At 39.4% G+C, this 57,671-nt stretch carries 48 protein-coding genes and 3 tRNA genes (1 of these 51 running past the window's edge); 31 read left to right on the top strand and 20 right to left on the bottom strand.

The window, feature by feature from the left end:
- The 5 genes from H0U71_09640 to H0U71_09620 form a co-directional block, all read right to left on the bottom strand.
- On the bottom strand, positions 1-213 hold the 5' end (the start) of the coding sequence (locus tag H0U71_09640) for an efflux RND transporter permease subunit (GenBank protein MBA2655307.1). Its footprint begins 2,916 nt before the window's first position; 213 of the gene's 3,129 nt are visible here — the first part of the coding sequence; the start codon lies at positions 211-213; the stop codon falls past the left edge of the window.
- A gap of 11 nt (positions 214-224) precedes the next feature.
- A complete protein-coding gene (locus tag H0U71_09635; protein MBA2655306.1) occupies positions 225-1,220 on the bottom strand; it encodes an efflux RND transporter periplasmic adaptor subunit in 996 nt (331 codons plus the stop codon).
- 115 nt (positions 1,221-1,335) lie between these two features.
- Positions 1,336-2,598, bottom strand: coding sequence for a TolC family protein (locus H0U71_09630; protein MBA2655305.1), 1,263 nt, complete (start codon positions 2,596-2,598; stop codon positions 1,336-1,338).
- Positions 2,595-5,267 carry a cation-translocating P-type ATPase gene (locus tag H0U71_09625; protein ID MBA2655304.1) on the bottom strand — a complete coding sequence of 891 codons (2,673 nt, stop codon included), beginning with the start codon at positions 5,265-5,267 and terminating at the stop codon, positions 2,595-2,597. The genes H0U71_09630 and H0U71_09625 overlap by 4 nt, the downstream gene beginning before the upstream one ends.
- Before the next feature lie 21 nt (positions 5,268-5,288).
- Positions 5,289-5,549 carry a DUF2231 domain-containing protein gene (locus H0U71_09620; protein MBA2655303.1) on the bottom strand — a complete coding sequence of 87 codons (261 nt, stop codon included), beginning with the start codon at positions 5,547-5,549 and terminating at the stop codon, positions 5,289-5,291.
- Positions 5,550-5,720: 171 nt separating this feature from the next.
- Here H0U71_09620 and H0U71_09615 point away from each other — a divergent pair, with 171 nt between their 5' ends.
- The 3 genes from H0U71_09615 to H0U71_09605 are packed head-to-tail and all read left to right on the top strand — an operon-like array spanning position 5,721 to position 12,032.
- Positions 5,721-8,489 carry a multicopper oxidase domain-containing protein gene (locus tag H0U71_09615; GenBank protein ID MBA2655302.1) on the top strand — a complete coding sequence of 923 codons (2,769 nt, stop codon included), beginning with the start codon at positions 5,721-5,723 and terminating at the stop codon, positions 8,487-8,489.
- Positions 8,490-8,520: 31 nt separating this feature from the next.
- The gene (locus H0U71_09610; protein MBA2655301.1) at positions 8,521-10,866 is read left to right on the top strand and encodes a phosphoketolase family protein; all 2,346 of its coding nucleotides are present in this window, start codon (positions 8,521-8,523) and stop codon (positions 10,864-10,866) included.
- Positions 10,839-12,032: an acetate/propionate family kinase gene (locus H0U71_09605; protein ID MBA2655300.1), complete on the top strand. Its 1,194-nt coding sequence runs from the start codon at positions 10,839-10,841 to the stop codon at positions 12,030-12,032. The genes H0U71_09610 and H0U71_09605 overlap by 28 nt, the downstream gene beginning before the upstream one ends.
- 332 nt (positions 12,033-12,364) lie before the next feature.
- Here the strand turns inward: H0U71_09605 and H0U71_09600 are convergent, their stop codons facing one another.
- From H0U71_09600 to H0U71_09590, 3 genes are read right to left on the bottom strand one after another with little or no spacing between them, the layout of a single operon-like run.
- Positions 12,365-14,164, bottom strand: coding sequence for an AAA family ATPase (locus H0U71_09600; protein ID MBA2655299.1), 1,800 nt, complete (start codon positions 14,162-14,164; stop codon positions 12,365-12,367).
- Positions 14,107-14,631, bottom strand: a complete 525-nt coding sequence (locus H0U71_09595) for a hypothetical protein (protein ID MBA2655298.1) — start codon at positions 14,629-14,631, stop codon at positions 14,107-14,109. Before H0U71_09595 ends, H0U71_09600 begins: the two co-directional genes overlap by 58 nt.
- 32 nt (positions 14,632-14,663) lie before the next feature.
- Positions 14,664-17,111 carry a 2OG-Fe(II) oxygenase gene (locus H0U71_09590; protein ID MBA2655297.1) on the bottom strand — a complete coding sequence of 816 codons (2,448 nt, stop codon included), beginning with the start codon at positions 17,109-17,111 and terminating at the stop codon, positions 14,664-14,666.
- A gap of 52 nt (positions 17,112-17,163) precedes the next feature.
- Between H0U71_09590 and H0U71_09585 the strand changes: the two genes are divergently transcribed.
- The 6 genes from H0U71_09585 (at position 17,164) to H0U71_09560 (ending at position 23,985) form a co-directional block, all read left to right on the top strand.
- A complete protein-coding gene (locus H0U71_09585; GenBank protein ID MBA2655296.1) occupies positions 17,164-17,373 on the top strand; it encodes a hypothetical protein in 210 nt (69 codons plus the stop codon).
- Between the two features lie 579 nt (positions 17,374-17,952).
- Complete coding sequence (locus H0U71_09580) at positions 17,953-18,798, top strand: Bro-N domain-containing protein (protein ID MBA2655295.1); 846 nt, start codon at positions 17,953-17,955, stop codon at positions 18,796-18,798.
- Positions 18,799-18,955: 157 nt separating this feature from the next.
- Entirely contained in the window at positions 18,956-20,260 is a 1,305-nt protein-coding gene (locus H0U71_09575) for an integrase arm-type DNA-binding domain-containing protein (GenBank protein MBA2655294.1), read from the top strand.
- Positions 20,261-20,496: 236 nt separating this feature from the next.
- Positions 20,497-21,129, top strand: a complete 633-nt coding sequence (locus H0U71_09570) for a hypothetical protein (GenBank protein ID MBA2655293.1) — start codon at positions 20,497-20,499, stop codon at positions 21,127-21,129.
- 281 nt (positions 21,130-21,410) lie between these two features.
- Positions 21,411-21,638: a helix-turn-helix domain-containing protein gene (locus tag H0U71_09565; protein MBA2655292.1), complete on the top strand. Its 228-nt coding sequence runs from the start codon at positions 21,411-21,413 to the stop codon at positions 21,636-21,638.
- On the top strand, positions 21,631-23,985 hold the full coding sequence (locus H0U71_09560) for a toprim domain-containing protein (GenBank protein MBA2655291.1): 2,355 nt from the start codon (positions 21,631-21,633) through the stop codon (positions 23,983-23,985). The genes H0U71_09565 and H0U71_09560 overlap by 8 nt, the downstream gene beginning before the upstream one ends.
- 452 nt (positions 23,986-24,437) lie before the next feature.
- Here H0U71_09560 and H0U71_09555 read toward each other — a convergent pair whose 3' ends face one another.
- The 6 genes from H0U71_09555 to H0U71_09530 form a co-directional block, all read right to left on the bottom strand.
- Positions 24,438-25,226, bottom strand: coding sequence for a DUF817 domain-containing protein (locus H0U71_09555; GenBank protein MBA2655290.1), 789 nt, complete (start codon positions 25,224-25,226; stop codon positions 24,438-24,440).
- Positions 25,227-25,309: 83 nt separating this feature from the next.
- Complete coding sequence (locus H0U71_09550; protein ID MBA2655289.1) at positions 25,310-25,663, bottom strand: DUF805 domain-containing protein; 354 nt, start codon at positions 25,661-25,663, stop codon at positions 25,310-25,312.
- A 135-nt stretch (positions 25,664-25,798) separates the two neighbouring features.
- Positions 25,799-25,871: transfer RNA gene (locus H0U71_09545), tRNA-Phe, on the bottom strand.
- A gap of 47 nt (positions 25,872-25,918) precedes the next feature.
- A complete protein-coding gene (locus H0U71_09540) occupies positions 25,919-26,188 on the bottom strand; it encodes an oxidative damage protection protein (protein ID MBA2655288.1) in 270 nt (89 codons plus the stop codon).
- Positions 26,189-26,277: 89 nt separating this feature from the next.
- Positions 26,278-27,324, bottom strand: a complete 1,047-nt coding sequence (gene mutY, locus H0U71_09535; GenBank protein ID MBA2655287.1) for an A/G-specific adenine glycosylase — start codon at positions 27,322-27,324, stop codon at positions 26,278-26,280.
- 8 nt (positions 27,325-27,332) lie between these two features.
- Entirely contained in the window at positions 27,333-29,444 is a 2,112-nt protein-coding gene (locus H0U71_09530) for an AsmA family protein (protein MBA2655286.1), read from the bottom strand.
- A 131-nt stretch (positions 29,445-29,575) separates the two neighbouring features.
- Between H0U71_09530 and trmB the strand changes: the two genes are divergently transcribed.
- Together trmB and H0U71_09520 are read left to right on the top strand one after the other, a co-directional pair.
- Entirely contained in the window at positions 29,576-30,253 is a 678-nt protein-coding gene (gene trmB, locus H0U71_09525; protein ID MBA2655285.1) for a tRNA (guanosine(46)-N7)-methyltransferase TrmB, read from the top strand.
- 9 nt (positions 30,254-30,262) lie between these two features.
- Positions 30,263-30,817 carry a chorismate mutase gene (locus H0U71_09520; GenBank protein ID MBA2655284.1) on the top strand — a complete coding sequence of 185 codons (555 nt, stop codon included), beginning with the start codon at positions 30,263-30,265 and terminating at the stop codon, positions 30,815-30,817.
- Between the two features lie 52 nt (positions 30,818-30,869).
- Here H0U71_09520 and hemW read toward each other — a convergent pair whose 3' ends face one another.
- Positions 30,870-32,018 (bottom strand): radical SAM family heme chaperone HemW, encoded by a 1,149-nt coding sequence (gene hemW, locus H0U71_09515; GenBank protein MBA2655283.1) that lies wholly within the window; start codon positions 32,016-32,018, stop codon positions 30,870-30,872.
- A gap of 85 nt (positions 32,019-32,103) precedes the next feature.
- Between hemW and nudE the strand changes: the two genes are divergently transcribed.
- The 3 genes from nudE to H0U71_09500 are packed head-to-tail and all read left to right on the top strand — an operon-like array spanning position 32,104 to position 34,486.
- Positions 32,104-32,670, top strand: coding sequence for an ADP compounds hydrolase NudE (gene nudE, locus H0U71_09510; GenBank protein ID MBA2655282.1), 567 nt, complete (start codon positions 32,104-32,106; stop codon positions 32,668-32,670).
- The gene (gene cysQ, locus H0U71_09505) at positions 32,657-33,487 is read left to right on the top strand and encodes a 3'(2'),5'-bisphosphate nucleotidase CysQ (GenBank protein MBA2655281.1); all 831 of its coding nucleotides are present in this window, start codon (positions 32,657-32,659) and stop codon (positions 33,485-33,487) included. The genes nudE and cysQ overlap by 14 nt, the downstream gene beginning before the upstream one ends.
- On the top strand, positions 33,488-34,486 hold the full coding sequence (locus H0U71_09500) for a malate dehydrogenase (protein MBA2655280.1): 999 nt from the start codon (positions 33,488-33,490) through the stop codon (positions 34,484-34,486).
- A 40-nt stretch (positions 34,487-34,526) separates the two neighbouring features.
- Here H0U71_09500 and H0U71_09495 read toward each other — a convergent pair whose 3' ends face one another.
- On the bottom strand, positions 34,527-35,285 hold the full coding sequence (locus tag H0U71_09495; GenBank protein ID MBA2655279.1) for a ZIP family metal transporter: 759 nt from the start codon (positions 35,283-35,285) through the stop codon (positions 34,527-34,529).
- Positions 35,286-35,464: 179 nt separating this feature from the next.
- Here H0U71_09495 and H0U71_09490 point away from each other — a divergent pair, with 179 nt between their 5' ends.
- From H0U71_09490 to H0U71_09480, 3 genes are all read left to right on the top strand, one after another.
- Entirely contained in the window at positions 35,465-36,412 is a 948-nt protein-coding gene (locus H0U71_09490) for an acetyl-CoA carboxylase carboxyltransferase subunit alpha (GenBank protein ID MBA2655278.1), read from the top strand.
- Positions 36,412-37,677, top strand: a complete 1,266-nt coding sequence (gene tilS, locus H0U71_09485; GenBank protein ID MBA2655277.1) for a tRNA lysidine(34) synthetase TilS — start codon at positions 36,412-36,414, stop codon at positions 37,675-37,677. The genes H0U71_09490 and tilS overlap by 1 nt, the downstream gene beginning before the upstream one ends.
- Positions 37,678-37,753: 76 nt before the next feature.
- A complete protein-coding gene (locus H0U71_09480; protein MBA2655276.1) occupies positions 37,754-38,203 on the top strand; it encodes a DNA starvation/stationary phase protection protein in 450 nt (149 codons plus the stop codon).
- Between the two features lie 109 nt (positions 38,204-38,312).
- On the opposite strand, the gene H0U71_09475 is transcribed toward H0U71_09480, so the two are convergent.
- From H0U71_09475 to gatC, 4 genes are read right to left on the bottom strand one after another with little or no spacing between them, the layout of a single operon-like run.
- Complete coding sequence (locus H0U71_09475; protein ID MBA2655275.1) at positions 38,313-39,407, bottom strand: FUSC family protein; 1,095 nt, start codon at positions 39,405-39,407, stop codon at positions 38,313-38,315.
- Between the two features lie 34 nt (positions 39,408-39,441).
- Positions 39,442-40,878, bottom strand: coding sequence for an Asp-tRNA(Asn)/Glu-tRNA(Gln) amidotransferase subunit GatB (gene gatB / locus H0U71_09470; protein ID MBA2655274.1), 1,437 nt, complete (start codon positions 40,876-40,878; stop codon positions 39,442-39,444).
- Between the two features lie 48 nt (positions 40,879-40,926).
- The gene (gatA, locus tag H0U71_09465; GenBank protein ID MBA2655273.1) at positions 40,927-42,390 is read right to left on the bottom strand and encodes an Asp-tRNA(Asn)/Glu-tRNA(Gln) amidotransferase subunit GatA; all 1,464 of its coding nucleotides are present in this window, start codon (positions 42,388-42,390) and stop codon (positions 40,927-40,929) included.
- Between the two features lie 4 nt (positions 42,391-42,394).
- Positions 42,395-42,721 (bottom strand): Asp-tRNA(Asn)/Glu-tRNA(Gln) amidotransferase subunit GatC, encoded by a 327-nt coding sequence (gene gatC, locus H0U71_09460; protein MBA2655272.1) that lies wholly within the window; start codon positions 42,719-42,721, stop codon positions 42,395-42,397.
- A 166-nt stretch (positions 42,722-42,887) separates the two neighbouring features.
- Between gatC and H0U71_09455 the strand changes: the two genes are divergently transcribed.
- The 14 genes from H0U71_09455 to H0U71_09390 all read left to right on the top strand — a co-directional run bounded on the left by H0U71_09455 (position 42,888) and on the right by H0U71_09390 (position 57,591).
- Positions 42,888-43,931 (top strand): rod shape-determining protein, encoded by a 1,044-nt coding sequence (locus H0U71_09455; protein MBA2655271.1) that lies wholly within the window; start codon positions 42,888-42,890, stop codon positions 43,929-43,931.
- Positions 43,932-44,008: 77 nt separating this feature from the next.
- Positions 44,009-44,947, top strand: a complete 939-nt coding sequence (gene mreC / locus H0U71_09450) for a rod shape-determining protein MreC (protein MBA2655270.1) — start codon at positions 44,009-44,011, stop codon at positions 44,945-44,947.
- A complete protein-coding gene (gene mreD / locus H0U71_09445) occupies positions 44,947-45,438 on the top strand; it encodes a rod shape-determining protein MreD (protein ID MBA2655269.1) in 492 nt (163 codons plus the stop codon). Before mreC ends, mreD begins: the two co-directional genes overlap by 1 nt.
- A 27-nt stretch (positions 45,439-45,465) precedes the next feature.
- Positions 45,466-49,035, top strand: coding sequence for a hypothetical protein (locus tag H0U71_09440; protein ID MBA2655268.1), 3,570 nt, complete (start codon positions 45,466-45,468; stop codon positions 49,033-49,035).
- A gap of 11 nt (positions 49,036-49,046) precedes the next feature.
- Positions 49,047-50,489, top strand: a complete 1,443-nt coding sequence (gene tldD, locus H0U71_09435; GenBank protein ID MBA2655267.1) for a metalloprotease TldD — start codon at positions 49,047-49,049, stop codon at positions 50,487-50,489.
- A 148-nt stretch (positions 50,490-50,637) separates the two neighbouring features.
- On the top strand, positions 50,638-50,928 hold the full coding sequence (locus tag H0U71_09430) for an HU family DNA-binding protein (GenBank protein MBA2655266.1): 291 nt from the start codon (positions 50,638-50,640) through the stop codon (positions 50,926-50,928).
- Positions 50,929-50,967: 39 nt separating this feature from the next.
- A tRNA-Val gene (locus H0U71_09425) sits at positions 50,968-51,043 on the top strand.
- A 3-nt stretch (positions 51,044-51,046) separates the two neighbouring features.
- Positions 51,047-51,123 (top strand) — tRNA-Asp (locus tag H0U71_09420).
- A gap of 69 nt (positions 51,124-51,192) precedes the next feature.
- The gene (locus tag H0U71_09415) at positions 51,193-52,752 is read left to right on the top strand and encodes a SurA N-terminal domain-containing protein (GenBank protein MBA2655265.1); all 1,560 of its coding nucleotides are present in this window, start codon (positions 51,193-51,195) and stop codon (positions 52,750-52,752) included.
- Between the two features lie 562 nt (positions 52,753-53,314).
- Positions 53,315-53,752 (top strand): hypothetical protein, encoded by a 438-nt coding sequence (locus tag H0U71_09410; protein ID MBA2655264.1) that lies wholly within the window; start codon positions 53,315-53,317, stop codon positions 53,750-53,752.
- Between the two features lie 212 nt (positions 53,753-53,964).
- Positions 53,965-54,522, top strand: coding sequence for a hypothetical protein (locus H0U71_09405; GenBank protein ID MBA2655263.1), 558 nt, complete (start codon positions 53,965-53,967; stop codon positions 54,520-54,522).
- On the top strand, positions 54,497-56,419 hold the full coding sequence (locus tag H0U71_09400) for an ATP-dependent DNA helicase (GenBank protein MBA2655262.1): 1,923 nt from the start codon (positions 54,497-54,499) through the stop codon (positions 56,417-56,419). The genes H0U71_09405 and H0U71_09400 overlap by 26 nt, the downstream gene beginning before the upstream one ends.
- Complete coding sequence (tsaB, locus tag H0U71_09395; protein MBA2655261.1) at positions 56,416-57,087, top strand: tRNA (adenosine(37)-N6)-threonylcarbamoyltransferase complex dimerization subunit type 1 TsaB; 672 nt, start codon at positions 56,416-56,418, stop codon at positions 57,085-57,087. The genes H0U71_09400 and tsaB overlap by 4 nt, the downstream gene beginning before the upstream one ends.
- A 111-nt stretch (positions 57,088-57,198) precedes the next feature.
- Positions 57,199-57,591 carry a protease inhibitor I42 family protein gene (locus H0U71_09390; GenBank protein ID MBA2655260.1) on the top strand — a complete coding sequence of 131 codons (393 nt, stop codon included), beginning with the start codon at positions 57,199-57,201 and terminating at the stop codon, positions 57,589-57,591.
- Positions 57,592-57,671: the final 80 nt, after the last annotated feature.

Below are 57,671 nucleotides of genomic sequence, written 5' to 3'. Positions count from 1 at the left end.
AGTGACGATGGGATAGGTAATTTGATCTTCAATCAAATCAGGTGATCGACCCATCCAAGTTGAATAGACAATAACTTGTGTATCAGAAATATCAGGTAAGGCATCCATACGGGTATTTTGTAATGCCCACCAACCCATTAGTGAGAGGCCAATAACAAATAAAAAAACAACGAACCGGTTGCGGGCACAAAAATCAATTATATTTTCAACCATAGCATCTGCCTTTAATGTTGCATACCGCCCATCGCTGCTTTTAATTGGCTTTCAGAATCAATTAAGAAATTAGCTGAGGTGATAATGACCTCCCCAACTTTAATTCCTTGCAGTATTTCTATGTTGTCACCGGATCGCACACCGAGTTTAACAGTACGCCATTCAAGTTTGCCATTACCATGATAAATAAAGACAATGGCACGCTCGCCAGTGATTATAATTGCATCTTTTGGCACCACTAATCGATTGCCTAATGGTATTTTTAATTCCACATTGGAATACATACCCGGTTTTAACTGATTATCTCTATTTTCAGTCTCGAATCGAACTCTTACAGTCCGGGTTTGCATATTAACAACTGGATCAATAAATATGATTTTAGCTTTGAATATTTTTTGTGGGAGATAAGTTAATGTAATTTGCGCCTCCTGACCTTTACGAATAAAGGGAAGCTCGTATTCATAGATGTCGGCAAGAATCCATAAATGAGATAAATCAGCAATCGTATATAATTTATTGTCAGGTACAATTCGCATCCCTTGTAATGCTGTTTTTTCAAGAACCGTTCCTGATATCGGAGAATAAATCGTAATTGTTTTAGAAGCCTTTCCAGTTCTCGTTAATCTTTGAATTTCTTGTGAGGGGACATCCCAAAAACGTAGACGCTGATAAGCAGCATCTTCTGCACTTTGCGCTCCTAACACACTCCGAGCACGCAGTGCCAATAAAAACTCCTGTTGTGTCGCGACTAACTCAGGACTGTATACTGAAAAAAGCGGCTGCCCTTTTTTTACTTTTTCACCTGTATAGTTAACAAATAACTTATCAATCCAACCTTCAAATTTAACATGAATGTTTGCTAGCAATCGTTCGTCAGCTTCAACACGGCCCACCGTGCGGATAATTTTATCTATTTTATGGGATTGTACCTTTTCATAGGTGACTCCAATTGACTGTAAACGTTTAGGACTAATAGTAATAACATTACTAGGCCCAACCTTTCCCATTGGAGAGGGGACAGGTTCCTTAGTGGATTCAGCCTGAGGTGTATGAACGTGCTCAGCATAAGTAACCGAACTTAAAAAAAAATAGCCTATTACAAGAAACAAGTATTGAATAATTTTATTCAAATTCATAGCACATCCCTGTCACTTCCTCTATTTGAGCAACCGCTTTTTCATGTTCAGTTATTTCTCGATGCAATTCTATTTCATTCTCTTGAAGTGTTAATAAACTATTTAACACAGTAAAAAAATCTACTTTTCCCACACCATAACTTGCTTGCGCTGATGACCAAGTTAATCTCCCTTGAGGGATTATAGTAGTCTGTAATAGGTGAATGAGATCTAAATTACGTTCTGCTTGCAATACGCTATTTTTAATTTGAAATAAAAGATTTTGCCGCGTAGTAAATAAATCATCTACTCCTGCGGCGTATTCAAAGGAAGCTTGCCGAACCGCATAGTTTTGTTTGGTAGCAAAATAAAGAGGCACCGTAGCGCCTAGCATCACTCGAGAACCTTCAGTATCCATGGCGTGATCTTTAATGCGATAGGCACCAATTTCAAAATCAGGTAAATAATCTAATTGGCTTAATTGAATTGCTTTTCTATTTTTTTCAACTTGTGCTAGCTGACCATGAAATTGCGGAGAACAATGTTCCATTTGGTGATAAAGCTGACATAAATCGCATATAGGGGTAATAGCCAGTATGCAGGATACTCGAACAGGTGTCTCTAAAGGACAATTTAACAGTTTGTTGATCTCAGCTGCCAAGGTCGCTTTCTCTTGGCATAAAATTATTATTCTCATTTGATTGCGTGAAATTTCCACTTGAGAACGGAAAATATCTTGTTGCGGTACTTTACCGACTACATAATTTGCTCTTACCACTTTTTCCATTTGCACTAATATATCTTTATTTTTTTGTAAAATTTCAACCGATTTATTAGCAAAATAAAGGGAATAATACATTTTTTTTAATTGAGAGATCACCATCCGACAGCTTGCATGATATTCAAAGCACATTTTTTCTGATTGCAAACGAGCTATTTTTCTGCGAACCACTAATTTTCCTGGAAACGGAATTTCTTGACGAACACCATACATACTCTCCTTAACTGGAATCTCCTCCATTTCGGGATCTACAGGAACATTACGGTATTCGTATTCAATCATAGGATCAGGTAACGAGCTTGCTTGTGGAATGGCACTGCGAGAAGCCAACCATCGATGTCGAGCTGCCTGAATTTGGGGATTGCATTGGAGTGCTTTTTGAATTAATAATGCTAAATTAGGATCTTTACATGCTGGTCTTGCATAAATTAAGGCAGGGATAAAAAACAAAGAGATTAGAGTAAATATAAAAGACTTGTATCCCCTCATGTTCTCCTATTCCTTATCCCTTTATGGAGTTCCATTATAGCTAATGGGATCATGCCCAACACTACCCAACTGATACACTCTAGCAATGATACTGGCTTAATACCAAATACCTTTTGCAAAATACTGACATGATGAATACTAACTTGAAGAAAGAAGCTAACGCTTACAATAAAAAATAAACGCAAATTTGAAAAAATATTGACTTGCCAAATTGTTTTTTCATGGCTACGTGCACCAAAAGCACGCAATAGCTCAGCCGTGACCAATACTGAAAAGGCGGAGTCTCTTGCTTGAGTTAAGTCATGATAACCAAGGTAATAGTAGGCAAAAGTCCCCAATGTCACTAATGAAGTAAGGCAGCCAATAAAAATGACCCGCTGAAAGAAAGCTTTATCCATAAATGGTTTTTTTGTAGGTCGAGGAGCACGTTTAAGAATGTCGGGTTCTGACGCATCGGTCGCCAATGCAATCGCGGGTAGCCCATCAGTGATTAAATTTATCCACAATAACTGAATGACTAAAAGTGGCAAAGGCCAACCAACCAATATGGCTATGAACATGACAATTAATTCACCCGCGTTTCCAGCGAGCAGATAAGATAACGTTTTTGAAATATTGTTATAGATCGTCCTGCCCTCTTCGACACCCGCTACGATAGACATAAAATTGTTGTCGGTCACAATAATATCAGCCGCTTCTTTTGTGACGTCGGTAGCGGTTTTTCCCATCGCAATACCAACAGCGGCAGCTTTCAGAGCAGGAGCATCGTTTACACCATCCCCTGTCATGGCAACAATGGTTTCTCGTTGTTTCCAGGCTTCGACTATTTTTATTTTATGTTCTGGCGAAACTCGGGCGTATACAGTGATATCGTTAACAATATTCGCCAAGTCTTTAGAGGTCATTTTTTCAATCTCAGAACCCGTCACAATTTTATCGCCAGGTGAGAAAATCCCTAATTCTTGGGCAATAGCTTGGGCAGTAGCCGGATGATCACCCGTGATCATGACAGCTTTAATTCCTGCTGTCTTGCATTGTTGTACTGCTCTTTTAGCCTCTGGATGAGGCGGGTCTTGCATGCCAACTATACCTAACAAAGTGAGATTAACTTCAATGGAATCATCTACCTGTGAATAATCAATCCCTTCAGGCAGTAGACGCTCCGCAATGGCTAATATCCGCAACCCGTCAGCTGCCATCCATTCACACGATTGTTGTATTTGGATATGGCTAGCCTTCGATATTTGCTCAATGCCTTCCGGCAATAGGATCTTAGAACAACGTTTTAGCACAGCCTCTGGCGCACCTTTTATAAAAAGTTTATAGGCATCTTCTTTTCGCCGAATAACAGACATACGTTTTCTTTCTGAATCAAATGGCAATTCTGCGACTCGAGGCATTTCCTGTTCTATCTCTTTTTTCCAAATGCCAGCTTTTGCCGCGGCAACTAACAATGCAATTTCAGTTGGATCGCCGAAGATAGAAGAATGAGCCTCATCAAGCTCAGCCTCATTACAGGCAACTGCTGCACGTAATACTTGTTGCAACACGGCATTTTGATTGGCATTAATTTCTCGAGAATCATGTAAATAATTGCCTGCTATGTCATAACCTTCACCAAGAATGGTGTGAATAATCCCGCCAGCTATTAATTTTCGAGCCGTCATCTCACCTATGGTTAAAGTTCCAGTTTTGTCTGTACAGATCACCTGTAAACATCCTAAAGTCTCTACGGCAGACATATGCCGCACTAAAACAGAGCGCCGCGCCATGCGTTGAACACCCATAGCTAACGCAACAGTAACAACAGCAGGCAGCCCTTCAGGAATTGCCGCTACTGCTAAACCCACTGCACTTGTAAATAAACTAAAAAAAGGCAGGGATTGCCATAATCCCAATCCAAAAATCAATAAGATAATGGCGAAACAAGCCCATAACAAACGATAAGCCACTTGATTCAAACGTTTTTGTAATGGGGTTTCATCACTGCTTGCTTTTTGCAGCATAGTTGCAATATGACCCATTTCCGTTTGCATGCCTGTTGCTACAACCATTGCGTGTCCGGTACCGTTGACCACCGCTGTTCCCATAAAGACCATGTTCAATTGATCAGCCAAAGGGGTTTCTTTCAAGCACAATGCAATGTTTTTTTCTACAGGAAGTGATTCTCCAGTCAGAGACGCTTCATTTATTTTTAATGAAGCTATTTTAAAAAGGCGTGCATCAGCAGCCACTACATCCCCGCTTTCTAAACACAAGATATCTCCTGGAACAATCTGAGATGCAGGAATCAGTTGGCGGTGATCGTCCCTTATGACTTTGGCTTGGGGAGTGGTCATGCCTTTCAATGCTGTTATGGCACGATCAGCGCGATATTCAAGCATAAAACCGATGATGGCATTCAAAATAACGATAGCCAGAATAGCAATAGCATTAATGTATTCTCTCAGTAGAGATGAAACTAAAGTGGCACTTAACAACACCCAAATCACAACGCTATTAAATTGTCGTATAAAAATTTTGAGTGGTCCTATGTGCTTTTCTTGTGTTAATTCATTGACACCTCCAGCTTGGAGACGAGCAGAAGCTTCTAATGAAGATAAACCTAGCTGCAAATCGGTTTTTAAATGAATAGCTATCGCACTATGTGATTCCGTGTGCCATATCATTCTCTATCCCTTATTCATTCCTCAATAATTTGGCATCTGATCAGGATGATGATGTTCTAATTCTTTTGCTGATTGTGGTAATGACATGACACCTAATCCGTGGCGGTAAACTAGTTCTCTACCTCGCCAAGCAGTGGATAACAATAATCCCTCTACAACAAGCAAAGCAATAATAAACATCAACGAAATTCGTTCATTCTTGATATAACGCCAAACTGACCAACAAGCCAAAAGAAAAATAGCCGCTGCAGTGGGTAATGCCCAATTACGATGATTAATCATGGCGGTGTGAGAAGAAATAGTATCATGCTTAACGGTATTAGTGGAGTTGATTGTAGCGCTACTTACTCTCGTAGGAATAGAATGGCCTCTTATTTTCTATCTAAAAGTCTTTGATGCATTAAAAATTGAGGATAAACTGAGGTGATTTAGTGATTATGAAATGGAATTCTCATGAAAAAGGAGCAAAAATTTCAGTTTTGGTGCGCGAAAAGCATAGTTATTTTTATCCTAGGTTTTTTATCTTTATCTGACATTCAAGCTGAGAATCGAGTTGTCGATTTGCACGTTGGTTATAAGACCGTTAATTTTACTGGATGTCCTACCAAAGCCGTTGCTGTCAATGATCAAATTCCAGCACCCACATTGCATTTTAAAGAAGGGGATTATGTTACCCTTAATGTTTACAATCATCTCGATAAAGGTACCTCAATTCATTGGCATGGCATACTGATTCCTTGGCAAATGGATGGCGTAGAAGGTGTCAATCAGAAAGCCATTCCGCCTGGGTGTGTTTTTCAATACCGCTTCAAGCTCTATCAAAGAGGAACTTACTGGTACCATGCTCATGCAGAGGCACAAGAACAAGATGGTCTCTATGGTGCATTTGTCATTGATCCCCCGGCGACTCCACATTACCAATACACAAAAGATTATGTGGTTGTTTTGTCTGATTGGAGCGACATGGGTGGCCATAACATTTTTCTTAAGCTTAAAAAAGATGGGGATTATTTTTCTCCCCGATTTCCTTTGCAACCCTCTCTTACAAAATTTCTTCATGATTATGGAAAGGCATGTCCTAAGGAGCGCAAAAAATTACTTGCTGATTATAAAATGATGCAGCAAATGCGCATGAGTATCTATGACATAAGCGATGTTGCGTATGATAGCTATTTATTGAATGGTGAAACCAAAAACTGTCCCTGGACAGCGCCGGTAAGAGTCGGTGATATGGTTCGTTTACGTTTTATTGGCGCAGCAGGGAGTACCATTTATCGTGTAAAAATGCATTGCGCAAATATGCAAATGGTGCATGTACAAGGTAATGACGTGAAGCCTTATACCATTAACAATTTCACCATCGCGCCTGGTGAAACTTATGATGTGTTAGTCAAGATCCAAAAACATATGCCTTATATTATTTATGCAGAATCGATTGATACACTTGGCAAAGCATATGGCGCTTTAGTGACTGATCCCCTGCAACCTATCCTTTACAACCAAGTCGTCCCTTTTCCTGAACCGTTGCCTGTCACTCGGGAGATGATGATGAATATGATGATGTCCATGGATCATGGCTCGATGGGAAATGGGTCCATGAAACATGGGGCTATGGATATAAAAAATCATTCCTGGATAAAAATGGCTGGAGAACAACAGACAATGCCCTCTCATACTGACCAGGATATGAAATCAATGATGCATAACAACAGTAAAGAGGCAAGCCATTCTAAACATTCTATGCAGTCGTCGGCTTCAAATAAGATGAAACATAGCATGGATATGTCTCAAATGGATCATTCAAAAATGAATATGCCTAAGTCAGATAAAGCATCTCATGAAGGAATGAAACATACTTCTGCGAACGGAACGACGGGAAAAATGACATCTCATGCCCAACATGGGATGTCAGGTGGTATGAAAAAGAATAAAGGCAAGATGGATCATGACATGTCAATGCAAGATGACATGGAGGATATGCAGATGCCAACAGAACCCAGCATCATTGGCGATAGGATATGTCCTACAAATTCCTCAAAAGCCATGACGATGGGAACAAAGTATCAAGATTTAACAGCCGCTGTGGCGACTAACGATCCTAACAAACCTGTCTACGGCATTATAAAAATGGAATTATTTGGTTATATGGATCGTTTTATTTGGTTTATTAATGGCTTGCCTGAATACAGAGCAAAACCTATCTGCATTCTACCGGGAAAACGTTATCGCATTATATTTAGCAACAATTCCATGATGCGCCATCCTATGCACATTCATGGCCACTGGTTTATTTTGCGTAATGATCATGGCGCTCATGATCCTTTACTCCATACCATTGAGGTGCCACCGGGTGCGACAGCAGTGGCAGATATCGATGCCGATGCCAGTGGTCAATGGTTTTTCCATTGCCATCATCTTTTCCACATGATGGCGGGTATGGCAAGGGTTTTTCAATATGGGACCATCATCGAAGTGGCTCATGGAACTATACCACCCGAGAATTATGCTTCCTTCGAAAAATATATCAATCGACCCATTGTCAGAGAAGACATTACCATGCCTCTTGACCGCTCGCTCATTCATCACCCAGTAGGACATCATCAAGGATTTTATATGGCAAGCTTACTAGATGTGGGTGAAGATCCTTACCATAACGTACAGGAAGTGACGTTTAAAGGCTTATATGGTGGTGATTACAACAAGCTTGAACTCTATACCGATGATGCTGAGCTTAAAGAAGGAAAGGTGGAAAATGCTGATATCGACATTTTTTATTGGCATCTGATTAGCCAGTTTTGGGCCGTTAAAGGTGGTGTCAATTATTTCTACCGACCCGGTGGACCTTATTGGCAACCCGGTATCGGTATTGAAGGCTTAATGCCATATTTTATTGATACCAATGTCAGGATTTATTGTCACGAAGGCAGTATTAAATTCGATATTGAACTACAGCGTGATACACAAATTACCAATAACTTTTTTATCCGAACAGGCATCCGTGGTATTTCAGCAACTAAGACCGTTGCTGAAGATGAGCTTGGTAGTGGTTTAAATCAAATGCGTTATACTATTAGACCTTATTATCGACTCATGCCAGGCTTAAATATATTTGTCGAATATGAACATGACGATGACTACGGGGCATTTAAAAGTATTCAGCGTAAACAAGGAGAGTCGACTACAGAAGATACGTTGACTTTTGGATTGTCTGTTTTGTTTTGAAAAACAAAAATGGATTGGAATGTAAGGATCTATGCATAAGGATATTGCATCAATCAAACAGTATGTTCGTGCTGCAAGTTATCTCGCTGCAGCGCAAATTTATCTTCTTGATAATTTTTTACTTGAAAGAAAACTCACCTATGACGATATCAAACCACGTCTTCTAGGCCATTGGGGGACGTGTCCCGGTATCAATTTTATTTATGCAAACCTCAACTACTTAATCAAAAAACATGACCTACCCTTTCTCTTTGTATTAGGACCCGGGCATGGGTTTGCTGCGCTTCAAGCAAATCTTTACCTTGAAGGTACACTGACACAATTCTATCCAGAAGCAACGCATGATGAGCAAGGCCTTGGTTACTTAATCAGAAATTTCAGTTGGCCTTATGGATTTCCGAGTCACAGCAATCCAGGCGCCCCAGGTGTCATCTTAGAAGGAGGAGAACTGGGGTATGCCCTTTCTACTGCTTACGGTGCAGCACTTGATAATCCTGATCTGATTGTTGCTTGTGTGATAGGCGATGGAGAAGCAGAAACAGGACCCACTGCCACCGCTTGGCATATTAATAAATTGATTGACCCCGCAACGAATGGCGCTGTACTGCCAATCCTTCATTTAAATGGCTATAAGATTTCAGCGCCTTCTATTTTTGGCAGGATGAGCAACGCCGAATTGAGAGGGCTTTTTCGAGGTTATGGCTACGAACCTTTCATTGTGGAAGGCCAACATATTTATGAAAAAATGTTTGTGGTGCTTGAGCAATGCTATCAGAACATTCGTAAGATCCAAAAACACTCAGCAAATAAAGTGATTAAACCAAAGTTCCCAATGATCATTTTGAAAACATTAAAGGGCTGGACAGGAATTAAAAAACTTCATGGTCAAAAAATTGAAGGCAATTGTCTTTCTCATCAAGTGATTGTCACAAAAGCGAAGACAAATCTCAGTGAGCTTCACGCACTTGAAAAATGGTTAAGATCATACCGATTTACAGAACTGTTTGATAGGAAAAATGGATTCAATGAAGGAGTTCAAGCGCTGATCCCACCCAAAGGATTGAGAATGGGAGAAAGTAAACATACCTTCGGAGGAAAAATTGTAAAAAATTTGGTACTGCCCAATGTAGAAAAATACACAGAAGATGCAACAAAACCAGGAACAATCGGTTCAAGCAGTATGCTGCGTGCAGGATTATTTTTAAATGACGTTTTTAAATTAAATGAAACAAATCGAAATTTCCGATTTTTTTCTCCCGATGAAACGTATTCAAATAAACTGGATGCTATTTTTCAATCAACAACGCGCTCATTTACTTGGCCGATAAAACCCTGGGATAAAGATATTCATCACGATGGACAGGTGATGGAAATATTAAGTGAACATTCCCTGCAAGGATTAATGCAAGGCTATGTCCTGACAGGACGTCATGCTATTTTTGCTTCTTATGAAGCGTTCATTCAGATAGTCTCTAGCATGACCGATCAATACCTGAAATTTTTACAAGTTGCGAGTCAAATTCTCTGGCGCGGTGACATCCCTTCTCTAAACTACATCTTGACTTCATCAGGTTGGCGGCAAGAACATAATGGTTTTTCTCACCAAAATCCCGGCTTTATTTCAAATCTACTCCAAAAGCATGGCTGTTTTACACGCATTTATTTTCCTTCCTGTGCCAATACTATGCTTTATGTGTTAGAAAAATGCCTGCACTCTCGTAATAAAGTCAACGTGATTGTCGCTGGAAAAACGCTTGAACCTCGCTGGCTTACACCGGAGTTAGTGAAAAAGGAACTTGATCTTGGTCTAATGATCTGGGATTTTGCTAGTGACATTGATCCTGATATTGTTATTGCAGCAGTAGGTGATTATTTAACAAAAGAAGCTCTGGCTGCCATTAGTGTAGTAAAACAAGAAAAACCCTCCATTAAAGTTCGTTTTGTTAATATACTTGAACTCTCTGCCTTGGGATTTGGTAATGCAGATTGTATTACGCCTTTCTCTCAATTCGAACAATTTTTTACGAAGGACAAACCTGTCATTTTCAATTTTCACGGCTATCCATCGGTCTTGCAACAATTGCTTTTTAGTTTAGGTGATACCAAACGGTTTTACATTCACGGCTATGTTGAAAATGGCTCGACAACCACTCCTTTTGATATGCAAGTGAGAAACCGAACCAGTCGATGGCATCTTGCAAAAGAAGTCTTTCATCTTATGGCTGTGACGGGTGTTATTTCAGATGAGGATGCAAAACAACTCAATCAAAAATATGATCATAAATTTGAACAACATCAAGCGTATATTAGAAAATACGGTGTTGATATGGATGAAATTGAGCAGTGGCAATGGAACCAAGAAAAAGCCTCATTATAAATATTGGCAGTTCCTCGAAAAGATATGCTTTCTATTCTAATGAAAAATTGCTGGGACAATTTTATTTTGAAAAGAATCCTGACACTATTTCGCTCACCATAGAAATAGGAGACTCCAAAAATAAAACTCAGATAACACCTTCTGATTATGAGACAGCCATAAAGACAGTTAGCGAGACTTTAATCGCTAAAAAACTTATTGTTAACAATAGTGAAATTACAGCGATCGGTATTCGGATAGTTGCTCCAGGGACTTATTTTACAGCCCATAAATTGATTAATGATGAATATATAAAACGATTAGAGCATATGAAACAATATGCTCCACTTCATATTGCCCCTATACTTGATGAGTTAAAACAATTACAAATACATTTCAAAAATATTCCCTTGATAGGTATCTCAGACAGTGCTTTTCATGCTGAAATGCCTGAGTATGCACGTCGATACAGTCTTCCAAAAAACTTCGCATCACAATTTGATATCTATCGTTTTGGTTATCACGGTATTTCACTTGCTTCCATCATGATAAAGATTGAGGAGATTTTTAGCGTCATTCCAGAACGAATTATTATTTGCCATTTGGGAAGTGGAGCAAGCATCACTGCAATAAAAGCAGGAAAAAGCGTTGATACTTCCATGGGTTTTACTCCTCTTGAGGGTCTCCCCATGGGAACACGCATTGGAACCATTGATGCTGCAGCTATTTTATATCTCATCGAACAAGGCCTTACTTCAAGCGAATTAAAAGAATTTTTGAATAACCAATGTGGCCTTCTAGGATTCAGTGGAAAAACGGCAGACGTTCGCACACTAATTGCTGCGGAGGAAAGAGGAGATTCGGATGCGCATTTTTCATTAGAGGCAAGTCTCTATTGGATTAAAAAATATATCGGAGCTTATTCTGCTGTCATGGGTGGAATTGATTTGGTTGTATTTACAGGTGCAATTGGGGAGCGATCGCCTTTAATTCGTTCACGCATATGTCGAAATCTCAGCTATATTAGCATATCAATAGACGAAGCTGAAAATATGAAAATGATTCAACATGATGGATTTATTCACGCAAGTCATGCCTCTGTAAAAATAGCTGTTCTTATGACAGAAGAGCAAAAAGAAATGGCTAAAATTGTATTACTGTTATTAGCAAAAAATGAGGAGAGATAAGGCTGCTTCCCATCGTCCGGATTATTTTTCTCTAAAATAAGATATTAAAAAACCCCATAAAAATAAAATTATTGATTATCAACTCTTTGCCCATTGAGTAAATGAATTTGCTGGAAAAACGAACCAAATATACTATATTTAAACTATCCCCGAGCCTCTACTTGTCAGTAGACCTTGGTTTAGTGGCAAGTGTGTTATCCTGCATGGTTAGCCCAGCATGATGTACATGTCACACGCAAATTATCGAAAAATAATTCTGCGTATGTGCGGAGACTCGAGGACAATTCACTTCAATTTATCTTGATGCAAATAAAAAGTATTCACACAGATTATTAATCCATGTCGTACTCAAGTTGCTTTGAATGGTACTGTTCTAGCGTTTTTGCAAATTCAGGCATTTTTGTTTGAATGGTTTGATGCATCTTTTTATTTTTGTAAATATTTTTGACTTCAAGTTGTACGTCTTTTTTTAGTCGATAGACTACATAATGATTTTTTAGAGTTTTTGCTTGATCAAGATCATTCAATAATTTCTGAAACTTTTCTTGAGTACGCTTAACGTCATCAACTTCATTAACTTGTGTAGAGCATGCATTATTTAAATAAGGATGCCTTTTATGCTTGTCACTGACTATTTCAGGCTGTTTATGATGTTGTGCTGATATTTTTTCTTTTATCACTATTAGCTGATGATATTTTTCATGTAAATATTTTCTAGTAACTTTAAGTTTTTCTAAAGCATGTTCTTTAATTCGGGCAAATAGACCTTCAATATCGATACCTCGTCGTTTAGCAAAATTCAATGGGTAATCAAGAACGCTATCTTTCATCCCATCTTTGTTTAGTCCTTTGATGAGTGATTCAAGATTGGAGTGATTCTCTTGATCAATATATAAATCCATTTTTTTCTTATGACGACTTCCCGCAACATACATTAAGTTGCGATCCCAATAATTACCTGCAACATAAATAAAGCTATGGTCTACGGTAATCCCTTGTGTCTTATGGATGGTAGCACTATAGCCATGATTAAAATGTCCGTAGTGCTCAGGATCAAAGGTAACAGCCTTGTTGTTATCAAGATCAACAGTAATGCTTTTCACTTTACCAAAATTATCAGATTCAATTGCTTTTACAGTTCCAAATTGACCATTTCGAACTCCTAACTTAGGATCATTTTTTAGAAATAACAAACGATCATTCACACTTAACCATAATTCTTGTTCCCCTTTTTTAATAGAAAAGCCTTGATCAATTTCACCCGCTAAAATTCGTTTAGCCCTTGCGATTCCATTTAGTTGCATTACATCGCTATTTCTATGTGCCAAAATAAGTGTTTGCTGCAATATAATATATTTTTGGTTATATCGATGATGCCAATCATCAATGAGGCGGTGTATCGCATCGTTTGCTGTTTTATTATAATGAATATGCTGATGTTCTTGATAAGATTTCAACGCTTCTCTGATATTACCTGTAGCAAGATGATGGGTTGCTTTACGTTGCCAGGGTTCTTCTTGTCGAATTATTTGCTGAAGCTCAGCAAATCCAACACGCTCTAATAACGCTCGGAAAGGCGCACCGGGTCCTATGGGTTGCAATTGCGCCTCATCACCCACGAGTATCAATTTTGCTTGTGCTTTATGGATATGATTAATGATTTCAGATAAAGCGTAAGTGTCCGTCATGCCGGCTTCATCCAGAATAATGATGTCATCCTTTGTGAGCTTCAAAGTTTCTTTTCGCAGTGCGTATGTGAATGATGCAATTGTTCTACTCGGTATTCCAGATGCCTCTTGTAATCCTTGAGCAGCAATACCTGAAAGAGCAATGCCTTGAATATGATAACCCACTTTAGTAAAAGCCTCTTTCGCTGCTTTCAAGGCATACGTTTTTCCCGTGCCTGCGCGTCCAACGATGATTGAAATATCTGATCCCTGCAAAATATGTTGTATAGCATTAGCTTGTTCGTCATTGAGCTTATAGTTATTAATAATATTTTTAATCAGACTAGGATGAATAGGATGTGAGACATGTTGGTTGAGGTTTTCTGCGACCTCCTGAATATTATTTTCTAGCTCAAAGATGTTTCGGGTTGTGTAATGTTCTTTTCCATCATCATCCGTGCCCAATAAAATAATTTGTTTAGAGCTGTTTGAAATTCTTGCGGATCATCGATGTGTTTGTGAAGTAAGCGTGCAATATCATGCTCGCTAAATACTGAATTATGTAATGTAATTTGATTGAGGACATTCTCCGGATCAGTCAGTGCAACTTGTTTGGCATCTTGATGTCGGTTTTGATTTTCTTGCCAAAGATCAAATTGATCACGATCCTTTGCATGAAAAATATGTTTACCTAAATGAATTTGACTATAAATGCCATTTGCATCGACAGTCAAATCGAGTCCTTTGGCAAGGAAATAGTGATTTTGAAAATGTCGCCATTCTTCACCCCATGCTTTATCTGCCTGTACTCGACCTCGGATAACTTTCGGATCCAAATCTCGTGCCTTATGGGAATCAAATTGCCCTCCAATTAAGCGACTTTGAAAAAGAGCGATGGCGTAAGTTAGGGGATGAGAAATTTTCAGAATCACAAAGTTTGTAATCGCTTCTGTTGTTCAGAATGTTAAGTGCACAAGCCGTATTTTTTATGTCTGTTAGGATGGTCATTGATTTTATTAGTCAAGATAGTGAATTCCTTTAGCAATTTTTCAAATCTAAATTTTGCGTGATGATGTAGGTCATCAGTTTTGGTTAAGATGAGTTTGTATGGCGATCCTGTTCTTTCAGTATGATGAGTTACTGGAATACCTAGGTCATCAATTTTTTGGTGTAAATGGGCGCGACGTCCTGTTGCCAATGGCCATATTTTAATTCTTTCTACGTTTGATTGGAGAAATTCATTAAGAATGATGCAATCTTGGCAACTGCAAGATAAAGGGACTTTTAGTGACCAGTCATTGGGTTTGCGCAAACCCTGATCGAGTTCAGTTTTTAAGACGACAAAAACATGGCTGAATAGTTTTTGATAACCAAATTTTTTGAGATCATGGTTATTTAAATTGTCTTTAAGGTAATGAATTACCTCGATTAAATTGGTGGCTGGATATAATTCAATATTACCAATTATGTATTTAATAAGTTGGAGAGAATTCGAATCATGATCGAGAGTTATACAAGCTTTCAGAAAATCAATAAGGTCATGTATTCTTTCAGATGTATCCTTGAGAATTTGAACAGGGCTACTGTATTCTTTGCAAGATGCATCGTGATCTTGAATTTTCTTTAACTGGTAAGCAAGAAGCCAGTCGGTGAGAGCTTTATTTTTGTTTTTATTTTCGGATAAGCGTCGAATGGTTTCAGAAATATTTTTACATTTTTCCGGGTTTGACAACGAGTTATCCTCATTAGCCCATTCATTCAGAACATTAAGACACCATGATGTATCATAAAGATCCTGCAGGGATAAAAATAATTTTGCAGACCTTGAAGTCAGCGCATGAATATCAAAACCAGTTACCAGTGCAAGTGCCAATTGAGAGTCATTGATATACAGTGCGAGTTTAAGTACAGCTGAAATTAGAGTTGATTCGTTATTGCCTCGCAAAAATTCGGCCCAATAGGGTAGAAGAGAACTAAGGACTTGATGTAATTGTACTTCATGAGATTTCGTTTTTGTTAATTTTAATAATTTATCAATAATCGACCAAGGATCCATTCCAAAAAGAATAGGGAAGTGATCTTTTTTGCGCCAAAGAATAATCGCTGCTCGGTGATACCACCGATCTGTTGTATTGCCGTAGTTCCCCATCCAACCCTCAAACTGAGAATCAAAGGGTTCAAATTCGTTACTTGCTTTTGTCCAACAGATTTGATCATAGGGCACATGGCAATCTTTATAACTTAAAGATTCATTTTCGCTATCAATCCAGTATTGCAAAATAGTATTACTATCGAGTAATTCAGTCAGCTCAATATTGTCACCCTCTTCTTCATTTCTGTCATAACAAGATTTATCTTTGTAGCGATATCGGTAGTAGTCATAACTCACGTCACAATTCCAGGTTTCTTGGATGTCAGCAAGTGCCATATGAATTTCCAAATCTAATGTATTAGCAGCTTTTTTGAGTGCTTCTGCTCGAAAATGATCACCATTTTTTAGATGGTTCCAGGAAAGCCCTTTTTGAGAATAGCTATGATCAAGAAGGTAAATTAAATTTTTGGGATCTTTATCATGATTAACTGAGTTGTCCTCTTCAGCAAAATAAGCCTGAAGACTTTGGATGAGATTATCATTGGAAAATCTAGGCTGGTTGATTTCTACTTGTGTGCTCTTCTTAAGAACAAGGTTATAGGTGAGGGCTAATCGGTAACCTTCTTTAATGGCTTTAACTTCATGATGACAATCAGCATAAAAAGCAATGAAAGTTAGTTTATTGAGTGGGAAGCGACTAGTTTGGAATGTTTTTTTCACATCTTGATGATCAATAATAAGACTTCCGCCCTTGTGTTTCGAGGGAAGAATGACCACTAAGGTGGCTACCATTCCATCCAATTTTTCTGAATCCTGATGAGGGCTAAAAAACTGACCTGGCTCATAGATAAGAAGGTTATGAAGACTTGCTTTTAGCTCTGCTGATTCTGGTAATCCTAAGTCTGTTTTAAGATGAGCAAGAGTAGATTTTAGTGTGTTATTCCAATTATTAGCTTCTATTTTAATTCTGCTCTTAGGAATTTCCCATGCATTACGCACAGTCTTGTCCAAGATTGTTGCTTCGCGCCAGCCAAATTTGGCAGGTTTTGCATGCTTAATCAAACTTTTGACGCTGCGATCGGAAAGCGGAAATTTTAATGGGCCCAATTCTTTGATTTCTAATTGGAGATCATCAAAAGATGTTGTTCTTTTTCCACAAAATGATCCTTGGTCTTTAATTTCTTTTAATGCAGTTATGATATCTTTCATGGTTCTTCGTTCAATGGTTGTGTAGTGGCGACCTGATCTGGCTGATTCATTCTGAATTAATTTAATTTGATTTTTCGATGCAGATAAGATCATAATAATCGCACTGGCCAAGTGTCTCACCACCTAGCCAGCACTTTCACAATAACTACAGGAATTAGTTATCATGACGAAGTCTAGTGTATCTAAAAGCACATCTAAATTAAACCTTACCCGTCGTCAAATTGAAATCTTCCAGAAGATCATCTTAGTTGGTAATGAAATGTCTGACGCATTATCTGCGTTGGATAAAATGATGTTATTGCCTAAGGATTCTTCAAAGCTTATTCGTAAGTGGCAAGATTTGATGATAAGGCTAGTGAACTTATTAATTTAGATAGCGTAACGGTGGCATTGTGGTCAGTTCTGCAATGTCGCCACTCCAATTCCTTATAGTATTAAACCAAGCTTTTGATGGAGATATAGATCTGTTTGTGCATCTTCGTCTACCTTCATACATTCAAACTGCACTTCATTTGCACTTCAGATTTTTGTTTCAGTGGGGCGGTGATTCGTAACGCTTTGAATTTACTATGGCCAGAGGCAGAATCGAACTGCCGACACAAGGATTTTCAGTCTTGGAAATCGGGGTTTTCTGAAGTTTTACGATCTTTGATGATCTTTAATATCGTCATATATATCAATTGCTTATAAAAATATTTCTTTAACTTAATTAACTAATATTCTATCATGTTTGCTCTAAAAGGTAGCACCATGGTAGCACCAGGAAAACTGCCTGGACTGTTGCATGATTAAATGGATATTAGCGTCATGCAGACATATTAATGGTGGGTGAGCTAGAAAAATGAATAAAAAAATTAAAAGCACAAGATTTTAGAGCTACTGTATTGCCCTGACGCAAAAGATACGGTCTTATCATAAAATGATTAATACTCCTAAAGTAAGGGATGAAATAATGAAAAAAGACTTAATAATTAATGATCATATTGCCGTTTTTAATGATCACAAAATACGCAGGACTCTTATTAATGATGAATGGTGGTTTTCGGTAATAGATGTAATTGAAGCATTAACGGATAGTGCTAACCCAAGAGATTATTGGTACAAGATGAAGGTAAGAGTAAAAAATGAAGAAGCAAGTGAACTGTCGACATTTTGTCGACAGTTGAAATTGAGTGCTTCTGACGGGAAGATGAGAGAAACAGACTGTGCAAATACCGAAGGGATGCTGCGCATTATCCAATCTATTCCCTCTCCCAAAGCAGAACCATTTAAACGTTGGCTAGCCAAAGTGGGATATGAACGCGTACAGGAGATTGAAGATCCCGAATTGGCCTCTCAACGTGCGCGCGAGATATATAAAGCTAAGGGCTATGATGATTCTTGGATTGAAAAACGAATGCGTGGTATCCAAGTGAGGGGAGAGCTAACGGAAGAATGGAAGAACCGTGAGGTGGGTGGTACTCAGGAATATGCTATTTTGACTGCAGAGATATCTAAAGCGGCTTTTGGATTAACTCCTACCGAATATAAAAAGCATAAAGGTTTAGAACGTGAAAACTTACGCGATCATATGACAGATCTCGAATTGATTTTTACAATGCTTGGAGAAGCATCAACAACTGAAATAGCTCGAGAAAATGATGCCCAGGGATTTGAAGAAAATCGTTCCGTTTCGCGCTCGGGTGGTGAAGTGGCTGGTAATGCGAGAAAAGATTTAGAGAAGCGAACACGAAAAAAAGTTGTCACACCTCAGAATTACTTGGAGCAAACTCAAAAAAAGATTGATGGGAAAGAGTAAAAAATAAATTTTTTGGATTAAAAGAATAATTAGCTGGTAACAATATGGATCTTTTTTCTAATGTTAGATAATTGCTATAAATAATTATGAAAAATTACTGATAAATGTATCTGCTCAAGAAAATCGTGAATTAAAGAGATAAAGAGATTGAATTACGATGAGTAAAAGAATCCCGTTCACAAAGAAAGCCCTTGAACAACTGACGCCTGCATCAGATGAAAAACGTCGTTATATTTACGACACCAAAGTAAATGGCCTTTGCATTTCTATAACTCCTACTGGTGTTAAAAGTTTTATAGTCTATCGTAAAGTCAAAGGTAAACCCGTGCGTGTTACTCTAGGACGGTTTCCATCAATGACAATAGAGCAAGCTCGTAAAAAGGCACTTGAGACATTATCGAAATTTTCTGAGGGCATTAACCCCATTGAAGAAAAGCGAGAAGTTGAAGTTTCAAATATTACTTTAAAAGAAGTATTTGATGATTATTTAAAGGCGCGAAAAAATTTAAAGCCAGGAACAATTCTTGATTATCATAAATCTCTGCAACAAACCTTTTCTGATTGGCTAGATAAACCTTTGCGTGCTATCACAAAGGACATGGCAATAAAAAGACATGCCCAAAGAGGCAATGAAAGCCCTGCAAGAGCCAATAATGCATTTCGGGTATTGCGTGCGTTATTTAATTTCGCTCGTTTCCATTATGAAGATTCACAAAATAAATCCTTATTTCTTGAGAATCCTGTTGTGAGATTATCAGCAACAAAAAGCTGGTTTAAAGTTAAGCGTAAACAATCGTATATCAAGAGAACAGAATTACCGATTTGGTTTAATACTGTGATTTCCTTAGAAAATGAATTTTCATTTGCAAAAACAGAAATAGTTAAAGATTACTTGTTATTTATTTTATTTACCGGAGTGCGTAGGGAAGAAGCAGCTGGACTGAAGTGGTCCGATGTTGATTTGAAAGAGGGGACATTTATGCTTGCAGATACAAAAAATAGTGAATCGGTTACCTTGCCCATGAGTAGTTTTGTTACACAACTATTAAGAAAACGAAAACTACAGACAGAAAGTATTTTTGTATTTCCTGGTGAAGGTTGTACTGGACATTTGGTTGAACCCCGAAAGCAAATTTTACGTATTCGTAAAAAATCGGGAATCGAGTTTACAGTACATGACTTACGTCGAACATTTGCCACGATTACTGAATCGTTAGATATGAGCCGTTACACGTTGAAACGATTATTGAATCACAAAATTAACGACGATGCAGATGTGACGGCTGGGTATATTATATCTGATCAACATCGTCTTAAATTAGCAACACAAAAAATTACTGACCATATATTACAGTTAGTAGGGTATGAACAAGATACCGCACCATTATTTTCAAATAATCAAGTAACTATTCAGCCATTAGATGCGAACGTCCATTTTTGGCCGAATTTCAATGAAAAATGAAAAGAAAACTGCTCACATACGTGAGTATGCTCCGCTTTTTCTTTTCATTTTTCATTGAAATTCGGCTCAAACCTGAACGTTCTAGCCAATTAAAATTTTGCGCTGAATAATTACTAATCAAGGACATTAAATGATGTAATGTAACTTGTTGGTTAAGCCTAGGGTAGCTCCTGAATCGTTGGTACCTCACCAACTTGGCTTGACCTCTCAATGAGGTTTGACACGAGAGGGGTGTTATGCCAATTAATAAACCTGATTATGAATTTTTACTTAAACTAGACTCCTGGTCACAAAAAAATGCTTGTCTCATTATTTGTGGGTTAGATCCTGATAAATACCGATCAATCCGTTTTACTGTTAAAGATCACAAAACCAACATCGAGACGTATCCAGAATTAATAAACCCCTATAAGCTCCATCAAATATTTACATCAGTTCATTTTTATAAATACCGTGAGCATCGTGGTCACCCTGCGGCGTATTTGAATGAATGTGTGCAGAAAAAATGGCCAATACCAGAGGAATTATGGCAATTAGCAAAAGAGGCATATGCAAATCAATTTCCAGAATTATTTGGGAGTAAAGCTGATGAAACCAAAATTGAACAAGTAAAAAGTAAAGAGGAAGAATATTTATCAAAAACATTAGGAGCAGTGGTGATGGCATATGTTTTTAAAAATAAATCGCCACGATTGGGTTCCGTAAAAAGTATAAATATTTTTCAGGTGACAGAAGACATCCTACAATTTTTGGAAGATCATAATCTAAAAATCTACGGTCTCGGTAAAAGTAGTATTCAACGTCGGATTGCAGAATCATTACGTACTATTCAGAGAGACATTCATTTGGTTCCAGACGATCAAGAATAATTTTCTGCTCAAATAGTCATGTATTTTGACAAAATGTTAATTGAAATAGGTTTATAGTGTATTACGTAGGATTACATAGAGCTTTATAGCACTGCAATAAACCACAATAACAAAAGGAGAAGATTATTTTTTGTGACAACTTGGAATGATTCTAATTATCAATAAGTTATAGCCTTCATCCTAACTTGGAAAATAATTTTTCCACTTGGAACACAACTCTTCAACATTACCGCAAGATGCTCCTTGTTTGTTATTTCAAATTTTAAAGGAGCATCTTTACTATGAATTCATCAACAGCCATTAATTCTTCTCTGAATAAATTATTGACCCCGCAACAAACGGCTGAAATTTTAGGAGTTTCGACAGGAACCTTAGATGTTTGGCGATGTACAGGACGTTATAGCCTTCCGTATGTTCGCGTAGGAAAATTAATTCGTTATAACGTGCATGACATTAACGCATTCATTGCACGTCGCACTCTAGGTCATACAGGAGAGTGCTATGAATAATAATATTATCCATACATTTAAAAGTGCAATGGAGAATGATGCAATTTTTATTACGGATGAAATTATAGCCGACGGTCAAATACATCGCTTTTATCAAGGTGGTGATAAGTCTGGCTCAAAGAATGGATGGTATGTATTGTATATCGATGGTATCCCTGCCGGTGCTTATGGTTGTTGGAAACGTGATATAGAAAAAACTTGGTGCTACAAACCAGAACAGCAATTAACGATACAAGAAAAGTTTCAAGTACAAAAAATAATTTCAGAAGCGCGTAACAAGCGAGAAGTGGAATTAACCCGATTACAAAATGAGGCACAAGAGCGAGCGAATAATATTTGGCAACAGTCAGTACCACTTACTATTCATCCTTATCTGAAAAATAAATCGGTGCAGTCCTATGGCTTAAGACTCTATAAAAATAATTTATTAATCATACCGATTTTGGATCAATCACAGCAACTCCATAGCTTACAATTCATTAATAGTGAGGGTCAAAAACGATTTTTATCGAATGGAAAAATTCATGGTCATTTTTATTCCATTGGTGAGATTACGTCAACCCTTTATTTGTGTGAAGGATATGCAACAGCAGCGACAATATATCAAGCAAGTCGTTGTGCCACATTTGTGGCTTTTAATGCCAATAATCTTTTGCCGGTTGCTAAAGTATTAAAAACTAATTATCCAAACCATCAGATAATGATTTGTGCGGATAACGATCAATGGTCGCCCAATAATCCTGGTCTAACTAAAGCGCAAGAAACTGCAAAATACCTGGGGGCACAATTATTCATTCCGCAATTTAAGTCACTTGAATCTAAGCCATCTGATTTTAATGACCTAGCAAATTTGGAGGGGATGGAAACAGTACACAAACAATTGGGGCTTACTTGTGATTCACATCAAGCTTCAGATCAGAAAATATCTTTGGCAAATCAAGTGTTGCAATTGTTAGCTGACGCAGAATTTTTTCATGATGAACAGGGTGAAACCTATGTGACATTTCTCCATAGAGATCGTTATGAGACCTGGCCGATTGAAAGTAAAGAATTTCAAGAAAGCATTACTCATCTTTATTGGCGCTTACATCAAAAAGTAATCAATAAAACCTCTTTACAAGACGTATTAGCCGTCATTAATGGTAAAGCCAGATTTGAGGGGGCTTGTCACAAAGTCTTTATTCGTGTCGGGCATTTAGGCGATACAATATATTTAGATTTGGCCAATGAAAGTTGTGAAATAGTTGAGATTAATTTACAGGGTTGGAAAATTCTGCCTCAAGCGCCCATAAAGTTCAGACGTTCAAGGTCCATGCGACCATTACCACGCCCGGAAAAGGAAGGCAGCATTGATTTATTATGGGAGCTAATTAATATTCCTCCACAGAGTCAAAAATTAGTTTTGGCATGGTTGCTGGAATGTTTACGTCCTGATACGCATTTTCCAATTCTGGTATTAACTGGTTTGCAAGGATCTGCAAAAAGCAGCACACAATATTTTTTACGCGAGTTGATTGATCCTTCCACATCAAACTTACGCGGAACACCCAGGAAAAGTGAAGATTTATTTGTCGCAGCAGTGAATAATTGGTTGGTTTCCCTAAATAACATCAGCCGCTTAAGTGCGAGTCAGCAAGATGACTTATGCTGTTTGGCGACAGGCGGTGGTTTTGCCACGCGAAAACTGTATAGCACCATGGAAGAAGAAGTTGCAGAGATAAAACGCCCGGTCATCATGAATGGTATCCACGATTTTATTTCAGCTCAGGATTTAATTGATCGCGCGATTGTTCTGGAGTTGCCTCCCATTTTGGTGACGGAGCGCAAAACTGATCAAGAATTACAGCAACGATTTAGCGAAAATCATGGGCGTTTTTTAGGCGCATTATTGACAACTTTATCTCAAATATTAAAAGAACTGCCGAATGTTCGACTTGATGAAAAACCCCGCTTAGCAGACTTTGCACAGTTAGGCGTTGCACTAGAACATGCTTTGGCCTGGGAACCTGGATCCTTTATACGAGATTATTTAGAAAATCGTAAGGTGAGTATCACTTCAGCGATGGAGCATTCATCTCTTGCAACCGCAATCATTCAGTTTATGGAAGAGAAGGGAAGCTTCTCAGGCTTATACAGTCAGCTTTATAACATACTCAGCAAATCTTATAAGCATGAGAAAGCATTAGACTGGCCAAGGTCTGCACGAGGTCTTGCGATGCAGTTGAAGAGACAGTGTATCGCTTTGACTCTCATAGGTATTCATATTGAATTTGAACCACAACGTCAAAAAGATGGTTTTCATGTTCACCTAAAAGATATTAGATACAATGTACACCAAGTACATTAAGTACACTCTTCATTAGCCAGTAAGGATTGGTATCAGTGTACATCTTCCCAGATAAGTCCATTCAAAGTACATCACAAATACATCTACAAAAGCCACTCACGAATGGTTTGATGTACTAGATGCATTTGGTGTACTTTGAATCAACAACTAGCTTGTTTGCTATTTTGTGTTGATCACATATTTCTTAGCCAGTAGCAGTTGCTTTAATTTTCCCAACCTGACTGAACCTTGGCCAATCAAATTGTAAAGACATCTAAAAGCGCAATATGCAAACTTTTCAAGTTTGCGAAAAATGGGAAAAATTTTGGATTTGCTTTGAATCAAAAAGATGGATAATCAGGTGCTGATTCTTACAAATTTTGACGATGAAAAATGCAAGACCAGCACCACTGAGTTTAACTTTCTGTTGACAAACTTTCGATGGTCTCTTGATCGAATATTTTATCCATTCTTTATGATTCTCTTTTCAATGTTGGTTTATGAACTGTAGAGACTAAAATAAAACTAATGATAATTAACAAATACCATGCATATATTTTATGAAAGGAAACTGGTTGCCAAGATTCATTTTGGAAAGGGTAGAGCCACACATTTGAAAGTGTTGCAATATTTTCAGCAAACCAGATAAAGATTGCTTCCAAGAACCAACCCACAACAAGAGGCATTTTCCTGCAGTTTTGACCTATTGTCATAATTATCGATGTGCGAGCAAAAACAATAATGCTTATTGCGATTAATAACCACCGGAGATCGCAAAAGAAATGATGCGTGAAAAAGTTGATATAAATAAGGATGGCTACGATAAAAGGCCAGATTGACTTCGGATAATAAGTAAACTTCAGATCAAACGCTTTCCAAATGCGAGCAGTATAACTTCCTACTGCGCTATACATAAATCCAGCAAAAAGAGGAACATTCGCAATTTTGAACACAGCTGCTTCAGGATAATGCCAAGATCCAATTGCGGGAGAAGTTTTAAATATTTCCATGATGGTTGCGACAATGTGGAAGATAATTATTAGCCTGGCCTCTTCCCATGTCTCTAATTTGGTGAGTAGCAAGATAACCTGAATAAGAATGGCAACAAGGAATAAAAAATCATACCGATTAAGATAATGCTGGAATGGATACCAATAATGGGTGACTAAAATAAAAAAAAGTAGCAACCCGCCAAATAGACACGCCCATGCTTGTTTTAATCCAAAGAGAATGAATTCTTTTAAGGCTGAATCATTAGAAATTAAGCGATCCAAAAGATTTGTGATTGCAAATGTTTGCGACTCACTCACGATGTTACTTCTTTATTTTTTAGAGATAAATTTTTCTAAAGTCCTTTAATTTTTTTACTAGGTATGAATAGTAAAAGTAGCCACAATACTAGAGATAAAGGCGGAATAAAACTAAAAATTGCTAGCCATTTGGACCACCCTACATCTCGTAACCTTTTAACTGCTAAAGCTATTAGCGTATATAAAAAGATGGGCAGATCAATAATCAATAATAAGCTTAATATTGCTGCAAAAATATCACGGGTTCCATGCTGATTATCAGGTCTAATTTCCACAGATATAATATATAGTAAGGTTACAAATAACACCGTCATTAGCATTCCTAATAAATACTGGGACCGAGTAATGGTATCTCGAAATGATAAGCATAACTTGAACAAGTTTTTCATTTAACCTCTAACCTCAATAGTGTAACTTCGCTAAATCACAATTTTATATGTAAATCCGTTTAGCTTTTGGTAGCACCTAGGTAGCACTGAAAAATTGATTATTTAGCGGATAATTGTAAGTCCTTGATTTGACTATGGCCAGAGGCAGAATCGAACTGCCGACACAAGGATTTTCAGTCCTCTGCTCTACCGACTGAGCTATCTGGCCGAGGACGCTAATTAAACCGATTGTAGGAGTTTGAGTCAAGCGAATTCTCATTCTGGGGGCTGATATCCGGGAGGGGCATCGCTACCAGTTCCAAATAGGAATTTTTTCATTTCATCGACTAAGAATTGTCTTGCTTCTGGCTCTAACATGTTTAATCGATATTCGTTTATCAACATTGTTTGATGGCTGAGCCACATTTGCCAAGCATGTTTTGAAATGTTGTTATAAATTTCAGTGCCTAGGTCGCCGGGGAAGGGGGGGAATTCCAAGCCCAGTTCTTCTGCGTCTAACTTTTTACAAAAAACAGTACGTGTCATGATGGACCCTTATATGCTAATCAATTCAAAATAACAAAATTTATTTTTTAAGTGGGACATTATAATCAATTTTCTTGAAAATTCATTCATTAGTATGTTGTTTTTGCGAATTCCAACAATAGTTTTTTAACGGGAGCGGCCAATCCCACTTGGGGAATCTCGTTTGCAAGACACCATATCAAATCGCCTTCCATCACATCTTTGCGATGATGCGCAATATCTATAAACACAGGGGTGATATCGAGATGATAATGGCTAAAGGTGTGCCTGAATAGTTGGCCCGTAGAATAAGTGATGACTTCAGCGCCATATTTCAACCTGCAGTGCTCTGCAAAATCAGATTGGGGGTAATCTGGAAAACCCCATAATCCTCCCCAGATGCCCATTGGAGGCCTTTTTTCCAGTAGAAGTTGGCCTTTTTCGTTCCACAAGATTAAAAATTGCGTATTTTTGACGGGCAGTTTGGTTTTTGCTTTTGGTTGGGGGTAAAGAGAGATGCTACCTTCTTGATATGAGAGACAATCGAATTGGAGGGGGCATGCATTGCAATTAGGTTGTGCACGGGTACAAATTGTTGCCCCTAAATCCATAATAGCTTGAGTGAAATCCGCGCAGCGTTTTTCAGGGGTATAGCCACTCGCTAATTTCCATAATTTATCCTCAACCGACTTTTCCCCAGGATAGCCAGAAATCGCGTGTAAGCGGGTCAGTACACGTTTGACGTTGCCATCAAGGATGGGAGTAGCCTTTTGGAACGCAATCGAAAGTATGGCTCCGGCTGTGGATCGGCCGATACCCGGCAAGGATATTAAAGTATCCAAATCGCTCGGAAACTCGGCAGCAAAATGGTCGACAATGATATTTGCACTTTTATAGATATTGCGAGCGCGAGCGTAATAGCCAAGACCAGTCCAAAAATGAAGCACGGTATCTAGCTCTGATTTCGCTAAAGTTTGAATATCAGGAAAATGAGCAATAAATTTCTCGAAATAAGGAATCACCGTTGCAACTTGTGTTTGTTGCAACATGATTTCTGAAATCCACACTCGATAAGGCGTAATATTTTTTTGCCACGGCAGATTTTTGCGACCAAAGCCATCAAACCAATTGAGCAGTCCCTTTGCAAAGTCTGACATGACGTTATTTATTCTTTTGGTGCGGCAGGAGCATCATCAGATTTAATAATTTTATTGAACAACGATGCGGGTACCAGCGTTTTAATTTTATCTTGGACTTGCTCCTGCAGGTTACCCTTAAGCTGATTAATATTTTTTGAAACTGTTTTTTCAATTTGCTTCGCGTACAAAGTTTTAGCCAGTTCTGCAAAATCTAAATTAACGCTGGGTTTAGTCAGCTTACCAGATATTTTTATGGGTACTTGATAAGTCGTCACTTCCTTGCCGATATCTTTATTTTCATTAGCTAGCTTAGGCTGTGCTGTCGCATTAAGTCGATAATGAATATCTTTATTTACTAAGTTAGTTGTGCCTTTACCATTTACTTTTAAAAATTCCGACGTGATGGTTAAATCATCGGTATTAATAACGCCATTGGTAACTAAGGCGTTCGCGCTCAGCGAAGAGAATTGCGTTTCTTTTGAATCAGTAATTCCCGGCGAAGATAAATGTTTGATAAATGCATGGGCTCTACTCAATTGATAGATAACGTCTACACCACGCAGTGAACCATTGGTTAATGTCAGCTGCATTTTACCATTCAAGGCGGCTAGAAAACTTGTGTTGCTATCGGTGACGGAAGTCAGATCAGTAGATAGCGAAGTTGTGCCGCTGAGTTTATCAGAATCAGAAAACTCGCGGAGCATTTCATTAATGTTAATATTTTTAAGCGATTGTTTGATATAGATAGCAGTTTTACTTTGTTGCTGCTTATTAATGACCACGGAGCCGTCTAGTTGGCCTTTATAAAGATTAGCGCTAAGCGGGGCAATGCGAATAACATTTTTTTGCATGTCCAAATTCGCTATGAGATTCGACAACTTGAGTTTGTCTACATTGACGCTCGCCACATTGATACGGCCATTCACTTTCCAAGGAGAAGGCGTGGAATTTTTTGATTCAGGTTGCGAAGGGGTGGTTTCTTTTTTATTGCTAGTCTCTCCTGAAAGATAATCATCAACGTTGATCTGATTCGCCGTTAAATTGAAATTAATATTTTTATTTTTGGTTGTCAGTAATAAATTGCCAAAAATATCTGTTTTATCAATCTTGGCGTGAAGTTGTTTAAGCGATACATTTCCGTTATCGATGTTAATTTTGCTTAATAAAGAAACGGACTTTAATGCGTCACTATTTTTGGTGACTAATGGACTGCCCAGCTCATCAAGTAATTTTTTCAAATTGAAATCATCGACGGTCAACGTTCCCTCATACTGTGCTAATTTTGAAATCTCAGTACCTTTCAAATTAATTTGACCATTAACATTATTGATCACAAAATTTAGGTGAGATAATAATGTTTGTTTCCGAATGTCAGCCTCTACATTGCCGTCGGCTTTCAGAGCTACTGTGTTTGATGAAGTAGGGTATTGACTGTTGAACTTTAAATTTTGTAAGGAATATTGTTGGGTATCTGGAGATAATGTAACGTCGGCGCTAGCTTCAATAGAGACCTTTTTGACTGAGTTATCATCCACTAAGTCAAAATCTAATGATAAGGGAAAGGACTGACCGAGTTGAATGTGTTTACTATTTATATTTAACGAATCAATACCAGTATGAGAATTTTTTTGCTGATCATACCAATTTAGTTTGCCATTTTTAATACTTAAACTGGCAACCGAAAATTTAGAAATTGAGCTGGATTTGTTTTTAGTGTCGGGGGATTTGCTATCTTCTTCTGCAATAGTTTGCCAATTAAATTTGCCCGATTTATTTTTAATTAGATTAAGTACCGCATTGTTCAGGGTAATATTACCTATTTCAATTTGGCCATGCGTCAGTGGGATAAGTTTGATTTTGATGTCCATTTCTTTGGCCGAAATCAACGCTTTTGGACTGAAAGAGGGGGCATTATAATAAGTTAAATCAGTCGCTTTAACTCCCACCCAGGGAAATAAAGACCAGTGCATACTACCGTTAATCACCAGCACTTGACCGGTTTTAGCAAATACATATTGGCTAATTCTGCCTTTGAATTTATTAGGATCAACATATCGACTGACTACAAAAGCGGAGCCCGCAAAGAGGGTAATTAAAATTAATAATGAAATACCAGCAATTTTAAGTGTCTTTTTCATGGCAAACCTTTTGATTTGAGAGGAAGCTGTTATTTGGCTAAATTCGTGATTGAATTTTATTTGTTGAATTAGGTATCCTACCTAATCATCAGCAGAGAATCCAGTGCAGGTGCAAAAATTGGTAGATTTTAATGAATACAAACTTAAAGCGTGAAATAAAAAGTTTCGTCCTTCGATCCAGAATGACCTTAAGCCAAAGACTAAGCCATGAGCAGTTCTGGCCTTTATTTGGAATTGAGCCACCCCTCAATATGCTAAATTTTGAGGAGCTTTACCAAAGGTCCGCCCCCACTATACTCGAGATAGGATTTGGCATGGGGGGATCACTTGTGGAGCTAGCTGAGAAAAATCCGGAAATAAACTTTCTAGGGATAGAAGTCCATAAGCCCGGGATAGGCGCCTTATTGTTCTCCATTCAAGAAAAACAATTGTCTAATCTAAAGGTAATTTGTGGCGATGCTAAAGAATGGTTGAACCAACATATCGCGGATCATAGCCTAGCGGCTATTCTGTTATTTTTCCCGGACCCGTGGCCCAAACGGCGTCAGCAGAAACGACGCATCGTCCAAACCCCCTTTGTTGATTTAGTGCAGAGAAAATTAGAGGCTAGCGGGTATTTCCATCTTGCTACAGATGTAATGAGTTACGCAGACCACATGCGGGATGTTATGTCCAAACATCAAGGATTCGGTATAATCAATACAGCGGGTATTTCTCTTAACTTAATTCGCCCTAAAACAAAATTTGAACAAAAAGGGGAGAGACTCGGCCACACGATTACCGATTTGATTTATAGGAAGACAATATAAGGAGATAGTATGAAAAAAGGACTTTTGCTCTTAATAGGTTTACTGATAGTGGTTTGTGCGCATGCCACCGTTCTTCCTGGAACGTTATATGGGTCTGTTCCCGGAAATCCCTATGTAAATGGCACAGCTATGCAAGGCTATGAGTTAATCGCGAATAGATCTTGTAAAGATATGAGTTGTGTTCAACAAAACATTCGGTTGATTGATAGCCAAATTGCCGACCTTATTGCAAGAAGACTCGCTTTCGTTAAGCGCGGGGCGGCGCTAAAAAATAGTGCTATTGTTCCAAATAATGTTCAGCAGAACCCCAATATTATCACTCAAGTAACTCGACAAGCGCAGGCCCAGGGTTATCCGCCTGAAATTGCTCAATCTGTCTTTCAAGAGTTAGATAGGCAATCGCAAGCGTTTGAAGATAAATATGAAAACCAAACACCTCAGCCTTCTCCTAATTCATTAGGTGTGCCTACGCACAATGTAAATAATCCTGTTATTACACCGACCATTACACCAGGATTGGGAGTCACTCCAACGGTGACGCCGGGAGCGCCAGGTCAGCCCTAAGCTTCAGTGATTTGTATAGCCTTGATGCAACGTTTTGGGGTAAACCCCAATTTCACTTCGTTGCATCAGGGCTACTAAAAATTTGCAGCAGATCGTTGAGGAAAAGTTTACCTTGAGAGGTCGTGCTGAAATAGTCTACACCACAGGTAATTAATCCCAATTTTTCAGCAGCGTGCAATTGTTGTTGTATGCTATCAACGGCGAGTAATGTACGTTCTTCAAATAAAGCACAAGCAATAGGTTCATGCAAACGTAAGGCATTTAGCATGAAGTCCAGCGGTAATTCAGAAGAGGAAACAATTTTTTCGCCGGCAGTAAATTCTTTCGCTGCAAGGTATTGCTTTGGATGCTTAATCTTCCATTTACGTTTTACTACCCCCAATGCAGAGTCAGTAATTTTGCTGTGTGCTCCAGCGCCTATTCCCAAATAATCTCCAAACAACCAGTAATTACGATTGTGTTGGCATTGTAAATGGTCAGGGCTATAAGCAGAAATTTCATACTGATGTAAGCCTGCAGCATTGAGTAGCGCTTGTCCTTGTTCCTGCATCTCCCAAATGTAATCGTCATCGGGTAGCTTAGGAGGAAATTGAAAATAATGAGTATTAGGTTCAATAGTGAGTTGATACCAGGAAAAATGAGTGGGTTGATGTGTTAATGCATTTTTTACATCATGTAATGCATCTTCAAGTGATTGTCCCGGTAACCCAAACATGATATCGAGATTGAAATTGTCAAAACCTGCTTCTTTGGCGGTGTTGATTGCGTTATGGGCTTCAGTACCCGTGTGAATGCGACCCAAGCGTTGCAATTTCTCATCTTGAAAACTTTGTATGCCTAACGACAATCGATTAATGCCCATCTTTCGAAATTCTTGGAATTTATGTTGTTCCACCGTTCCAGGGTTGGCTTCCATAGTAATTTCTATATGCGGGGAATAGGGGATCCGGGCATGTATTTGTTGGAAAAGATAATCCAATGCATCGGGGGAAAATAAACTAGGCGTGCCACCCCCTATAAAAATGGTCTGAATGTTGCGTCCCCATATGCTCGGTAATTCTTGTTCGAGATCGTTAATCAAGCATTCGATATATTGCATTTCAGGAAGGTCGCTGCCTGCCTGATGAGAATTAAAATCGCAATACGGACATTTTTTTATGCACCACGGAATATGAATATATAGACTTAGAGGAATTGTCATCGGCTATCAAGGCTAACTTTAATCAAAGATAACTGTGTTATACTGCTTTAAACTCATTTTTGCAAAATTTTACAGCAGGAAAGCTATGTCCACTGAAAAGCCCACCATCTTAGCAACGAAAATATTAGCGACCACTGAAATTTTTCAGGTAGAAGGTGTTCACCTGCGATTTTCTAATGGTGAGGAGCGTCATTTTGAACGATTAAAAGGACGTGCGCATGAAGCCGTAATGATTATCCCTGTTTTAGATTCAGAAACAATTTTATTGATAAGAGAGTATGGAGTTGGACTCGAAGATTATTACCTGGGTCTGCCAAAAGGGATAGTAAATCGTGATGAAGATATTCTCACAGCGGCTAATCGTGAACTGATGGAAGAAACCGGTTATGGAGCAAGAAGCTTACAATTTATGAAATCCTTATCTTCAGCGCCCGCTTATACCACACGCACAATGAAGGTAGTGTTAGCAATGGACTTGTTTCAACAGCGACTGGAAGGCGATGAACCAGAAACTATTGAAGTTGTGCCTTGGAAATTAAAAGACTTAGATTTGTTGCTGGAACGATCAGACTTTCATGAAGCTCGCAGCATAGCCGCTCTTTTTATGGTGAGGGAGCTTTTGAGCAAGAGTAATACTCATGAAAATAGATGAACGTTTGGTAGGAGAGGTCATTCGTATTGCTAAAATGGCAGGGCAGGAGCTTCTCGATATTTATAACGCACAATCGCCACTGGATATTCGCACCAAGCAAGATAATTCTCCCGTCACATTAGCTGACTTACGGGCGCATGATATTATTTTAAAAAATCTATCACTGCTAACGCCTGAGGTGCCGCTGCTCTCAGAAGAAGACCCGGATTTTTCCTTCGATATTAGAAAAACCTGGTCTCAATATTGGCTGGTTGACCCTCTGGATGGTACGCGCGAATTTATTGAACGTAGTGGCCAATTCACTGTCAATATTGCTTTAATTGAAAATTCAGTACCGGTTCTCGGGGTCATCTTTGTGCCTCTGAAAAATCTACTTTATTTCGCTGCAAAAGGTCTCGGCTCTTTTAAAGCGGAAGGCGAAGGAGAAGCTATTGCACTTTCCATACGGGAATGGCACCCAGGAGATGAAATTGTTTTAGTGGCCACGCGAAGAGAGCTACATGAAGAATTACAGGGGTTATTACTTGCTCAAGGAAATCTTAAATTAACTTACAGAAGCAGCTCTCTCAAATTCTGTATGATTGCTGAGGGTCTCGGGGATATTTATCTTCGGAAAGCGCGCATTCATGAATGGGATACAGGGGCAGGGCAATGTATTGTGGAACAAGCAAGCGGAGTAGTTTTAGATTTAAACTGGGAAGCTTTACGGTATAATACCCGATCGCATTTGCTCAATCCCCCCTTTATTGCTGTTGGAGATTCTAAGCAATTGTTGCCCTTACTGAAATTGATGCCCATGTTTAAGGAGATTAATTAAATGACAAAAAAACGCGTTAAAGTAGCGATAACTGGAGCAGCTGGACATATTTGTTATTCCTTGGTCTTTCGTATCGCCAATGGTGATATGTTTGGCAAGGATACTGAAGTTGATTTGCATCTGATTGAACTTGAAGCTGCGCTGCCAGCATTAAGAGGCGTAGTAATGGAACTTGAGGATTGTGCATTTCCTCTTCTGCGCAATGTTGTCTGTACCTCTGATATCAATACGGGTATGCGTGATGTTAACTGGGCAATTCTAGTGGGCGCCGTTCCCCGTAAGGAAGGAATGGAACGCTCAGATCTATTGAAAATTAATGGCGCTATTTTTACTGCGCAAGGTCGGGCAATCAATGACCATGCTGCAGACGATGTAAGAGTGCTCGTTGTAGGAAATCCCTGTAATACAAATTGTCTCATCGCCATGAATAATGCTCCCGATATCTCTAAAGATCGTTTTTATGCAATGACGATGTTAGATGAAAATCGTGCTCGTGCGCAGCTTGCCCTAAAAGCCGCAGTGCCGGTCACAGAAGTTAAAAATATGAACATCTGGGGTAACCATTCCTCCACGCAATATCCTGACTTTTATAATGCAACAATAGATGATAAGCCTGTAGTGGATGTGATCAAAAACGAAAGTTGGCTTCAAAAAGAATTCATTGAAATCATTCAAAAGCGTGGCGCTGAAATTATTAAGGCAAGAGGCTCATCTTCGGCTGCATCCGCCGCAAATGGGATTATTGATAGCGTTTATAATCTAATTTTCGATACAGTTGGATTAGAGACTTATTCCATATGTGTCTGCTCTCAAGGCCAATACGGTATCGATGAAGGATTAATCTTTTCTTTCCCCTGCCGCACAGAAAATGGCGAACTAGTTGTTGTAACAGGAGTAGAACACAACGCATTCGCGCAGAAAAAACTTATGATGACCTTAGATGAATTACGTCATGAGCGTGATGCTGTTAAAGAACTCGGTTTGATTGAGGAGGCTTAATCTCAGGCTTGATGGGGGGAGGCATCACTCCCCACTCCTTTTATATCCAGATAGCTAAGAATCCCATAAAACCCATCCCCAGCACCAACGCAGAAAAATCTTCCACATTTTGTTTTAATCTTCTTACCTTAAACTGCTGAATTAATGCATCCAGGGCGCCAATATAAATAAAGGTGCCCGCTGCTAACGCATTCAAAGAAGACTCAACCAGGATTCCCGTATTATTTTCCAGCGCGCCGATAATGGTGGAAGCAATAGCAATTCCAAAGGGGGTCATTAAGGCATAGATTGCTACAATCAACACATTGTAATTAGGCAAGATCATGTAGCGTTTTAGAGTGCTCGCCAGCGCAAAACTATCACAACTTTTGTGCGCAATAATGGCAATAAAAATAACAAAAGCATTGGCGACAGTTGTGTTGATGCCTAAGGTGGCACCTTCTATTATAGAGTGAATGCAAAGCACAATCAGAATCATGGTGCCATTCAGTTTTGAACTATCCCCTGCTTTATTAAAATACAGCGTCAAATACTTAATGAGTTGCAGAAATATAAAGCCAGCAAGACACAATAGAATAGCATAAGGATAATTTATCATGCCTAGTGCAGCAAAACCTGCTTGGGAATCGGGAATCATATGAAAGATAGCAGCGCCTAAAAAAATTCCATTGGTAATAGAGTCAGTAAGATGACGTGAGCCTTCATGGAAATGTCCCATATGCATTGGCAAGAGCCCAGCCAACATTGATACAATAAAGATTACTATACCTGCCACTACTTTAAATGTTATTAGAGACATTTCCCTTTCCATATATTTTGACAAAAATAAACTATATCAGACTTGTCAATAGGCGAATACTTCAAATCAAGAGGTGAATTAAATTTACGATCTTGCATAAGGGTTAATAATGGATGTAAAGTGCAATACTACATAACTACCCCAAGGGGATCAGTAATCAGAGATAAAGGACCAGAGTAATGAACCTTAATTTTCTCGAATTCGAAAGACCGATTGCAGAGCTAGAAGCTAAAATAGAAGAATTGCGACGTGTTGGAACAGATACTGAATTAAACATCATTGAAGAAATTACTCGTTTGGAGAGTAAAAGCAAGGAGCTTACCCGCTCTATTTTTTCCTCATTGAGCGCCACACAAACAGTACAGATGGCTCGGCATCCCCTACGGCCATACACCAATGATTATATCGCACGGATATTTACTGACTTTGATGAGTTGCATGGAGACAGACATTTTTCGGCCTCGCCCGCTATTATTGGCGGTACGGCGCGACTAGACGGTAATCCGGTAATGATTATTGGTCATCAAAAAGGTAGAACGACCAAAGAAAAAGTCGAACGTAATTTTGGAATGCCACGGCCTGAGGATTATCGCAAAGCCCTGAGACTCATGGAAATGGCGGAACGTTTTAAACTTCCTATCATTACCTTTATTGATACACCCGGTGCGTATCCGGGTATTGGAGCCGAGGAACGCAATCAAAGTGAGGCTATTGCTCGGAATTTATTTGAAATGTCGATGCTACGAACTCCGATCATCACTGTGGTTATTGGGGAAGGAGGCTCGGGAGGCGCACTTGCTATTGGTGTAGGTGATAGGGTCATGATGTTGCAGTATGGTGTTTATTCAGTCATCTCTCCAGAAGGCTGTGCCTCTATATTATGGAAGAGCGCCGATAAAACGTCAGATGCTGCTGATGCGATGGGTGTAACCGCCGATCGAATTATAAAGCTGGGGTTAATTGATCGGATTATTCCTGAGCCGTTAGGCGGGGCACATCGAAATATCGATTTGATGGCGTCTAATATTAAACAGGCGATTACTGAAAACTTGACAGAACTTAACCGCAAATCCACGGATAGGCTGCTACATGAAAGGTATGAACGGTTAATGTCATTTGGACGCTAATGTTAACGGTCGATTCTTTTCAGAAATCACTACGTGAGCTTACGCAATCAAAGACATTCTGCGTTGCTTTTAGTGGCGGTCTTGATTCGAGTGTATTATTAGATTTGCTTTCCCAGTTAAGCGTAATCGAAACAGGGATCTCAATTCGTGCAATCCACATCCACCATGGCCTTAGTGCCAATGCTGACCGGTGGGCTGATCTATGTACCACCTACTGCGCACGCTATCATATACCTCTTGTGATAAAGCATATTAATATTAAAAGAGACAATGAAAGTGTAGAAGAGCAAGCCCGTAATTTGCGTTATAACGTTTTTAAGGAATTGCTCTCTGAAAAGGAAGTGTTAGTCACCGGCCATCATCGGAACGATCAAGCGGAAACACTGCTATTACAGCTTTTTAGAGGTGCAGGGCCTAAAGGTTTGGCATCGATGCCTGCAGCAACTCGTTTTGGAAAAGGGTTATTAGCGCGACCTTTACTTGGATTTGATAAAGAATCACTGAAGCAATATGCCGAAATCCAGACACTGAATTGGGTTGAAGATGAAAGTAATCGAAATTTGCTGTTCGATCGTAATTATTTAAGAAACTCTCTGCTTCCGCTTATCCAATCGCGTTGGCCCGCAGTGATCGAGAATCTATCGCGAGCGGCAACACATTGCGCAAATGCTAATCATTTTATTGAAACTCAAATCGCTGATGTATTTGTTGAGGCCTTTGACCCTGAACAATTAACTCTCTCAATCCCAGCTGTTTTAAAGCACGCGTTACCTGTTCAAAATCATATCATCCGTTATTGGTTGCAGCAGCTCAATTTGTCGTTACCCAGTACTCAAAAATTAGCTTTGCTGCTAAAAGAAATCATGAATGCCCGTCCTGATGCTGTGCCGTTACTGCGATGGAAAAATGTCGAAGTAAGACGTTATGGAGATCATCTCTATGCTATGCGCCCTCTACTAAAGCACTCACCCAATCTGGTTATTGATTGGGATTTGCAGCAAGACTTACCTCTTCCTGGCGATCTGGGCGTGATTAGGTTGCAGGAAGTAGAACAATTAGGTTTAAAGTTGCATGAACTGCAAGAGGTGAGCATACGTTTCCGGCAAGGCGGAGAAAAATGCTTGCTCAAAAATCGGCAAAATAGGCATTGCCTCAAAAAACTCTTTCAAGCATGGCGCATTCCCCCGTGGAGACGCGATCGAATACCTTTGTTATATGCGCAAAATCGACTAAAAGCGATCATCGGATTTGTTACCTGCGAATAATCAGCGCTTAGGATGGCTATAGTTTTCAAAAAATACTAAAATGAAAAAATGTTTTTAAAGATTTTAGGAGTAGCTTATGGATAATGAAAGCAAAGTTGTTAGAGATCTCCGCCATTTACTTGCAGATACCTATGTACTTTATACCAAAACCCAAAATTTTCATTGGAATGTTACCGGCGAATTATTTTTCATGTTGCATGCTGCCTTTGAGAAGCAATATGAAGCACTTGCAGACGCTGTAGATGTTTTAGCGGAAAGACTACGTGCATTAAATGTGGTTGCACCAGGAACTTTCACAAAATTTGAGAAGCTTGCCGGTATTAAATTTGACGATGAAATTCCCCCCGCTCAAGAAATGATCAGAGAATTGCTGGCAAATCATGAGCATTTAATTGATGAGTTGCAATCAATGATCAAAAATGCGGAAGAAGAGGGTGATCAGTCAACCATGGATTTAATGATCGAACGCCAGACAGAACACCAGAAAACCGCCTGGATGTTGCGAAGTTCTTTAAACGCGCAATAAAGCTTTAAAGCTTTATTGCATGAATTTAGAGGTTACAGGAACGTTCAGATTTGGCGGAATTTCAATGAAAAATCCGCCAAATATAAACTTCGCCTCTGAGGCTGAACAGTTATGAGGGTGTGTCGGAGGGCGCTGCAGATATCTCCACTACTATTTTCCTCATTCTCTTCAATACTAAAATTACATGTCCAAGACAAAAAATGAATGCATGAATTTTATTTTTTTCAGAGAAGGAATATTGGTTAAAAACGCCAAGAAGCTTAGCGGTAATATCGTCAAAGTTTGGATCCAAGTTTAATTCTTGTAAGACGTAATCTTTATTTTGTATTTTTCGGGCAATATCTTCAATCATTGTGGTGATCATTCGATGCAGTATTTTAAATTCATGCATACTGATAATGTTGCCAAAACTCCTCAGAGATATGCGCAGCGTGTAATGCAACATATAAATACTACGTAGAAGCCGACGTTCTAGCCTTAATAAAATGATATATAGCGAACGTTGCGAACGAATTTTATGAGTTTCTGTGCAGGCTTCTCGAAGGAGAACACTTTGAGCAGCAAAATTTTGTATGATTTCCTCTTCAAGATTTGAGCCTTTAGCCTGTAAATTGAAGGTTTTGTCTTCTCGAATAAATAATTGGTAAACATTTTTAAGTAGGTGCAGCGTTTTTGCTATATTTTTATAGAGCATTTCTTCCGCTTTGATTGGAGCGACAAAGCGTGAAACTAAAATAGCTACAATTACTCCCAAGATAATTTCGTAAAGTCGGTAAAGGGCATTTTGAAACTGCGGATTATCTGAAACCACGATGACAATCATTGTCACCGCTCCAAGCGTGTAAGCGTAAGCATAGTCTTTCGAATTAGTGGCAAAATAAATAAAAATAGCGATGAAAATTAACAGTACGCCATAGACCAGAAGGATATGAATGGTATAAAGAAATAAAATTACTGAGGCCAGAGATGCCCCAATTGCTGTCGCAAGAAGACGGGTGTAACCCTTGATCATTGCGCCGCCCAGACGGTATTGTGACGCCATAACTATCACAATCGAGATAAGGACCCACTGAGGTTGGGCGAGGTTTAATAGTCGCGTTAAAATTAGCCCGATGATGCAGGCTAAAATTGATTTCAAGCTATTGATGAAGCTATATTTATTAAAGACAAATTCTGCCCGTAGGTTTTTTAAAATATGCTTCATCTTCAGGTCCAACTTTTGGCGCAGAAGATTGGAATCAATTCCCTAATTTCTTTTTCAACAAATCATTAACCTGGGCTGGATTTGCCTTGCCTTTAGTTTCTTTCATTATTTGGCCCACTAAAAATCCAAATACCTTATCTTTGCCGGCCCGATATTGCTCAACTTGTTCACTGTTTGACGCTAAGATATCGTCAATTATTTTTTCAATAGCGCTAGCGTCAGTAATCTGGGTTAAACCTTTTTTTGCAATAATTTCATCGGGTGTACCTTCTTTTTGCCACAAGCTTTCAAAGACTGTTTTGGCAAGCTTTCCTGAAATAGTATCGTCTGCCATTCTATTAAGCAGGGTAGCAAGGTTTTGTGGCGAAATAGGGGACTGCGTAATATCCAAATTTTCTTTGTTTAATGCAGCAGATAAATCTCCAATTATCCAATTTGCTAGCATTTTTGGAGTAGCGTTTGTATTAGCTAGGGCAGTTTCAAAATATTCGGCCATCTCCTTATTAGAGACTAATATGTTGGCGTCATAGGTAGATAATTCATACTCTTTTTCAAAACGAAGACATTTGGCTGCCGGTAGTTCAGGTAATGTTTCTCTAATACCCTCAACAAATCCTTTATCTAAAACAATGGGGAGTAAATCTGGATCCGGAAAATAACGGTAATCCATAGCTTCTTCCTTGCTACGCATTGATCGCGTTTCATTTTTATCAGAATCATAAAGTCGGGTTTCTTGTATGACAGTGCCTCCGCTTTCTATGAGATCAATTTGTCTTTCTACTTCATAATTGATTGCTCGTTCCACAAAGCGAAATGAGTTTATATTTTTTATTTCTGCTCGTGTGCCAAATTCTTTTTGTCCCTTTGGTCTAACGGAAACGTTAGCATCACACCGAAATGATCCTTCTTGCATATTGCCATCGCTAATGTCTAAATAACGCACTAATGAATGGAGTGTTTTAAGATAAGAAACCGCTTCTTTTGCATCTCGAATGTCTGGCTCAGAAACAATTTCTATTAATGCAGTGCCGGCTCGATTTAAATCAATTCCGGATTGATCAGTCGTTTCTTCATGGATAGATTTTCCTGCATCTTCTTCTAAATGAGCTCGCGTTATACCAATTCGTTTTATATGGCCATCGTCTAAAGTAATATCTAAATAGCCTTGATACACAATAGGAAGTTCGTATTGGCTTATTTGATACCCTTTCGGTAGGTCAGGATAGAAATAGTTTTTCCGAGCAAAAACGCTGCGATAACAAATTTCGGCGCCTACGCTTAGGCCAAACTTTACTGCCATTTTTATGGCATCCCCATTCAGAACAGGTAAAACGCCAGGCAGACCTAAATCAATCGGGCAAGCCTGAGTGTTAGGATCTCCACCGTAAGCGGTAGAGGATCCAGAAAATAATTTTGATTGTGTTGAAAGTTGGACGTGTACTTCAAGTCCGATAACAGTTTCCCACTCCATTTTTTTACCTCATAGGATTAATGCGTTGGTCAAATTACCCTTACTAGCTCACACTGTTTGTACTTGTGGCGGGACATGTTGGTGCCATTTTGTAACCTGCTGGTATCGATGAGCAATATTCAACAATTTAGCTTCAGTAAAATAATCCGTTATTAATTGTACTCCGATGGGTAAGTCATTCACAAAGCCAGCAGGAATAGAAATCCCAGGTAACCCTGCGAGATTTACGGAAATGGTATAAATATCGGATAAGTACATGCTCACTGGATCGTTAGATTTCTCACCTATTTTAAAAGCAGGAGTAGGGGTAGTAGGTCCAATGATGACATCTACTTCTTTAAAGGCTTCAACAAAATCATTGCTAATAAGGCGTCGTATCTTTTGGGCTTGAATATAATAGGCATCGTAATAACCGGCGGATAGAGCATAAGTACCAATCATGATACGTCGCTTAACTTCTTCCCCAAATCCTTCGCCTCGTGTTCGTTTATAAAAATCCTCAAGGTCACGAGGATTTTCGCAGCGGTATCCAAACCGGATGCCATCATAACGCGCTAAATTTGAAGAGCACTCTGCGGGTGCCACTACATAATACACAGGCACAGAGAGGTGTTGATTAGGCAAGCTAATTTCTTTAACCGTTGCGCCAAGTTTCTCATATTCTTTTATAACATTTTGGACAATGGCTTCAACCTGAGGATCAAGACCTTCTCTAAAATACTCTTTAGGAAGACCAATTTTTAATCCCTCTAAGGAATCATTTAATGTTTTCGTATAATCGGGTGTGGGTTGATCAATACAAGTGGAATCTTTCTCATCATGGCCAGCCATAACATTGAGTAGCATGGCCGCATCTTCTGCGGTTAAGGTCATCGGGCCGCCTTGATCTAGGCTGGATGCAAATGCAATCATGCCATAGCGAGAGACACGTCCATAAGTAGGTTTGAGTCCTGTTATTCCGCATAATGCAGCAGGTTGTCGTATCGAGCCTCCCGTATCTGTGCCGGTCGCAGCGGGAGTTAGTCTCGCCGCGACTGCAGCAGCAGAACCGCCCGAAGACCCACCGGGTACTCTTTCTAGATCCCAAGGATTGCGTACCGCACCATAAAAACTTGTTTCATTCGAAGACCCCATAGCAAATTCATCCATGTTGGTCTTGCCTAATAAGACGACTCCTGCCTCACTAAGTCGATCAACTACGCTCGCGCTGTAAGGAGAGATGAAATTATCAAGCATTTTTGAGCCGCAAGAAGTTTTGACACCCTGGGTACAGAAAATATCTTTGTGCGCGAAGGGGATTCCCATCAAGGGAGAGGGGTGGGTATGATTTGTTCTAGCTTGATCGGCATTTTTAGCCTGATCTAGAGCCACCTCTTCAGAAACAGTGATAAAACTATTTAAGGCAGGATCAATTTTTTTAATGCGGTCTAAGAAATGGGTCGTAAGCTCAACACTAGAGTATTCTTTGTTGGCCAAGTCTGTGCTCAATTCGGCAATAGTTCGATTATGCATATCATTACTCTTCAATTGTTTCAAACTCTTTTACGGTATCGTACGCCTTGGGGACTATATATAAGCCCGACTTTATCGCGGAAGGTTCGGCTACGCTTTGCAATAACGCGCGCTCATTTTTTTCTGTAACCCTATCTATGCGTAATGGCTGAGGGATATCCAGGGGGTGGGCCATGGGGGTGATGCCTTGGGTGTCAACAGAATTCATCTGTTCGACCAGCTCTAAAATATTTGATAAATTTCGAACGTGTGTCAAAATCTCCTCTTCTGAAATAGCAAGTCTGGCTAGGTGAGCAACTTTTTCGATATTTTCTCGAGTTAATGTTGACACTCGGATTCCCCTATCTATTTTAAATTAAACAAAAAATTATACAGGGGGATCCTATTCATGTTAAGCATAAAGATGAAATAAGCATTTCAAATTAATCTCGACTGGTAAAAAAAATTCAGATAAAGTTAGCACAGTTTTGTAACTTATTATTTGTGGATACAACGAAATGTTTAAGAAAATATGTGGAATTTTCTCTAAAGATATCTCCATTGATCTCGGAACCGCTAATACCCTTATTTATTTGCCCGGCCAAGGAATAGTTCTAAATGAGCCTTCTGTGGTGGCTGTAAGGCTAGATCCAATTAATGGTCAAAGTCGAGTCGCTGCTGTGGGATTGGAAGCGAAACGAATGTTAGGACGCACACCTGGTAACATATTAGCCACCAGACCGCTGAAAGATGGTGTTATTGCCGATTTTTATATTACTGAAAAAATGCTGCAACATTTCATTAACAAGGTTCACGAAAATAAATTTCTTAAACCTAGCCCACGTGTATTGGTATGTGTCCCTTGTGGATCCACCCAAGTTGAACGCAGAGCGATAAGAGAATCTGCATTAGGCGCGGGCGCGCGAGAAGTATTTTTATTAGAAGAACCTATGGCTGCTGCAATGGGCGCCGGTTTACCTGTCGAGGAAGCCAGTGGTTCTATGGTGGTTGACATCGGGGGCGGCACGACCGAAGTGGCGATTATTTCACTCAACGGTATTGTGTATGCGGCTTCAGTGCGAATTGGTGGTGATCGGTTTGATGAGGCTATTATTAATTATGTGCGTCGCAACTATGGCAGTTTAATTGGCGAAACCACTGCTGAACGGATTAAACATGATATTGGTACAGCCTTCCCAAGTAGTGAAGTAAAAGAAATTGAGGTGAGAGGCCGAAACCTTGCAGAAGGTGTGCCGCGAAGCTTTACATTAAACAGCAATGAAATATTGGAGGCTTTACAAGAACCTCTGGCTGGGATAGTCGGCGCAGTGCGGGCTGCCCTAGAACAAGCTCCACCTGAATTAGCTTCTGATATTGCTGAAAAAGGCATGGTACTTACGGGTGGCGGTGCTTTGTTGAAAGACTTGGATAGACTTTTAATGGAAGAGACTGGTTTGCCAGTTATTGTGGCCGAAGATCCTCTCACTTGTGTGGCAAGAGGAGGCGGGCGCGCTATGGAACTTATGGATGTACTTGGAAGTGACTTCTTGTCAAAAGAATAATAGTTGTTTCCCTAAATTTTCTTCATCTTTTCCTATGAGAAGCGTTAATAAAGAGACAACGGCTTAGGAGAATCGAAATTAAGGAGTTATTTCGTCGAAGTCCTTTTTTGGGCGTAAGATTACTTGTATTTATAGTTTGCTCTTGTGTTTTGATGACACTGGATCATCAATTTAACTACTTTGGTCGTTTTAGATCAGTGCTGTCATTGGTGGTTGCACCTATGCAATATCTGGTAGATCGTCCTGTTGAATTTATTCGATGGGTGGATACGAGCTTTACCACACAACAAAACCTTTTAGTTGAAAATGCTCAATTACGGGCACGTCAATTATTACTCTATGCGAAACTTCAAAAAGTCTTAGCCTTAGAAAGAGAAAATGAGCAATTAAAGGCTTTGTTACGCTCGTCTTCAAATATTCATGAAAAAGTGACTGTTGCGCAATTACTCGCTGTCGATCTCGCTCCTTATACTCAACAAATTGTTATTGATAAAGGAGAAAGGGACGGGGTATATGTGGGGCAGCCAGTGTTGGATGCCTATGGGGTAATGGGTCAAGTCATTGCGGTAGGTCCCATAAATAGCCGAGTCTTATTAATCACTGATCCTCGAAGCGCAATTCCAGTTCAAAATAACCGCAATGGGAATCGTGCTATTGCAAGTGGGTTAGGATTCGATGGCGTTCTGGAATTAATCAATGTTCCTCTCACTACAGACTTTCGTAAGGGAGACTACTTGATTACATCCGGATTAGGCGGTCACTACCCCCCCGGGTATCCCGTCGGTGTCATCAATAATGTAAAACTACCTCCCGGTGGAAGATTTACCAATATAAGTTTGACGCCCGCTGCACACGTTAATCAAAGTCGTCAAGTATTGCTTGTCTGGCCAAAAAAAATAAAAGCTGAGCAGACAACCGAAAATCAGTCCACCAAAACCACGGGAAAAAGTACTAAGGCTGAAGAAGATACTAGTGCTACTGAGTTAGACCAATCTGATGAAATGGAACCCCAATAATGCGATCTGCAAGTTTTCCTCAGCGAATTTTTATTATAGGGATTACATTGTGCATAGCCATGATGCTGACCATTTTGCCTCTGCCAAATTGGGCCAATTGGTTGCGGCCGCTATGGGTTATGTTAGTGATGGTGTACTGGTGTTTAGCACTTCCTGAGCGTATTAGTGTGGGAATGGCCTGGTTTATTGGCTTGTTACTCGATGTACTTCAAGGAACACTATTGGGTCAGCATGCTTTGGCGTTGGCCGTTGTGGCCTACTTTATTGTTAAGTTTCATCCGCGAATCCGCCTCTATCCCATCTGGCAAAAAACGATAATCGTATTTTTCTTATCCTTTGTTTATCTGGCGCTTCTTTATTGGGTGCAAGGATTACTGGGCGTTTTGCCCAGGACTTGGGAATTCTGGTCTCCAGCGATCACTAGTGCTTTACTTTGGCCTTGGGTTTTTATTATATTAAGAGATCTTAGACGCAAATTTAATGTATCTTAGCAAAATTTTTAGTGATCGTAGTTTGTTATGGTGAAATCGTTACGTATATTACGCGCAGTTTTTATAAGTGCTGTGCTAATCTTAACCCCCCTTTTTGTTTTAAATAATTATCTAGCACCCTTGTATAAATCGGTTGGCAATGTTGCGGGGGTGGAAAAATTTCTATCATCCAAGCTAGATCAGCCGGTTCATATTGGTACCCTAACGACCTCCTGGCAGGGCCTGAAACCCCACTTAGAAATTAATGATTTTTCTATAAATGATTCCCGGGGCGTGAGTTTGCTTCATATTAACAAACTCAGCATAGGGATTAATTTCTTCGCCAGCGTATGGCGTGGGCAGATAATCCCAGGCGACATAGATATTCAGGGTACACATCTAATATTAAAAGAAAGGCCTAATGGCATTTTCGATATTAACGACATTCCAGCTCTACAAGCACAGTTGCATACCAAGGACAGGCGAAAACTGAATTATTTAATAGATTCTTTTCTGGCAAGTGGTAAAAAAAATCTCCGGGATGTGGATATCACCTATTTTGATCAAATCGGTCATAAAATGTTCATTTCTAAGCTGTCATTTGCTGAACAAAGTCGCCTTTTTTCACGCACTTTTCTTGGGCAGGCGCACCTGTGGAATCAATCACCGACTGCTTTTGCAGGTACTATTTATGGTAGCTTTTTGAGTAGACAGATGATTTACACTAAATTGCACCTTTCAGTCGCAAATATTCCTGTTTCAAATAACCTATTACTTAATAAATTGGGCGGAAACCTAGCGTTTTTACAGGGTAATGCCAAGGTTGACATGAATATTTCTTCCACCCCTCATCATTCAATGGCTGAGGGTTCTTTAGCGGCCCGAGATGTTATTATTAAAAATAACCACGTTGGTAAAGTGTATCAAGCCAATGCCATCTCGACACTTTTTTCAGCCCATTATCAGCCCAATAAGTGGTCACTATTAACTGAGCACTTAAATGTATATATGTCGGGAAAATTACTTCCCATTCATGAATTGACGTGGCAACAAGTCAAAACTCCAAAAGGTGTAACTCGATTGCTTAAGGTAGATAGATTGCCGCTACTACAAGTGAGTCAATTTCTGATTAATAATGAGATGGTTTCTGCTCGAATGAATGAAGCGCTTAGTGCATTCAAACCCAGTGGTAAAATAGACGATTTTATTTTGCAATATAGTAGTGATCAAAACTTTTCAATAAAAGGAAAATTAAGAGCCGTAAGTTTTTCTCCTTGGGGTAAATTTCCGGGTATCCATCATCTTAGTGGTGAGCTGAATTTCTCATCTCTTAATGGAAGTGTCATCTTGGATACGAAAGATGCTGTGCTTAGCTACGCACCTCAGTTTAGATCAAACATCCCAATAAAAAAAATAACTGGCCACATCAACTGGGTTAAAGATTCTGAAAAAAATTGGCAAATTAAAATAAAAAATGTCGATTTAACGACCCCGGAAGGTCACGCTTTGGGATATATGAATATCTTCATTCCTCAAAACCACAGCAGTCCGCGCATACAATCCAAATTCAATTTCAATATAGTAGATCTCAAATATATTTCTAAATATTTCCCGGTCACATTGATCCCCAAAAATGTGGTGACTTGGCTTGATAAAGCGATAAAAGGCGGCGCTATTCATCATGGCTCATTCCAATTAAATGGAGCTATGCATGATTTTCCATTTGTGCAGGGAAAGGGCAAATTCCTGGTAGCAGGGGATTTGGAGAGTGGAATTCTTCATTATGAAGAAGGTTGGCCAGAGGTGGACCATCTTCGAGCGCGAGTGCATTTTGAAGGTGCTTCTATGCTAATTATGACCAAACGTGCAACAACACTCGGTGCTCAAATTGATTACGCAAAAGCAGAAATAACGGATCTGAGTCGACCCATACTCCTGTTGCAGGGATTAGTGACTACTTCTTCTTTGCAACGTATTAAGATCGATAGCCATCAAAATCCACTTGCAAAATTCATGCCAGTTAAAAATACTTCTTTGGATCTTGATGGTAAATGGCAATTAGCGCTTAACATGTCGCTCCCTTTAGACAGAGACCTTAAAAATAAAGTTCAGATTAGGGGCCGGGTAAAACTTGATAATACTGATGTAAATATTAATGCACACTCTGCATTCTCTCATCTCAACGGTGAATTAAATTTTCAGAATGACTCTGCCGACAGTAAAATTATTGCGGGTGAACTTTTTCATAAACCCTTTAATATCACAATCAGTACGCTTGAAAATAAATTGGGCAAATCTACAAATTTTGATATCAAGGGCAAGGTTAGCGCTGCAGATCTACAAACATTTTTAAATTATAAATCTTTTAATTTATTTCAAGGCACCAGCGCTTTTAATGCTAAATTTAATTGGTTAGTGCCTATAGAGGGTCATCCTATCATGATGCTTGCGGTGAGTAGCGATTTGTTAGGCATGAAAGTTAACCTACCGGGAGCCTTGAGTAAAACTGCCAACAGTATTCGTCCCAGTCAGGTGCAATTTAATAGTGAAGAACACATAAAAAAATTGCTGTTTCATTATGGTGATCAAATTCAGGGAGCCTTGAATTTCAAGCAGGGCCATGAACGAGTTGAATTTGAACGCGGAGAAATTCAGCTAGATAGTCCGTCGCTGAAGGGGCAAATCAAAATACCAGGAGACTATCCTCGCTCCCCCTTAAAAATTGCTCTCCAAACGGTTGCGTTAATGGATGATAAGCTGTTTGAAAATGATTTAACTCCCAAGAATATTCCTCCAATGGATTTAACAATTTCAAATTTCAAATTAAAAGACAAACTTATCAAAAATATTGATTTGAAACTTCGTTTAGAGGGAAATAATCTTTTAATTAAACAAGCGGTGATAAAGGAAGACGCGTTACTTGTGAATGCTACTGGCATTTGGCGGCTAATGAATGGTCAACATCAAACTGTGCTTAATGGTCGCTTTGAGAGCACCAATCTAGGCGCCATATTAAATAAATGGCAAGTTACAGATAATATGGTTAAAGGGCAAGGCAGCGGTGATTTTAATATGGTATGGTCTGATTCACCCTTTGATCTTAAAGCTAAGACCTTAAATGGTGCTTTAAATTTACACCTTACCAAAGGCAGAATAACTAAACTGAGTAACCAAGCAAATTTTGGCATGGATATGGGCAGGATACTGACTCTATTTAGTTTGCAAACATTACAGCGGCGACTTATGTTGGACTTTAGTGACTTAACTCAGCCTGGTTTTAGTTTTGATGACATGCGAGGATTATTCCGCTTTAAAGACGGGAATGTCTTTACTGAGAATGCATCGATTGACGGACCAGTTGCAAAAGTTCGAATTAATGGAAGAATAGGCTTGATAGCTAAAGACTATAATCTTAGATTGACGATTAATCCTTATGTCACTTCAAGTCTACCTATTGTCGCTACTCTTACTGCCGGCCCCATAGTGGGTGCCGCTACCTGGTTAGCAGATAAGGTTTTAAGCCGACAGGTGAAGCAAATGACGGAAATTCACTATAATGTTACAGGCGCTTGGGATAAGCCTAATTTAAAAAAATTATCCGAAAATATATCAAATTAATGGGATACACAATGAACAACCCCTTAGAAATTGCAAAATCGACATTGTTAGAACCTGCGGGCATTAATGAGGCAATTTTATCAAATTTATTTTCAAAATTAATGACGCGCTCCATCGACATGAGTGATATGTATTTTCAATTCACTCAACAAGAGTCTTGGGCATTAGAAGATGGCATTATTAAAGAAGGCAGCTTTAACATCGAAAAAGGAGCTGGTATTCGTGCTGTGACAGGTGAAAAAACGGGCTTTGCTTATACGGATGATATAACCCTCGCTGCGTTAGAGGAAGCTGCAACCGCTGCAGGTAACATAGCTAAAATAGGGGGGGAAGGTAAGGTCAAGGTTTGGACCCCCACGCAAGGTCGTGAACTCTATTCTCCTCTCAATCCACTTAATACCTGGACAGAAAATGACAAGATTAATCTATTAAAAAAGGTGGATGCAGAAGCCCGAAGAATAGATGCACGCGTTAAACAAGTGATAGTGAGTCTGGCGGGATTGCACGATATTATTCTTATCGCAGACAGTGATGGTCGTCTCTCTGCAGATGTGAGACCGTTAGTTCGCTTTAATGTGAGCGTGATTGTTGAGGAGGGAGGTAAACGTGAGCAAGGATTTGCAGGCGGTGGTGGGCGACATGGCTATGATAATTTTTTTGATAACGACTATGCATTGAAATTCGCTCATGAAGCAGTTAGGCAAGCGCTAGTTAATCTCAATGCAGTTCCTGCTCCAGCAGGTACTATGCCTGTGGTACTTGGTCCCGGTTGGCCCGGAGTGTTGCTTCATGAAGCAGTAGGTCATGGGCTCGAAGGGGATTTCAATCGAAAGGGCAGTTCTATTTTTGCAGGAAAAATGGGTGAACGCGTTGCTTCAGATGTTTGCACTGTAGTTGACGATGGTACTTTACCACAGAGGCGAGGTTCATTAAATATTGATGATGAAGGGGTGCCTTCTTCATGTACTGTCTTGATCGAAAAGGGTGTGCTCAAAGGATATATGCAAGATAAGCTAAACGCCAAGTTAATGGGGATGCAATCCACCGGAAATGGGCGCAGGGAATCGTATTCTAGTTTGCCTATTCCGCGCATGACAAATACTTACATGTTAGCTGGAGAACATTCTCCCCAAGAGATTATTGCTTCTGTCGAACATGGACTTTTTGCGGTTAATTTTGGAGGGGGTCAGGTAGACATTACCTCAGGTAAATTTGTATTTTCAACCAGTGAAGCCTACATCATTAAAAATGGTAAAATAGCTCACCCTGTAAAAGGGGCAACTCTTATTGGAAATGGGGCTGAAGTACTGACCCGTGTGTCTATGGTCGGCAATGATTTAGAGCTGGATCGGGGTGTCGGCACGTGCGGTAAAGATGGTCAGAGTGTTCCAGTTGGAGTGGGGCAACCCACCTTACGAGTTGATGCACTGACAGTAGGGGGCACTCAAAGTTAGTATGGCAAATACCAGAGAGTAGCTTTTTTTATTATAAGGCTTGACAGGCTATTCATGGAGTTGGTATAAAACTGCTCTTTGCACGAAACACATGGACGCCTTTAGCAAGGCTCGTTTCAATGGATAGAATGTATGAATAGGGGACCAAATGAATAAGACAGAAATAATTGATTCAGTTTCGACATCTACCGGCATGTCTAAAATGGATACCGCCCGCGTAGTGAATGCACTATTAGAGGAAATCACCAAAGCATTAGCTAAGCCTGTACCTGAGACAGTCACTTTTGTTGGTTTTGGCACGTTCAAAGTAACTCAGCGCGAAGAAAGATCAGGACGTAATCCGCAAACAGGTCAGACGATTACAATCCCTGCCCAAAAGACACCTCGTTTTTCAGCTGGCAAGCAGCTTAAAGAAGCTTGCAACGAAGATAAAAAATAATACAGCTTAACGTTCTCTTACGTTAGAGAATATGAAGTTGGGTGCTTAGCTCAGCTGGGAGAGCGTCGCCCTTACAAGGCGAATGTCGTAGGTTCGATCCCTACAGCACCCACCATTAGGAGTGGTAGTTCAGCTGGTTAGAATACCGGCCTGTCACGCCGGGGGTCGCGGGTTCGAGTCCCGTCCACTCCGCCAATCCTAAGCGCATCAATCTGATGCGCTTCTTTTATTCATTATTCGTTTCCTGTGAAAAAAGGTAAGCTTATGTTGCAAAGTGTTAGGAAATATACACAAGGTTGGGTGGCAACAATCATGGGCATAATTCTAAGCTTTGCCTTTGTTATCTGGGGAGTCGAGAATTACGCAAGTGGTAGTTCTAAAAAAACCCTCGTAGCAAAAGTAAATGGCAAACCAATCACCATTACGCAACTTAACAATGATTTTCAACGCATGTTACTCGGCGTTAAGGATCAATTAGGATCCACCCTGGCGCTTACCCCTTACATTCAGCAACAGATCAAAAAAGAAGCTTTGTACAATTTGATTATGCAAAATGTGCTTATTCAAGCTGCTTTAAAAGCTGGGTTTAGCGTTACCCCACAGGAGCTCGGCTCAATGGTTCGTCAAATGCCAGCGTTTCAAGAGGCGGGAAATTTTTCAAGAGAACGTTTTCAGCAGATAATCAATCAAATGGGTTATACAAAAGAAGAATTTTTCACAGAGGCATCACAAACCTTATTGTTGAATCAAGTCGCTTCTGGGGTGGTGGGCAGCCAGTTTGTACTTCCAGGTGAGCTAAAGCAGGCCGTCTCATTAATAGAGCAAAAAAGAAATATTGAGTACGTAATTATTCCCAATCAACAATTCAAGCAGCCTAGTCAAATCACTCTCCAACAAATGCAGGCTTTTTATCAGCAGCATTCCAATCAATTTAAAATCCCTGCCAGGGTACAGATTGAGTATGTCCAGCTTGAGTTAGCTAACCTGAAGAAATCGATTACAATCAGTGATCAAGCACTAAAGGATTACTTTGACGCTAATAGTGGCATGGATAGAAAAAATCCTAAAGCCCTTGCCCGAGCGAGGGAGTCAATACAACAGCAAAAATTAGAACAGGCCTTTCTAGCGGCAAGTGATAAATTAACTGATCTCGCTTACACCAATCCGCGCTCTTTATCAGATGCTGCAAACAATTTAGATTTAAAGATAAAGACGACAGACTATTTCAGCGCCCAAGGCGGGGATTCAGCCATCACTAAAAATCAAAAGATAATTACCGCTGCGTTTAATTCTGACATTTTAAAAGATCGTACCAATAGTAATCTGATTGAAATTTCACCCGGCAATGTGGTGGTTATAAGGGTAAAAGATTTCAAGAGCGAAACTATTGCTCCCTTCGATAGTGTCAAAGAGACTATTAAAGCGTCTTTAGTTACAGCTGAAGCCCAGGTCAAAGCGAAGCAAAAAGGAGCAATGCTTTTATCCAGAATAAAAAGCAATGCAGATTTTAATAAAGTTCTGGTAACAGAACATTTAACTCCAATCCATAAGCAAAATTTATCCAGGCAAGATAAAACAATCAACCCTGAAATTTTAAAACTAGCCTTCTCCTCTGAAAAACCTTCGGGTGCTCAATTAGCGAATGGGGATTTTGCGTTGCTAATGGTAAAAGAAAGTATCAACATGGCCTCTGAAAAAATGAACGCAGATCAGATTTCAAGTATGAAGAAAATGTACTCCACTACCTATGGAAAACTGGATTACAATTTATATACAGAGAATCAGATGCGCAAAGCTAAGATCAAAACTTACCTTCAAGACTAATCCTTCACACACACTTTTTCAGCCAAATTTATCATTCATATCTTGCTCACCACTTTGTGAGCATTTTCTTAAAATTATGTCAGCATTCGTGAATTTATTTTTAAATTTGTCCTGTAACATGTTGATTTAAAATGAAATATTGGCGCAAGTTAAAGTCATACTTTAAAAAAGGATTAACGGGAGATGTGGGAGTAAATATGATCTGCTAAATTGTTCTCTACCGTTTAAAGGATTGAACGGTCGGATTAGCAAAGAACTCGTAGGATTGTATCAGGGATGAGTTGTTTTGCAAGGATGCAATTGCTAATTCAGTCTCCTCAGTTTCTTCGAAACTGAGGAGACAAGGGAGTGAGGTAGTCAAGGTCTGTTTATCATGGATGAAACCACTTAGGCAAGGATGCCTGAAACAGACCTCTACTGTACAACCCACGGTCTAACACCTCAATTACAATATCCGGCGTAAACCGTGAATATTGCAAAAAACATTTCCATTCTATAAAGAAAAAGTTAATATTACCGGCACGTGAAACTGTTCGATTAATTTACAATAAGGAAGCTAATTATGCGTAAACTTTCGTTTGTTCTTGTTGCTGCTCTAGCAATCTTCTTTGCTGGTTGCAATAAAAATAAAAATGATAACCCTTCTATAGCAGATACATCTGCTAAGCAAATGCAACCTGCTGACGATCAAGCTGCAAATGAACAAGCTGACCAAGCTGCTGCTGCTGACCAAAATGCAGCACAAGATCCAGCTGTGGCAAACCAAGATCAATCAGCAGCGACTGATCAACCTAGCGCCGATCAATCTGCAGCAAATGCGCCTTCAACTACTGATAGCACAGCAACACCTGATTTAAGCGCTGGTAGTAGTGCACAGTTAGATGAATCACAATCAAGCCAAGCTCAAATTCCTGGTTTGCCAGATTCAACATCTTCAGCTGCACCTAGCACAGATAACAATGCTATAAGCCCAGCTAATCCTAGCAACCCTCAGTCTTAATCCATCAATGACGACATGCCTAGTTGGGCATGTCGTTTTTGATATCTTTTATTCATAATTTTTTGTAAGTAGACAGAATTGAGTATCGCGACCTAGTTATCATTTGAATCCTGGGACGTAGTTATCAATCGTCGTCCCGCGACGGTGAATGGACCGAAGTGTTCAAACTGTTAAAAAGTATTGCTCATTCTCAAAGTGCAGTGAGGCGTATCATGTTTAGAATTTTTTTTCTCTTATTAGTACTGTGTGGCATAACTGCTTGTGCTACGCCAACGCGACTCGGAATTTCGGATGCAGAGTGGCAGAATTATAGTTCTGATCAACAGCAAAAAATTAAAAGCGGCTATTATGAGATGTTAAAAAGTCGTGGTAAGACGGATGATGAACCCATTGTTTCTGATGGCAGCGCACTTAATGTCAGAATATGCGCGGGTCAAGTTGCCATGCCTCCTTTCACAGATTTATCAAATTACTCTCCGGTAGAGTTGTCAGTTATAAGTGGGAACTGCCAAACTGTTCAAATTAATGAATTAAATGGTAATAAGAAAGTCCCAATGAAAGTATGTTATCTCAATAAAACCCTGTATATTGATCCCAGTCGTTATGATCAAACAAAAAAACTAGGGTCTATCCAATTGCATTATTCACCCATTTGGGACCGTGGGTTTACTTATCAGAATGTGTCTAGTAGTGGCTATGCTCATCTTACTAACGCGAATGTTACTGTGAGAAAGTACGAAAATAATGAACCCGTCGACAGTGCAAATTGAGGAAATATTTAGCTCGGCTGGAGTGCTTTCAAAAAATATTCCCGGTTATTTACCCCGTGCCATTCAACTGGAAATGGCCCTAGCGATAGCGCAGGCACTTGATCATAAACAAGTGCTTATAGCAGAGGCAGGAACAGGCACAGGTAAAACGTATGCTTATTTAATACCCAGTTTGCTTAGTGGCAAAAAAGTGATAATTTCTACGGGCACTAAGAATTTACAAGACCAATTATTTCATCGTGACATACCCCGTATCCGCAACGTTTTAGGGATACCTTTGAAAATTGCTGTCCTCAAAGGCAGAGCTAATTATATTTGCCAACATCGTCTCAATACTTATCTCCAAACGCGTTTTATTTCTGATGATGCTACAAAAATTCTTTATCAAATTAAAGAATGGGTCGACGACAATAAGGATGGGGAAATAGATCATATTCCCGGGGTCAAACCACCTCAGCATTTGTTGCCGTATATGACCAGTACTACCGATAATTGCTTGGGACAAGAGTGTGAGTTTTATTCAAAATGTTATGTAATCAAAGCAAGAAAACAAGCTCAAGAAGCAGGAATTCTTATTGTAAATCACCATCTGTTTTTTGCAGATAGCCAATTAAAAGATTCAGGAGTAACTGACCTGCTTCCAGCCTCTGATGCGGTTATTTTTGATGAAGCGCATCAGCTACATGAGATTGCGACTCACTTCTTGGGCGAATCTATTTCGGGTAATCAGTTGTTATATTTAGCGCGTGATATACAAGCAGAACAACAAACGAACGCCCCTGATATGTTGACGCTTAAAATTACCGCTCAAAAAGTTATCATAGCGGTTAAAGAGATGCACAGTGCCTTTGGCTCTGTTGCTAAAGGATCATGGGACCATATTGTTAATAAACCACAGATAAAATTGGCTATCCAAAGTTTGCAAGAAGCGCTCATTCCTCTGCTTGAAGCGATTGAAGCTGCTTCAGTTCGAAGTCGAGGATTGGATAATTGTTGGCGAAGAACGGCTGATTTAGCGAGTAGATTTAAAAAGCTCACCACGGTTTTCCCTCAGGATCAAATTCATTGGTATGACGTACAAGAAAATAATTTCACTCTTCATCATACTCCTATCAATATCGGGGATTATTTTCAAAATTTAATTAAAGAACAAGATCGAGCCTGGATTTTTACTTCAGCAACCCTTTCAGTGAATGGCGACTTTTCGCATTTTGAATCTCATTTAGGGTTAACGGGTGCTAATCATCTACATCTAGAAAGTCCCTTTGATTATTCAAAACAAGCTCTTCTCTACCTCCCTAATTTAATGAAATTACCTAGTGACGAAGCCTATATTAGTAATATGATCGATTTTGTAGTGCCGATTTTGAATCTCACCAAAGGTAGGGCATTTTTGTTATTTACCAGTCATAGAGCTCTGAAGGAAGCCACGCAAATCTTAAAAGAGCGGGTCACCTTTCCATTATTAATTCAAGGGAATGCGCCCAAGACTAAATTGCTTGCGACTTTTTGTGAGTTAGAAGATGCGGTGCTGCTAGGCACCAGTAGTTTTTGGGAAGGCGTTGATGTAAAAGGCAACGCTCTTTCCTGTGTCATCATCGATAAAATCCCTTTTTTAGCGCCAGATGATCCTATCTTAAAAAGCCGTCTTGAACATTATAAAAGGCAAGGGAAAAATCCGTTTAATGAGTATCAACTTCCTCAAGCAGTGATTACACTAAGACAAGGATCGGGGCGCCTGATTAGAGACATTGGGGATAAAGGTGTCTTGATGATTTGTGATCCTCGCATTACAAGTAAGGATTACGGTAGAGTTTTTTTGGATTCTTTGCCGCCTATGCCTCAAACTCAATCCATTGATGACGTTGCTCACTTTCTACAAGGCTCTTGCGCATGAACATTTTAGCGCTAGAAACGTCTTCGGATGCATGCTCAATAGCCTTAATGAATCGAGACAAGATTATTCAAAGACACGAAGTTTTGCCCCAGCAACATGCTAATATCATTTTGGATTGGATCGCCGTCCTGCTAGCAAACGCTAATGTCATCATTCCTGAGCTCGACGCAATTGCATATAGTTGCGGCCCGGGAAGCTATACAGGTATTCGCATCGCAGCGGCGGTGGGACAGGGCATTGCACTGGCACATAAAAAACCCTTAATTGCAGTTCCTTCATTACGAAGTATGGCACAAGGTATTTACAGAGAATTTGGCAAGCAAAAAGTGATGCTAATTTTGAATGCGAGAATGGGACAAGCCTATTGCGGTTTTTATGCGGTAGGCGCTAATGATCTTATGGTTGAGCAACATGCGGATGTGTTATGTTCGTTAGCGGATATAGACTTATCTCCTATTGATAATGATCAATGGGTAGTGGTCACGGATATGCGCGACGAGATTACCCTTGATTTGGAGATTTTCTCACAGGTGATAACACAGTATTATCCAAAGGCGCAGGATACAGTATATTTAGCAAAGAGCTTTATAGAGCAAGGCAGAGTTCCCTCATTAGAAGCAGCCTTACCTATCTATATGCGCAGCGAAAATGCATGGAAAAAGCTATAATTTTCACAAATAATCAAAAGGTATCTACTCGCACCTAAAGTGATTAGTTGGCTAGGACGTCCGCTTCTAGGGGCGAGTAGTTACAATCAAAAGATTTCTTTGGAGGGCTACATGCAGGTTTGTAAATATATTGTTCTATTATGCTTATTTTTTTCTGTGACCAGCCTTGCTCAAGGAAGCAAGCTTGAGCTGACTGACCCTAACAAGCCTATCTTAGTGAGTAGTGTCGCTCGTCAATTTACTATTAGCCTCAACTCAAATCCTACTACGGGATATAGTTGGCGTTTAAAAACTTATGATTCCCACATTGTCACTCCACTATCGCAAACCTTTAAAGCACCCGCATCAAATAAGCCTGGAGCAGGGGGAATTGAGACGTTTGTTTTTGAATTAAAGGAACATGCTTTTAAAGTGAAAAGAGTCACGCAGATTACATTTATTTATGTCCGTCCTTGGAATTTAGATATAGCGAAGACACTAAGTTTTAATGTTATTTCGGTTTAATAACCTATTTAAGTAGAAACTTAATTGCTCCCAGCTCACACGACTCTCACTTCGTTCCGCGACTCTCTACGTCGTGCCCC

It is taken from the genome of Gammaproteobacteria bacterium, assembly GCA_013697705.1.
GTDB lineage: Bacteria > Pseudomonadota > Gammaproteobacteria > UBA6002 > UBA6002 > UBA6002.
The sequence above is the reverse complement of the archived record's forward strand: the minus strand, read 5'-3'. Positions and strand labels throughout refer to the sequence as shown.

Excerpts from the sequence above, each read along its gene's own strand:
- H0U71_09605 (MBA2655300.1), top strand. The coding sequence starts at position 10,839 with ATGGAACCAAGAAAAAGCCTCATTATAAATATTGGCAGTTCCTCGAAA.
- H0U71_09625 (MBA2655304.1), bottom strand. The coding sequence starts at position 5,267 with ATGATATGGCACACGGAATCACATAGTGCGATAGCTATTCATTTAAAA.
- H0U71_09500 (MBA2655280.1), top strand. The coding sequence starts at position 33,488 with ATGACAAAAAAACGCGTTAAAGTAGCGATAACTGGAGCAGCTGGACAT.
- mreD (MBA2655269.1), top strand. The coding sequence starts at position 44,947 with ATGCGATCTGCAAGTTTTCCTCAGCGAATTTTTATTATAGGGATTACA.
- H0U71_09560 (MBA2655291.1), top strand. The coding sequence starts at position 21,631 with ATGAATAATAATATTATCCATACATTTAAAAGTGCAATGGAGAATGAT.
- H0U71_09490 (MBA2655278.1), top strand. The coding sequence starts at position 35,465 with ATGAACCTTAATTTTCTCGAATTCGAAAGACCGATTGCAGAGCTAGAA.
- H0U71_09390 (MBA2655260.1), top strand. The coding sequence starts at position 57,199 with ATGCAGGTTTGTAAATATATTGTTCTATTATGCTTATTTTTTTCTGTG.
- hemW (MBA2655283.1), bottom strand. The coding sequence starts at position 32,018 with ATGACAATTCCTCTAAGTCTATATATTCATATTCCGTGGTGCATAAAA.
- gatA (MBA2655273.1), bottom strand. The coding sequence starts at position 42,390 with ATGCATAATCGAACTATTGCCGAATTGAGCACAGACTTGGCCAACAAA.
- H0U71_09635 (MBA2655306.1), bottom strand. The coding sequence starts at position 1,220 with ATGGGAAAGGTTGGGCCTAGTAATGTTATTACTATTAGTCCTAAACGT.
- H0U71_09495 (MBA2655279.1), bottom strand. The coding sequence starts at position 35,285 with ATGTCTCTAATAACATTTAAAGTAGTGGCAGGTATAGTAATCTTTATT.
- H0U71_09610 (MBA2655301.1), top strand. The coding sequence starts at position 8,521 with ATGCATAAGGATATTGCATCAATCAAACAGTATGTTCGTGCTGCAAGT.
- H0U71_09475 (MBA2655275.1), bottom strand. The coding sequence starts at position 39,407 with ATGAAGCATATTTTAAAAAACCTACGGGCAGAATTTGTCTTTAATAAA.
- nudE (MBA2655282.1), top strand. The coding sequence starts at position 32,104 with ATGTCCACTGAAAAGCCCACCATCTTAGCAACGAAAATATTAGCGACC.
- H0U71_09530 (MBA2655286.1), bottom strand. The coding sequence starts at position 29,444 with ATGAAAAAGACACTTAAAATTGCTGGTATTTCATTATTAATTTTAATT.
- trmB (MBA2655285.1), top strand. The coding sequence starts at position 29,576 with ATGAATACAAACTTAAAGCGTGAAATAAAAAGTTTCGTCCTTCGATCC.
- gatB (MBA2655274.1), bottom strand. The coding sequence starts at position 40,878 with ATGGAGTGGGAAACTGTTATCGGACTTGAAGTACACGTCCAACTTTCA.
- H0U71_09410 (MBA2655264.1), top strand. The coding sequence starts at position 53,315 with ATGCGTAAACTTTCGTTTGTTCTTGTTGCTGCTCTAGCAATCTTCTTT.
- H0U71_09455 (MBA2655271.1), top strand. The coding sequence starts at position 42,888 with ATGTTTAAGAAAATATGTGGAATTTTCTCTAAAGATATCTCCATTGAT.
- H0U71_09480 (MBA2655276.1), top strand. The coding sequence starts at position 37,754 with ATGGATAATGAAAGCAAAGTTGTTAGAGATCTCCGCCATTTACTTGCA.
- tsaB (MBA2655261.1), top strand. The coding sequence starts at position 56,416 with ATGAACATTTTAGCGCTAGAAACGTCTTCGGATGCATGCTCAATAGCC.
- H0U71_09400 (MBA2655262.1), top strand. The coding sequence starts at position 54,497 with ATGAACCCGTCGACAGTGCAAATTGAGGAAATATTTAGCTCGGCTGGA.
- mutY (MBA2655287.1), bottom strand. The coding sequence starts at position 27,324 with ATGTCAGACTTTGCAAAGGGACTGCTCAATTGGTTTGATGGCTTTGGT.
- H0U71_09405 (MBA2655263.1), top strand. The coding sequence starts at position 53,965 with ATGTTTAGAATTTTTTTTCTCTTATTAGTACTGTGTGGCATAACTGCT.
- H0U71_09620 (MBA2655303.1), bottom strand. The coding sequence starts at position 5,549 with ATGATTAATCATCGTAATTGGGCATTACCCACTGCAGCGGCTATTTTT.
- cysQ (MBA2655281.1), top strand. The coding sequence starts at position 32,657 with ATGAAAATAGATGAACGTTTGGTAGGAGAGGTCATTCGTATTGCTAAA.
- H0U71_09615 (MBA2655302.1), top strand. The coding sequence starts at position 5,721 with ATGAAAAAGGAGCAAAAATTTCAGTTTTGGTGCGCGAAAAGCATAGTT.
- H0U71_09430 (MBA2655266.1), top strand. The coding sequence starts at position 50,638 with ATGAATAAGACAGAAATAATTGATTCAGTTTCGACATCTACCGGCATG.
- H0U71_09580 (MBA2655295.1), top strand. The coding sequence starts at position 17,953 with ATGAAAAAAGACTTAATAATTAATGATCATATTGCCGTTTTTAATGAT.
- H0U71_09575 (MBA2655294.1), top strand. The coding sequence starts at position 18,956 with ATGAGTAAAAGAATCCCGTTCACAAAGAAAGCCCTTGAACAACTGACG.
- H0U71_09585 (MBA2655296.1), top strand. The coding sequence starts at position 17,164 with ATGACGAAGTCTAGTGTATCTAAAAGCACATCTAAATTAAACCTTACC.
- tldD (MBA2655267.1), top strand. The coding sequence starts at position 49,047 with ATGAACAACCCCTTAGAAATTGCAAAATCGACATTGTTAGAACCTGCG.
- H0U71_09415 (MBA2655265.1), top strand. The coding sequence starts at position 51,193 with ATGTTGCAAAGTGTTAGGAAATATACACAAGGTTGGGTGGCAACAATC.
- H0U71_09570 (MBA2655293.1), top strand. The coding sequence starts at position 20,497 with ATGCCAATTAATAAACCTGATTATGAATTTTTACTTAAACTAGACTCC.
- H0U71_09440 (MBA2655268.1), top strand. The coding sequence starts at position 45,466 with ATGGTGAAATCGTTACGTATATTACGCGCAGTTTTTATAAGTGCTGTG.
- H0U71_09520 (MBA2655284.1), top strand. The coding sequence starts at position 30,263 with ATGAAAAAAGGACTTTTGCTCTTAATAGGTTTACTGATAGTGGTTTGT.
- H0U71_09540 (MBA2655288.1), bottom strand. The coding sequence starts at position 26,188 with ATGACACGTACTGTTTTTTGTAAAAAGTTAGACGCAGAAGAACTGGGC.
- H0U71_09565 (MBA2655292.1), top strand. The coding sequence starts at position 21,411 with ATGAATTCATCAACAGCCATTAATTCTTCTCTGAATAAATTATTGACC.
- H0U71_09630 (MBA2655305.1), bottom strand. The coding sequence starts at position 2,598 with ATGAGGGGATACAAGTCTTTTATATTTACTCTAATCTCTTTGTTTTTT.
- tilS (MBA2655277.1), top strand. The coding sequence starts at position 36,412 with ATGTTAACGGTCGATTCTTTTCAGAAATCACTACGTGAGCTTACGCAA.
- H0U71_09550 (MBA2655289.1), bottom strand. The coding sequence starts at position 25,663 with ATGAAAAACTTGTTCAAGTTATGCTTATCATTTCGAGATACCATTACT.